The organism is Streptomyces tagetis, assembly GCF_018069565.1.
Taxonomy (GTDB): domain Bacteria; phylum Actinomycetota; class Actinomycetes; order Streptomycetales; family Streptomycetaceae; genus Streptomyces; species Streptomyces tagetis.
On the sequence record NZ_JAGPNL010000001.1, the window covers coordinates 455597 to 513267 of the forward strand.

The 57671-nt window shown below is 73.4% G+C and carries 38 protein-coding genes (1 of these 38 cut by a window edge); 23 read left to right on the forward strand and 15 right to left on the reverse strand.

All coding sequences use genetic code 11. The annotated features are described in order from the left end of the window. Positions 1–131 precede the first annotated feature (131 nt). Entirely contained in the window at positions 132–1112 is a 981-nt protein-coding gene (locus J5Y05_RS02000; protein WP_210867977.1) for an acetylxylan esterase, read from the reverse strand. Positions 1113–1506: 394 nt separating this feature from the next. On the opposite strand from J5Y05_RS02000, the gene J5Y05_RS02005 reads away from it, so the two are divergent. The 6 genes from J5Y05_RS02005 to J5Y05_RS02030 all read left to right on the forward strand — a co-directional run bounded on the left by J5Y05_RS02005 (position 1507) and on the right by J5Y05_RS02030 (position 9385). Beyond that, positions 1507–2499, forward strand: a complete 993-nt coding sequence (locus J5Y05_RS02005; RefSeq protein ID WP_210867978.1) for an ABC transporter permease — start codon at positions 1507–1509, stop codon at positions 2497–2499. Further along, positions 2496–3368, forward strand: coding sequence for a carbohydrate ABC transporter permease (locus J5Y05_RS02010; protein WP_210867979.1), 873 nt, complete (start codon positions 2496–2498; stop codon positions 3366–3368). The genes J5Y05_RS02005 and J5Y05_RS02010 overlap by 4 nt, the downstream gene beginning before the upstream one ends. Before the next feature lie 110 nt (positions 3369–3478). Further along, positions 3479–5125, forward strand: coding sequence for an ABC transporter substrate-binding protein (locus J5Y05_RS02015; RefSeq protein WP_210867980.1), 1647 nt, complete (start codon positions 3479–3481; stop codon positions 5123–5125). Continuing rightward, positions 5122–6639: a GH39 family glycosyl hydrolase gene (locus J5Y05_RS02020; RefSeq protein WP_210867981.1), complete on the forward strand. Its 1518-nt coding sequence runs from the start codon at positions 5122–5124 to the stop codon at positions 6637–6639. The genes J5Y05_RS02015 and J5Y05_RS02020 overlap by 4 nt, the downstream gene beginning before the upstream one ends. Positions 6640–6665: 26 nt before the next feature. Beyond that, positions 6666–7370, forward strand: coding sequence for a hypothetical protein (locus J5Y05_RS02025; protein WP_210867982.1), 705 nt, complete (start codon positions 6666–6668; stop codon positions 7368–7370). After that, positions 7367–9385, forward strand: coding sequence for a beta-galactosidase (locus J5Y05_RS02030; RefSeq protein WP_210867983.1), 2019 nt, complete (start codon positions 7367–7369; stop codon positions 9383–9385). The genes J5Y05_RS02025 and J5Y05_RS02030 overlap by 4 nt, the downstream gene beginning before the upstream one ends. Here the strand turns inward: J5Y05_RS02030 and J5Y05_RS02035 are convergent. Both J5Y05_RS02035 and J5Y05_RS02040 read right to left on the reverse strand, forming a co-directional pair. Further along, positions 9379–11319, reverse strand: coding sequence for an alpha-glucuronidase (locus J5Y05_RS02035; protein ID WP_210867984.1), 1941 nt, complete (start codon positions 11317–11319; stop codon positions 9379–9381). The genes J5Y05_RS02030 and J5Y05_RS02035 overlap by 7 nt on opposite strands. 250 nt (positions 11320–11569) lie before the next feature. After that, the gene (locus J5Y05_RS02040) at positions 11570–15370 is read right to left on the reverse strand and encodes a GH92 family glycosyl hydrolase (protein ID WP_210867985.1); all 3801 of its coding nucleotides are present in this window, start codon (positions 15368–15370) and stop codon (positions 11570–11572) included. Positions 15371–15784: 414 nt separating this feature from the next. Between J5Y05_RS02040 and ngcE the strand changes: the two genes are divergently transcribed. The 10 genes from ngcE to J5Y05_RS02090 all read left to right on the forward strand — a co-directional run bounded on the left by ngcE (position 15785) and on the right by J5Y05_RS02090 (position 29534). Next, positions 15785–17233: an N-acetylglucosamine/diacetylchitobiose ABC transporter substrate-binding protein gene (ngcE, locus tag J5Y05_RS02045; RefSeq protein ID WP_210867986.1), complete on the forward strand. Its 1449-nt coding sequence runs from the start codon at positions 15785–15787 to the stop codon at positions 17231–17233. An 88-nt stretch (positions 17234–17321) separates the two neighbouring features. Then, on the forward strand, positions 17322–18248 hold the full coding sequence (locus J5Y05_RS02050) for a carbohydrate ABC transporter permease (protein ID WP_210867987.1): 927 nt from the start codon (positions 17322–17324) through the stop codon (positions 18246–18248). A gap of 4 nt (positions 18249–18252) precedes the next feature. Further along, positions 18253–19173, forward strand: coding sequence for a carbohydrate ABC transporter permease (locus J5Y05_RS02055; RefSeq protein ID WP_210867988.1), 921 nt, complete (start codon positions 18253–18255; stop codon positions 19171–19173). Between the two features lie 201 nt (positions 19174–19374). After that, the gene (locus J5Y05_RS02060) at positions 19375–20586 is read left to right on the forward strand and encodes an ROK family transcriptional regulator (protein ID WP_210867989.1); all 1212 of its coding nucleotides are present in this window, start codon (positions 19375–19377) and stop codon (positions 20584–20586) included. Between the two features lie 133 nt (positions 20587–20719). Continuing rightward, positions 20720–21820 carry a substrate-binding domain-containing protein gene (locus J5Y05_RS02065; RefSeq protein WP_210869625.1) on the forward strand — a complete coding sequence of 367 codons (1101 nt, stop codon included), beginning with the start codon at positions 20720–20722 and terminating at the stop codon, positions 21818–21820. 191 nt (positions 21821–22011) lie between these two features. After that, on the forward strand, positions 22012–22803 hold the full coding sequence (locus J5Y05_RS02070; RefSeq protein WP_210867990.1) for an ATP-binding cassette domain-containing protein: 792 nt from the start codon (positions 22012–22014) through the stop codon (positions 22801–22803). After that, positions 22800–24092, forward strand: a complete 1293-nt coding sequence (locus tag J5Y05_RS02075) for a sugar ABC transporter permease (protein ID WP_210867991.1) — start codon at positions 22800–22802, stop codon at positions 24090–24092. Before J5Y05_RS02070 ends, J5Y05_RS02075 begins: the two co-directional genes overlap by 4 nt. Positions 24093–24364: 272 nt before the next feature. Further along, a complete protein-coding gene (gene dxs / locus J5Y05_RS02080) occupies positions 24365–26320 on the forward strand; it encodes a 1-deoxy-D-xylulose-5-phosphate synthase (RefSeq protein ID WP_210867992.1) in 1956 nt (651 codons plus the stop codon). Between the two features lie 152 nt (positions 26321–26472). After that, positions 26473–27978, forward strand: coding sequence for an amino acid permease (locus J5Y05_RS02085; protein ID WP_210867993.1), 1506 nt, complete (start codon positions 26473–26475; stop codon positions 27976–27978). A gap of 62 nt (positions 27979–28040) precedes the next feature. Next, positions 28041–29534, forward strand: coding sequence for an ArnT family glycosyltransferase (locus J5Y05_RS02090; protein ID WP_210867994.1), 1494 nt, complete (start codon positions 28041–28043; stop codon positions 29532–29534). 26 nt (positions 29535–29560) lie between these two features. Here J5Y05_RS02090 and J5Y05_RS02095 read toward each other — a convergent pair whose 3' ends face one another. The 4 genes from J5Y05_RS02095 to J5Y05_RS02110 form a co-directional block, all read right to left on the reverse strand. Next, positions 29561–29935 (reverse strand): PIN domain-containing protein, encoded by a 375-nt coding sequence (locus tag J5Y05_RS02095; protein ID WP_210867995.1) that lies wholly within the window; start codon positions 29933–29935, stop codon positions 29561–29563. Between the two features lie 91 nt (positions 29936–30026). Beyond that, positions 30027–32156, reverse strand: a complete 2130-nt coding sequence (locus tag J5Y05_RS02100) for a 3-hydroxyacyl-CoA dehydrogenase NAD-binding domain-containing protein (RefSeq protein ID WP_210867996.1) — start codon at positions 32154–32156, stop codon at positions 30027–30029. After that, positions 32153–33370 carry a thiolase family protein gene (locus J5Y05_RS02105; protein ID WP_210867997.1) on the reverse strand — a complete coding sequence of 406 codons (1218 nt, stop codon included), beginning with the start codon at positions 33368–33370 and terminating at the stop codon, positions 32153–32155. The genes J5Y05_RS02100 and J5Y05_RS02105 overlap by 4 nt, the downstream gene beginning before the upstream one ends. Positions 33371–34022: 652 nt before the next feature. Then, the gene (locus tag J5Y05_RS02110; RefSeq protein ID WP_210867998.1) at positions 34023–35312 is read right to left on the reverse strand and encodes an HRDC domain-containing protein; all 1290 of its coding nucleotides are present in this window, start codon (positions 35310–35312) and stop codon (positions 34023–34025) included. 177 nt (positions 35313–35489) lie between these two features. Here J5Y05_RS02110 and J5Y05_RS02115 point away from each other — a divergent pair, with 177 nt between their 5' ends. Next, complete coding sequence (locus tag J5Y05_RS02115) at positions 35490–35999, forward strand: GNAT family N-acetyltransferase (RefSeq protein ID WP_210867999.1); 510 nt, start codon at positions 35490–35492, stop codon at positions 35997–35999. 203 nt (positions 36000–36202) lie between these two features. On the opposite strand, the gene J5Y05_RS02120 is transcribed toward J5Y05_RS02115, so the two are convergent. Continuing rightward, the gene (locus tag J5Y05_RS02120) at positions 36203–36865 is read right to left on the reverse strand and encodes a helix-turn-helix transcriptional regulator (RefSeq protein ID WP_030420688.1); all 663 of its coding nucleotides are present in this window, start codon (positions 36863–36865) and stop codon (positions 36203–36205) included. A gap of 540 nt (positions 36866–37405) precedes the next feature. Then, entirely contained in the window at positions 37406–38083 is a 678-nt protein-coding gene (locus tag J5Y05_RS02125; protein ID WP_210868000.1) for a DUF3000 domain-containing protein, read from the reverse strand. Positions 38084–38265: 182 nt separating this feature from the next. On the opposite strand from J5Y05_RS02125, the gene hemE reads away from it, so the two are divergent. From hemE to J5Y05_RS02145, 4 genes are all read left to right on the forward strand, one after another. Continuing rightward, complete coding sequence (gene hemE, locus J5Y05_RS02130) at positions 38266–39333, forward strand: uroporphyrinogen decarboxylase (protein WP_210868001.1); 1068 nt, start codon at positions 38266–38268, stop codon at positions 39331–39333. A gap of 313 nt (positions 39334–39646) precedes the next feature. Beyond that, positions 39647–39928 carry a hypothetical protein gene (locus J5Y05_RS02135; RefSeq protein ID WP_210868002.1) on the forward strand — a complete coding sequence of 94 codons (282 nt, stop codon included), beginning with the start codon at positions 39647–39649 and terminating at the stop codon, positions 39926–39928. A gap of 201 nt (positions 39929–40129) precedes the next feature. Further along, positions 40130–42235, forward strand: coding sequence for a flotillin family protein (locus J5Y05_RS02140; protein WP_210868003.1), 2106 nt, complete (start codon positions 40130–40132; stop codon positions 42233–42235). Positions 42236–42778: 543 nt separating this feature from the next. Next, complete coding sequence (locus J5Y05_RS02145; RefSeq protein ID WP_210868004.1) at positions 42779–47662, forward strand: DNA repair ATPase; 4884 nt, start codon at positions 42779–42781, stop codon at positions 47660–47662. 86 nt (positions 47663–47748) lie between these two features. Here the strand turns inward: J5Y05_RS02145 and J5Y05_RS02150 are convergent, their stop codons facing one another. From J5Y05_RS02150 to J5Y05_RS02160, 3 genes are all read right to left on the reverse strand, one after another. Beyond that, positions 47749–48570, reverse strand: coding sequence for a rhomboid family intramembrane serine protease (locus J5Y05_RS02150; protein ID WP_210868005.1), 822 nt, complete (start codon positions 48568–48570; stop codon positions 47749–47751). Positions 48571–48673: 103 nt separating this feature from the next. Then, entirely contained in the window at positions 48674–50080 is a 1407-nt protein-coding gene (locus J5Y05_RS02155) for an FAD-dependent oxidoreductase (protein ID WP_210868006.1), read from the reverse strand. Between the two features lie 9 nt (positions 50081–50089). Continuing rightward, positions 50090–51244 carry a DUF4349 domain-containing protein gene (locus J5Y05_RS02160; RefSeq protein WP_210868007.1) on the reverse strand — a complete coding sequence of 385 codons (1155 nt, stop codon included), beginning with the start codon at positions 51242–51244 and terminating at the stop codon, positions 50090–50092. A 170-nt stretch (positions 51245–51414) separates the two neighbouring features. Between J5Y05_RS02160 and hemG the strand changes: the two genes are divergently transcribed. Both hemG and hemQ read left to right on the forward strand, forming a co-directional pair. Beyond that, positions 51415–52869 carry a protoporphyrinogen oxidase gene (hemG, locus tag J5Y05_RS02165; protein ID WP_210868008.1) on the forward strand — a complete coding sequence of 485 codons (1455 nt, stop codon included), beginning with the start codon at positions 51415–51417 and terminating at the stop codon, positions 52867–52869. A 4-nt stretch (positions 52870–52873) separates the two neighbouring features. After that, positions 52874–53605 carry a hydrogen peroxide-dependent heme synthase gene (gene hemQ, locus J5Y05_RS02170; RefSeq protein WP_210868009.1) on the forward strand — a complete coding sequence of 244 codons (732 nt, stop codon included), beginning with the start codon at positions 52874–52876 and terminating at the stop codon, positions 53603–53605. Here the strand turns inward: hemQ and J5Y05_RS02175 are convergent, their stop codons facing one another. The 3 genes from J5Y05_RS02175 to J5Y05_RS02185 form a co-directional block, all read right to left on the reverse strand. Continuing rightward, positions 53606–55249: an alpha/beta hydrolase gene (locus J5Y05_RS02175; protein ID WP_210868010.1), complete on the reverse strand. Its 1644-nt coding sequence runs from the start codon at positions 55247–55249 to the stop codon at positions 53606–53608. It abuts the gene before it with no gap. A 117-nt stretch (positions 55250–55366) separates the two neighbouring features. Beyond that, positions 55367–56260 carry a TIGR04222 domain-containing membrane protein gene (locus J5Y05_RS02180; RefSeq protein WP_210868011.1) on the reverse strand — a complete coding sequence of 298 codons (894 nt, stop codon included), beginning with the start codon at positions 56258–56260 and terminating at the stop codon, positions 55367–55369. Between the two features lie 97 nt (positions 56261–56357). After that, positions 56358–57671: the 3' portion of an MbnB/TglH/ChrH family RiPP precursor modification enzyme gene (locus tag J5Y05_RS02185; protein WP_210868012.1), read on the reverse strand. The gene runs 54 nt beyond the window's last position; the window shows 1314 of its 1368 coding nt (coding positions 55–1368); the start codon falls outside the window, past its right edge; its stop codon occupies positions 56358–56360.

The window sequence follows — 57671 nt, forward strand, 5'->3', positions numbered from 1 at the left end:
CGCCCGTAGACGGCCCGCCACGGCGGTCAGGGCCGCATCCCCGAGGGCGGGGGTGCGGCCCTCACGCGTTCCCGAGGGCGGGGGTGCGGCCCCCACGTGTTCCCGGGCGCCGGGCGCCGCCCGCCCCCGCCTCACAGCACCTGCCGGAGCCACTCCACCTGGCGCCGCACGTGCACCGCCTCGCCCCCCTCGTGCCCGTTGTACGGGTAGGCGTGGATCTCCGCGTACGGATCGGCGCCCGACAGCTCCCCGTACCGGTTGAAGGCGGCGTACGCGCCGCTCGGCGGGCACACCCGGTCGCGCAGCCCCACCCCGAAGTGCGCCGGGGCGTGCGCGCGGCGCGCGAAGGACACGCCCTCCACGTACGACAGGGTGCGGTACGCCTCCTCCTCGGCGCCCCGGCGCACCGCGAGGTACGCGGCGATCTCGCCGTAGGGGCCCTCGTCGGTGAGGTCCAGCGCGCGCCGCACCCCGCACAGCAGCGGGGCGCTCACCAGGGCCGCCGCCAGGTCCGGGACGAGCCCGGCGACGGCGAGCGCGAGCCCGCCGCCCTGGCTGTTGCCGACCGCGGCGACGCGGGCCGGGTCCACACCGGGCAGGGCGCGCACCGCGGCGACGGCGTGCACGGCGTCCGCGATCAGCCGGCGGTAGTGGTAGGCGTCCGGATCGAGCAGCCCGCGCACCGCGGGGCCCGGTCCGCCGGGCGCGGCGGCGTGCGGGTCGGGGGTGTCGCCGCCGCTGCCGTACCGGTCGCCCTGGCCCCGGTTGTCCATCAGCAGATGCGCGTACCCGGCGGCCGGCCAGGTCAGCCGCTCGTGGGGGAGGCCGCGTCCGCGCCCGTACCCCGCGTACTCGACGACCGCCGGCAGCGGGTCCGGCACCCCGGCGGGCCGCGTGAACCAGGCGCGCACCGGATCGCCCGCGAAGCCCCGGAAGGTGACGTCCCAGCTCTCGGTCAGCCGCAGTCCGGTCTCCACCGGCTCCGCCGACACCAGGACCGGGCGATTCTGCTCCGCGAGCGTGCGGTGCCAGAAGCGGTCGAAGTCGGACGGCTCGTCGGGCGTCGGGCGGTACCGCGCCAACTCGGCGGGCGGCAGGTCGAACGCGGGCACGGCGGCACCTCGCAGCGGACTCGGCGGAACCAGGGACAGCTCGGAGGGTTCATGGCGGACTCGGGGGGTTCAAGGTGCGGGTGGAAGCGGTGACGCGGGCGACGCGGTGACGCGGGCGGACTCACGGGCGTACGGCGTACGGCGTACGTCGTACAGCGGACGCAGGCGTCCGATTGTTGCGGGCGCGGAGCAGAAAGGTGCGAACGACCGTAACAGGTCCACGGTCCGTTCCCCAGGTGCAGGTCACAGAATTCCGGCCGGGCGGGGTGATCGCGCCTCCGGCCCGCGCGAGCCATTGACAGCGCTTTCCCGAACCCCCTAAGTTTCCGCGCAAGTTACCGGCCCAGGCTCGAAAGTTTCGGCACCGCGTCCCATGCCCCGGGAGGCCCGAGCAATGAGCACGTCCACCCCGCCGGCTCCGCCCCCCGGCACCGGGGAGCCGCCCTGCGCGCGGGCCGCGCCCCGCCCCGGCGGGCTTCCGGCGCCCACCGGATGGCGCCGCACACTGCGCCGCGACTGGCAGATGTACTCGCTGGCCGTCCTGCCGCTGCTGTTCTTCCTGGTCTTCCGCTATCTGCCGATGATCGGCAACGTGATCGCCTTCCGGCGTTTCGAGCCGGGCGGTTCGATCCTGGGGGAGCGGTGGGTCGGCCTGCGCTACGTGCGCATGTTCCTGACCGACCCCACCTTCTGGCAGGTCTTCCGCAACACCCTCTGGCTCGGCGGGCTCACCCTCCTCTTCTGCTTCCCGGTGCCGATCGTGCTCGCGCTGCTCCTCAACGAGGTGCGCCGGCGCGGACTCAAGCGGTTCGTGCAGTCGGTGTCGTACCTGCCGCACTTCCTGTCGATCGTCATCGTCGCCGGCATCACCCTCCAGATGCTCGCCACGGACGGACCGGTCAACCAGGTGCTGGGCTGGTTCGGTCACGAACCGGTCCGTTTCATCCAGGAACCGGGCTGGTTCCGGGCCATCTACGTCGGCTCCGAGGTCTGGCAGACGGCGGGCTGGGGCACGATCCTCTACCTCGCCGCGCTCACCACCATCGACGAGGACCTCTACGAGGCCGCCCGCATCGACGGCGCGGGCCGCTGGCGGCAGATCTGGCACGTCACCCTGCCCGGCATCCGCCCCACCATGATCACGCTGCTGATCCTCAACATCGGCACCTTCATGGCGGTCGGCTTCGAGAAGATCCTGCTGCTCTACAACCCGCTCACCTACCAGACCGGCGACGTGCTCTCGACGTACCTCTACCGCACCGGCGTGGAGTCCAACAGCTTCAGCTACGCCGCCGCCATCGGCCTCTTCGAGGCGGTCATCGGCCTGGTCCTCATCACCTCCGCCAACCAGCTCTCGCGCCGCACGGTCGGGACGAGCCTGTGGTGAACGCCGAGAGCCGCGGCCGGCGCGTCTTCCGGAGCGTCAACGGCCTGATCCTCACCGGGGTCGTGGTGGTGACGCTCTACCCCTTCGTCACCATCGTCGCCCGCTCCTTCAGCGGCGAACGGCAGATCCGCGCCGGTGAGGTGAACCTGTGGCCCAAGGGGTTCAACCTCACCACGTACCGCATCGTCTTCCAGGACGGCACCTTCTGGCGCAACTACGGCAACACCGTCTTCTACACGGTGGTCTCCACCGCCGTCGCCATGGTGCTCACCACCTGCTACGCCTACGTACTCTCCAAGCGCAACCTCAGGGGCCGCGGAGTGCTGGTCGGTGTCGCCGTGTTCACCATGTTCTTCTCCGGCGGCCTGATCCCCACCTACGTCCTGGTCACCAGCCTCGACCTGAAGAACACGGTGTGGGCGCTGGCCCTGCCGAACGCCATCAGCGTCTTCAACCTGCTGGTGATGAAGGCGTTCTTCGAGAACCTGCCGGACGAACTGGAGGAGGCCGCGCAGATCGACGGGCTCGGCACGTACGGCATCCTCCTGCGGATCGTGCTGCCGCTGTCCAAGGCGGTCGTCGCCACGATGGTGCTCTTCTACTCGGTGTCCTTCTGGAACTCCTGGTTCGGCGCCTTCCTCTACATGGACCGCATCGAGCTGATGCCCGTCACCGTCTACCTGCGCAACCTCATCGCGGGCGCCACCGGAGGCACCGGGGCGGGCGCCGGCACCGAGCAGCTCACCCAGGTCGCCGCGAACATCCAGGCGGTCACCATCGTGCTCACCGCCCTGCCCATCCTCAGCGTGTACCCGTTCGTCCAGCGCTACTTCGTGTCGGGCGTGATGCTCGGCGCGGTCAAGGGCTGACGCCCGCCCACCACCCATCCGCGCCACCCGCACGGCCCCGCGCCACCCGCACGGCCCGCACCGCACCCCCGTACCGGACTCGCACCGACCCAGGGACCAAGGGAGCAACCGTGAAGAACGCAGGACACCTCTCGCGCCGCCAGATCCTCGCCGCCGCGGCCTTCGCCGGCCTCGCCACCCTCGCCGGCTGCGGCGGCGACGGACCCGACGACGCCGACGACCTGGCGAAGAAGCGGGACGGCGCGATGAAGGAGTACCGGACCGGGCAGCAGTTCACCGCGTCCGAGCCGCTCACCTTCTCCCTGCTCAACCTCAGCAACCCGGTCTACCCGCCCCAGGCCGACTGGCTCTTCTGGAAGGAGCTGACCCGGCGCACGCGCGTCACCCTCAAGACCACCGACGTCCCCTACAGCGACTACGAGAAGAAGCGCAGCCTCCTCATCGGGGCCGGCGACGCCCCCCTGCTGCTCCCCAAGACCTACCCCGGACAGGAGACCCCCTTCGTCTCCTCCGGCGCCATCCTCCCGGTCAGCGAGTACGTCGAGCTGATGCCCAACTACCGCGACAAGGTGCGCAGATGGAAGCTGGAGCCCGAGGTGGACTCGCTGCGCCAGTCCGACGGCCGCTACTACCTCCTGCCCGGCCTGCACGAGAAGGTCAAGTCCGGCTACTCCCTCGCCCTGCGCACCGACGTCCTCGGCCGGCTCGGCCTGGCCCTGCCCACCACCTGGGACGAGGTCGCCGACGTCTTCCGCGCGATCAAGTCCGAGTACCCCGGCCGCCACCCCTTCTCCGACCGCTGGAACCAGCCCGAACCCGCCGGCGCCCTCCTCCAGAGCCTCGGCCAGGCCCACGGCGTGCGGGCCGGCTGGTCCTACCTCAACGCCGGCTGGGACGCCGAGGCCGGCCGGTTCGTCTTCACCGGCGCCACCGACGGCTACCGGCGGGTCGTCGAGTACCTGCGCACGCTCGTCGACGAGAAGCTGGTGGACCCCGAGGGCTTCACGCAGAGCGACGACGACGCGGTCAAGAAGCTGCTCTCCGAGAAGTCCTTCGCCATCAGCGCCAACCCGCAGGAGCTGGTGCAGAACTACCGCTACAACCTGGAACGCCAGGTCAAGGGCGCCACCATCGAGATGATCCCGGTGCCGATCGGCCCGGCCGGGCCCGTGGTGCTCGGCGGCTCGCGGCTGGAGAACGGCATGATGATCTCCAGCGCCGCGCGGAAGCGGGACGACTTCGTCGCCCTGATGCAGTTCGTGGACTGGCTCTGGTACTCCGACGAGGGCCAGACCTTCGCCCGCTGGGGCGTCGAGGGCGTCACCTACACCCGCGACGGCGGCACCTACCGGGTCGCCGACGGCATCAGCCTCATGGGCTCCAACCCCGACGCCCCCAAGGACCTCCAGAAGGACTTCGGCGTCTACAACGGCGTCTTCTCCTACGGCGGGAGCTGGGAACTGGTCTCCTCCGCCTTCGGACCGGACGAGAAGACCTTCCAGGACGCCATGGCCCAGCGCCGCGAACTCCCCGTCGACCCCGCCCACCCGCTCGGCGCCGACGAGCAGGAGCAGGCCACCCTCTGGGACACCCCGCTGCGCGACCACGTCCGGCAGAACACCCTCCGCTTCATCCTCGGCAAACGCCCGCTGACCGAATGGGACGCCTACGTACGCGAGTTGAAGGCCAAGAACATGGACCGGCTGATCGACCTGCACAACAAGGCCCACCAGCGCTTCCGCAAGGAACACGGATGATCCGCGTCCCCGCCGAGAGCCCCGGGCCCTTCCCCGACGCCTGGCGGTACTGCGTCGGCACCGGCCGCCTCGACCTCGCCCTGCGCCGCGACTACCAGGACTCCCTCGCCCTGGTCCGGCGCGAGATCGGCTTCGGCCATCTGCGCGGCCACGGACTGTTCAGCGACGGCATGGGCATCCACCGCCCCTACACCCACCGGGGCGCCCGGCACGTCCACCACTCCTTCACCCACCTCGACCAGGTCGTCGACGCCTGCCTCGCCGCCGGCATCCGCCCCTTCCTCGAACTCGGCTTCATGCCCAGCGCGTTGGCCGGCGGCGACGACACGGTCTTCTGGTGGCGCGGCAACATCACCCCGCCCCGCGACACCGCCGAGTGGACCGCGCTGGTCCGCGCCACCCTGACCCACCTCGTCGGCCGCTACGGAGCCGAGGAGGTGCGCACCTGGCCCGTCGAGGTCTGGAACGAACCCGACCTGCCCCAGTTCTGGCGGGACGCCGACGAGGACGCCTACCACCGGCTCTACGAGGCCACCGCGCACGCCGTCAAGGAGGTGGACGCCGCCATCCCGGTCGGCGGGCCCGCCCTCTCGCCGGGCGCGCGGGGCTGGCTGGAGCGGTTCGCCGAGTTCGCCGAACGCCGGGACGTGCCCGTGGACTTCGTCTCCCGGCACGCCTACACCTCCGGGCCCGCCCAGCACGTGCCGTTCGGCGTGCACCAGACCCTCGCCCCGGCCGGCCGGCTCCTCGACCAGTTCGCCCAGCCGCGCCGCGCGCTGGCCGGCACCCGGCTCGCCGGAGCACCGGTCCACATCACCGAGTTCAACTCCTCCTACCGGCCCGACAACCCCGTCCACGACACCGCCTTCCACGCCGCCTACCTCGCCCCGGTCGTCGTGGCAGGCGGCGACCACGCCGACTCCTTCGCGTACTGGACCTTCTGCGACGTCTTCGAGGAGACCGGCATCCCCACCGCCCCCTTCCACGGCGGCTTCGGGCTCCTCACCCACCGGCAGATCAGGAAACCCGTCTACCACCTGTACGCCTTCCTCGCCCGGATGGGCCCCGACCTGCTGACCCGCGGCGACGACCACCTCGTCACCCGCCACCGCGACGGCCGCGTCACCGTCCTCGCCTGGGCCCCCGTCGACCCGACCGGCACGTCCCCCGTCCCCGCCCGGCACCCCCTGCGCCTCTCCGTGCCGCTCGGCGCCCGGGGGCGCGGCGAGGCGTTCGTCCGGCGGCTCGGCGTGGACGAGGAACACGGCAACGCCTACGCCGCCTGGCGCCGCATGGGCAGCCCCCGCTCCCCGAGCCCCCACCAGCTCGACGTCCTGCACGAGGCCGCCGAACCCGCCCGCTCCCACCGCCGCCTGCCGGTGACCGGCGGCCGGGTCGACCTGCCGCTGACCCTCGCCCGGCACGAGGTCGCCTTCGTCGAACTGACCCGCGTCAGCGACGAGACGCCGCCCTGGTGGGACGAGCGGCGCCTGCTCGGCCGGGACCCGGGGTGAGCACCGCCCCGGCGGGAGCGCCGGCGGTGCCGGGACCCCGCGACCGTCACCTCGACCCGGCGGCCGGCACCTTCGGCACCGGTGCCCTCTCCCGCGCCGCCGCCCTCGTCCACACCCTGCTCACCGTCGAGGGGCTGCTGCTCCTGTCCGCCGCCCCCGGCCTCGCCGGACTCCTCCTGCTCGCCCCCGACCCCGCCAACCTCCCCCTCGCCGCCCTCTGCCTGCTGCCCCTGGGCCCCGCGGCCTCCGCCGCCCTCTACGCCCTCCACCACCGCGGCACCGACCTCACCGACCTCCACCCGGCCCGCGCCTACCTGCGCGGCTGGCGGCTCAACGCCCGCCCGGCGCTCGCCCTGTGGGCGCCGCTGCTGGCCTGGCTCACCGTCGTCGCCTTCACCCTCACCCACTTCGCCGCCACCGGACTGCCCCGCTGGTGGGCCGGGCTGCTCGCCGCCGCCGGCGCGGGCGGCCTGCTGTGGGGCGCGCACGCCCTTGTCCTCACCTCGCTCTTCGCCTTCCGCGCCCGCGACACCGCCCGCCTCGCCCTGCGCGCCCTGACCCGCCACGGCCGCGCCACCCTCGGCGCCGCCGCCCTGCTCCTGCTGACCGCGGCCCTGACCGCCCGGCTCACCGAGGCCCTGCCCGCCCTGCTCGCCGCCCCGCTCCTGCTCTGCCTGCTGCACACCGGACGCCGGATGACCGCCGAGACCGAGGAGGACTTCACCGCATGACCGCGCCCCGCACCCCCGGCATCGCCCACGGCGGCGACTACCACCCCGAGCAGTGGCCCGAGCACGTCTGGGACGAGGACCACCGCCTCTTCACCCTCGCCGGCATCGACACCCTCACGGTCGGCGTCTTCGCCTGGTCCCTCACCCAACCTGCCGAGGACACGTACGACTTCACCCTCCTGGACCGCGTCCTGGACCGCGCCGCCGCCGAGGGCCGCCGGGCCTGCCTCGGCACCGGCACCGCCGCCCTCCCGCCCTGGCTCGCCCGCCGGCACCCCGAGGTCAACCGCACCGACTTCGAGGGGCGCCGCCACCGCTACGGCCAGCGCCACAACTTCTGCCCCAGCTCACCCGCCTACCGCGACGCGTCGGCCGCCCTCGCCTCCCGGCTCGCCGAACGCTACGCCGACCACCCCGCCCTGCTCGCCTGGCACATCAACAACGAGTACGGCGGCGCCTGTTACTGCGACCTGTGCGCCGACGCCTTCCGCGGCTGGCTCACCGAGCGCTACCAGAGCCTCGACGCCCTCAACGACGCCTGGTGGACCACCTTCTGGTCGCACCGCTACACCGACTGGGACCAGATCGAGGTGCCCAGCGCCCTCACCGAGCACTGGCGCGGCCCCGACCACACCGCCTTCCAGGGCATCACCCTCGACTACCACCGCTTCACCACCGACGCGCTGCTCGGCTGCTTCCTCGGCGAGAAGGAGGCCATCCGCGCCCACGACCCCGACACCCCCGTCACCACCAACCTCATGGGCCTCTACCGCCCCGTCGACTACCACCGCTGGGCGCCCCACCTCGACTTCGCCTCCTGGGACAACTACCCGCCCCTCGACGCCCCGCCCACCCGCGCCGCCCTCGGCCACGACCTGGTGCGCGGCCTCAAGGACGGCGCCCCCTTCTGGCTGATGGAACAGACCCCCTCCACCACCGCCTGCCGGGACGTCAACCCGCTGCGCCGCCCCGGCGAACTGCGCCTCGCCACCTGGCAGGCGATCGCCCACGGCGCCGACGCCGCCCTCTGGTTCCAGCTCCGCGCCTCCCGCGGCGCCTGCGAGAAGTACCACGGCGCCGTCATCGGCCACGCCGGCCGCGCCGACACCCGCGTCTTCCGCGAGGTCGCCGCGCTCGGCGCCGAACTCGCCTCCCTCGGCGGCCTCACCCTCGGCGCCCGCACCCCCGCCCGCACCGCCCTGCTCTTCGACTGGGACAGTTGGTGGGCGCTGGAGACCTCCGACGGCCCCTCCCGCCTGGTCCGCTACCCGGACGTCGTGCACGCCTACTACCGGGCCGCCCGCGAGGCCGGCGCCGACGTCGACGTCGTCCCCGTCACCGCCGACCTGACCCGCTACGAGGTGGTCCTCGCCCCCGTCCTGCACCTGTTCCCGGACGGCCTCGCCGAACGCCTGGAGGAGGTCGCCCGGCGCGGCGGCACCGTCCTCGCCACCTTCCTCACCGCCCGCTGCGACCCGTACGACCGCGCCTTCCCGGCCGACGTGCCCGGACCGCTCGCCCCGCTCATGGGCATCCGCGTCGACGAGTGGGACGCCCGCCCCGCCGACGTCGCCCACCCCGTCGACCTCGGGGAGGTGCGCGCCGACGCCCGCCTCGTCTTCGAGATCGTCCTCCCGCGCGGCGCCGAGCCGGTCGGCACCTACGGCGCCGACTTCTACGCCGGCACCCCCGCCGTCACCCGCCACCGCCACGGCGCCGGAGAGGGCTGGTACGTCGCCACCGCCCTCGACCAGCCCGGCGTCGACCACGTCGTGCGCCGCGTCCTCGCCCGGCACCGCCTCCTCGGCCCGTACGCCGCGCACCCCGGCATCGAGACCGCGGCCCGCGTCACCCCCGACGGCACCCGGCTCCTCTTCGTCCTCAACCACCACACCGCGCCCGCCCGGCCGCCCGCCCACGCCGCCGTCACCGACCTGCTCACCGGACGGCGCCACGCGGCGGGCGAGCCGCTCGCCCTCGATCCGCTCGGCGTGGCCGTGCTACGCCCTCAGTAGACGGTCCGGCCCCGCTCGTCCGGCACCCCCGACTTGCGCAGGAAGTAGCTGTTGACCTGGTCGCGCCACTCCCGGGCGCACCGCACCTGCTCCTCGAAGAGGTCCGCCACGCGCGCGTGGCGCGCGGGGGCGACCAGACCGGCGAGGCCCGCCCACACCCGGCGGGCCTCCTCGGCCTCCGCCACGCCCTCGAAGTGCGTGTCGTAGATGTGCTGGATCACCGTCTTCCCGCTGCGCAACACGTGCCCGTACGGGACGTGGTGGAAGAAGAGCAGCAGCTCGTCGGGGCAGGTGTCCGGCGACTCGTACACCGTCGCCCACGGCTCGGCGTACTGGGCCGCGAAGCCGGTGCCGCGCGCCGCGCCGCGGTCGACGCCGACGCCGTCGCGGTCGGCGAAGTGGTAGGTGCCCCAGGGGCTGTACTCGTAGCCGTCCACGCCCGGCCCGTAGTGGTGCCCCGGCTGCACCATGAAGCCGACCCCGAGCGGCGCCGTGTACTTCTCGTACGTGTGCCAGGAGCTGTCCAGCACCGCGTGCAGCCCCTCGGCGAGCCGGGCCGGCGCCCCGGGGTGGGTCAGCGCGATCCACTCGTCCAGGACGGCGCCCGGCTCCGCGCCCGGGTCCCAGGCGAGCCGCCCGAAGGTGTACAGGTTGGCCTGGGCGAGGGGGTGCCCGGTCCAGAACGGGTCGTCGCCGGCGTTGGAGACCGCCACCAGGGCGTCGGCCAGCCGCCCCGCGGCCCGCTCGCCGTCGGGCCGGAAGCGCAGCACCTCGCTCCACATCGGCCCCAGCCAGCACACGTGCCGCTGCTGCCCGGTGTACTCCTGGGTGGCCTGCACCTCGATCGCCAGGCGGGTGCGGGGCATCGCGCCGATCAGCGGCGATACCGGCTCGCGCACCTGGAAGTCCATCGGGCCGTGCTTGACCTGGAGCACCGCGTTGGGCGCGAACGCGCCGTCCAGCGGCACGAAGTGGTCGTGGGCCGCGCGGGCCCGGTCGGTGCTCCGGTCCCGCCAGTCCTGCCGGTGGTCGTAGACGAACGCCCGCCAGTGCACGGTGCCGCCGTGCGGCGCGAGCGCCCCGGCCAGCGCGTTGGCGCCGTCGGCGTGCGTGCGCCCGTAGGCGAACGGGCCCGGCTGCCCCTCGGAGTCCGCCTTCACCACGTACCCGCCGAAGTCGGGGATGGCCGCGTACACCCGCGCGGTGGCCTCGGCCCACCAGGCGCGCACCCGCGCGTCCAGCGGGTCGGCCGTCTCCAGCCCGCCCAGGACCACCGGCGCGGCGAAGGTGACCGACAGGTGGGTGCGGATGCCGTACGGCCGCAGCGTGTCGGCGAGCCGGGCGACCTCGCCGATCCGGTCGGTGAGCAGGCGGGCCTCGGTGGCGTGCACGTTGACGTTGTTGACGGCGACCGCGTTGACGCCGCAGGCGGCGATCAGCCGGGCGTAGGCGCGCACCCGGTCCAGGCCGTCGCGGGCCCGGCCGTCGGCCCAGAACAGGGAGCCGCCCGCGTAGCCCCGCTCGACCTGGCCCATCACGGGGTGGACGGCCACGTTGTCCCAGTGGTCCAGCATGCGCAGCGCGAGCGCCGGGCGGTGCTCCTCGGGCGCGCGGTCGCCGCGGAAGGCGTCCTCGCCGAGCCGGACGACGTGGAAGAGGCCGTGGAGCAGCCCGCGGTCGCCCTCGGCGGTGACGGTGGTGGTGCCGTCCCGGCGGGCCAGGGTGTAGCCCTCACCGCTGCCGCCGTCGGCCTCCAGCACCAGGTCGGCGTCGTCCGGGGCGCCGGAGAGCACCGCGCCGCCGTGCCGGCGGCAGGCGTCGGCCACCTCGGCGGCCACGGTGTCCACGAGGGGTCCGGTGCCGCGGACCAGGACGCGGCGGGAGCCGAGCGGGCGGAAGACCTCGGGCGGCAGCCAGGCCGCGTCGGCCTCCACGGCGTCAGCCGTCCGTTCGCGGCGTCGGCGTCCGGGGCGGCTTCGGCCCCGGTGCCCGCGTCCGTGCCGGCCTCCCGTGGGGTGTGGGCCCGCCGTTCCGCGCGTGCGTCCGCATGTGTCCGCTCCCCTTCACGGACCCGCCGGCCGGCGTCCGCGCGCCCATTGTGGGGCATCGCCCGCCCCCGGGGAATGGGGCGTGAAAGGGCGGGCCCCGGTCGCAACCGGAGCCCGCCGCAGGGGAGTTGATGGATCAGGCGAGCAGTTCCACCTCCGCCAGGGTGTGCGTGCCGTCCAGGACCAGCCGGTATCGGCCGTACGTGCCCGGCGAGGCGATCGTGAACGCCCTGGTCTGCCGGTCCCAGGCGAAGGACTCGCCTGAGCGCCGGTCGAGCGTGCGCCAGGTGGTGCCGTCGTCGGAGCCCTGGAGCGTCCAGCCGGACGGTGCCTTGGCCCGGTCCGCGGGCGAGGTCAGCGTGTACTGGACCGCCTTCACCTTCCCGGTCACCGGCAGGTCCACGGAGCCGGCGGCGGCCTCGGTCGCGGAGGTGTCGTCGAAGAGGGCGCCGCCGCGGGTGAGGGCGTCGGTGCGCGGGGCGGGCACCCGGTCGTCCTGGGTGACGGAGACCGGGGCGGCGTTCTTCCCGGTGCCCCACGTGGACGGCCGCGGGCCCATGGCGAACTCCAGGACCCCGCCCCTGGCGATCAGGTCGTGGGGGAGCGCGGTGGAGTCCCAGCGCTTGCCGTTGACCTTCAGGCCCTGCACGTACACGTTCTCCGTGCTGTTCTTCGGCGCCTTGACGACCAGGGTGCGGCCGTTCTCCAGGTGGACGGTGGCCTTGGTGAACAGCGGGGAGCCGATGGCGTACTCGCCGCTGCCCATCACCAGCGGGTAGAAGCCGAGCGCGGAGAAGAGGTACCAGGCCGACTGCTCGCCGTTGTCCTCGTCGCCGTGGTAGCCCTGCCCGATGTCGCTGCCGGTGTAGAGGCGGGAGAGCACCTCACGGACGTTCTTCTGCGTCTTGTACGGCTGCCCGGCCGCGTCGTACATGTACAGCGCGTGGTGGGCGACCTGGTTGGAGTGGCCGTAGTTGCCCATCCGCACGTCCCGCGCCTCGGTCATCTCGTGGATGACGCCGCCGTAGGAGCCGGCGAACTCGGGGGTGGCCGTCTCCGGCGTGGCGAGGTAGGTGTCGAGCTTCTCGGCGAGCCCGGACCGGCCGCCGTAGAGGTTGGCCAGGCCCCGGCTGTCCTGCGGGGCGGTGAAGGCGTACCCCCAGCCGTTGGTCTCCGTGTAGTCGTACCCCCACACGCGCGGGTCGTAGCGGTCGGAGTCGACGCGCCAGTCGCCCGAGGCGTTCTTGCCCTGGAAGAAGCCGGCCTTCGGGTCGAAGAGGCTGACGTAGTCGCGGGCCCGGTCGAGGAAGTAGGCGGACTCCTCCTGGTAGCGCTTCTGCCCGGTCTCCCGGTACAGCTTCTCGCCCATCTTGGCGATGCCGTAGTCGTTGACGTAGCCCTCCAGCGCCCAGGACAGGCCCTCGTGGGTATCGGTGGAGGTGTAGCCGAGGAAGGGCGAGGTGGACATGCCCTTGCGGCCGACGCCGGAGGACGGGGGCACGACGGTGGCGTTCTTCACCGCCGCGTCGTACGCGGCCTTCGCGTCGAAACGGACGCCCTTGACGTACGCGTCGGCGAAGGCGACGTCCGAGGAGGTGCCGGTCATCAGGTCGGCGTAGCCGGGGGAGGACCAGCGCGACGTCCAGCCGCCGTCCTTGTAGTGCTGCACGAAGCCGTCGACCAGCTCGCCCGCCTTGGTCGGCGTCAGGAAGGAGTACGCGGGCCAGGTGGTGCGGTAGGTGTCCCAGAAGCCGTTGTTGACGTACACGCGCCCGTCGACGATCTTCGCTCCGGTGTGCGTCGGGGTGTCCGCCCCGGTGGCCTTGGAGAACGGCGAGGCGTACCGGTCCTTCCCGTCGACCCGCTCGAAACCGGAGTTGGGGTACAGGTACAGCCGGTACAGGCTGGAGTACAGGGTGGTGAGCTGGTCCTGCGTGGCGCCCTCGACCTCGACGGTGCCGAGCAGCTTGTCCCACTGCCGCTGGGCGTCGCCCCGGACCTTCTCGAACGAGGTGCCCCGCGGCGCCTCCTGGCGCAGGTTCTCCCTGGCCTGGTCGACGCCGATCAGCGAGGTCGCCAGGCGCAGGGTGACGGTGCGGTCCCGGCCCGCGTCGAAGCGCAGCCAGCCGGTGGCGCCGTCCGAGCCGCCCCCGGTGACCTTCTTGTCGAACTCGCCGTACACGAAGAGCCGCGTCGCGCCGGTGGAGAGCCCGGACTTGACGTCCGACCAGCCGCTGACGGTGCCGTTCTCCCGGTCCAGGGTCAGGCCCGCCCGGTCGTTGACGTTGTCGAAGACCACGCTCGCGTCGTCGCCCGGGTAGGTGAAGCGGAGCAGCGCCGCGTGGTCGGTCGGCGCCATCTCGGCCTTGAGGCCGTTCTCGAAACGCACCCCGTAGTAGTGCGGGCGGGCGGTCTCGTTCTCGTGCCGGAAGGGCAGCGCCCGCGCCTCGCGGCCGGTGGCGGGGGTGCCGGAGGCGGCCGAGGGCATCACCTGGAAGGTCTGCCGGTCACCCATCCACGGGCTCGGCTCGTGGCTCGCCGAGAACGCCTGGAGGGTGGGCAGGTTGTCGGCGTTGTTGCCGCGCGCGTAGTCGTAGAGCCAGCTCGTGGAGCCGGCGTTGGTGACCGGGGTCCAGAAGTTGAATCCGTGCGGGACGGCGGTGGCGGGGATGTTGTTGCCCCGCGAGAAACTGCCGCTGGAGTGGGTGCCGCGGGTGGTCAGCACGTGGTCCGAGAGGTGGGCCTTCGGGCGCTCGGGCTCGGCCCGCCGGATGGCCACGTCGTCCAGCCAGCCCCGGAACTTCGCCGGGCCCTTGGGCGAGTCGTAGGCGACCAGGACGCGGTCGACCGTCTTGCCGGCCGCGACCGTGCCGATCGCCGACGTGACGCTGTTCCACTGGTTGACGTAGAGCACCTTGGCGTCGCCCTGACCGCGCGGCGTCAGCGGGAAACCGTGCTGGTCGGCGGCGCCGAGCCGGCTCAGGTAGGTGCCGTCGGTGAAGGCGAGGTCGACGGAGACGTGGGTGGCGTCGTAGTCGAGGTCGCCGTCGGCCATCGACGGGAAGACCTTGTACGACAGCTCGGTGAGCCGGTCCACCCTGACGTCGACGTCGAAGACCTTGTTGTACGAGTACGCCCGCCCGCCGGCGGTGTGCTGCCCGGCGTAGCGCAGCGCGCGGACCCCGGTGAAGCCGGCGCCCGCCTTCGCGGTGGGCGAGCCGGACGGGCCCCGGTCGACGCGGGTCAGCATGTCCGGCGGGACGGTGGTGTCGTCGGAGCCGGTGGAGAACTGCACGTCGGCGAGTTGGAGGATGTCCCCGCCGTTGTTGCGGGTGAACTCCAGCCGGAAGTGCCGGTACTCGCCGGGCTCGGCGAGGTCGTACGTCCGGGTCTGGAAGCGCTGCCCGAAGGACTGGCCGGAGCGGGTGTCGAGGGTCCGCCACTCCTTGCCGTCCGCCGAGCCCTTGAGCGTCCAGTCGGCCGGGTCGCGTTCGGCGTGGTCGTTGGCCGAGGTCAGCGCGTACCGGGCCACGGTGACCGGCCGGTCCAGGTCGAACTCGGCCCAGCCGGTCTTCTCGAACGCCAGCCATTTGGTGCCGGGTTCGCCGTCGACGAGGTTCTCCTTGACCTCGCCGCCGGCGGTGTTCTCGGCGCTGGCCCGGATTCCGGTGACCCGGTCGGTGACGTTGCCGGGTATGCCCGTGGTGTAGCCGCCGTCGACGCCGGAGGCGCGCTTGGCGCCGCCCCGGGTGGTGTCGACGGTGTCGGTCCAGTCCGGTGCCGGGTCGTCAGCCTCGAACGAGGAAGCGAACTCCCGGCCGGGGGCGGCGGGCGCGGTGGGCAGCGCGACCGCCGCCCCCTGTGCCGTCGCCGCCAACGCGAAGGCGGTCGCCGTGACGACCGCCGGACCCCATCTGTGCCGAGCTCTGTAGCGCATGTTCCCGCACCCTCCGTGCGCCTGCCCCGGATATGCGACACCGGGAGATGGACAACGTTGTCAGATTGGAGCGCAAGGACCAGTACGGCGTGAAGGGGCCATTGATGTCAAGGGTGTTGACCGTGGCATCCGGGTCGGACGCAAGCCGGATTTCCTTCCGGGAAGCCTTCGGAGGCCCGTTTTTCCGCCAGGTCTCAACTCGGAAAAGACGTGGGGGGAACCTTGCGTTCGATCTTGCTCCGTCGGCCGGAAGTGGACTATACCTGTCGGCCACCGGTGGAACCGTGGGCCGTCGCCCAAGGCGCCCTCGCAGCACGACATCCGCACTTCCTGCACGACCCAGCGTGACCCGAACGCGGTGCCGGGAGGAATCCGGCGCACCGCCTGAGTCCTGGAGAAGGCGAGGACTTGAGCATGGGAACGATGTCCGCCGAGAACGGTACCGACGGTGTCGGCCGCCGCGATCTGATCAAGCGGTCCGCCGCGCTCGGACTGATCTCCGTACCGGCCATGGGCTTCCTTTCCGCCTGTGCGAGCGGTGGCGGGGACGACCGGAAGAAGGCCGGGGCGGGCAAGAAGACCGCGAAGAACCCCCTCGCCGTCAACGAGACCGCCCCGATGGAATTCGTGCTCTTCGACGGCGGATTCGGCAAGGAGTACGCCGAGGACGCGGTCAAGATCTACGAGACGAACTTCCCCGGCGCCAAGACCAAGTTCTCCGCCACCCAGAAGATCCAGTCCACCCTCCAGCCGCGTTTCAACCAGGGCACCCCGCCCGACCTCATCGACAACTCCGGTGCGGAACAGATGGACATGGGCGTGCTCGTCGGCAAGAACCAGCTCGCCGACCTCACCCCGCTGCTGGACGCCCCCTCCTACGACGACCCGTCGAAGAAGGTCCGCGACACGCTGCGCCCCGGCATCGTGCAGATGGGCCAGTTCGACGGTGAGAAGGTGTGGATTCTCTACTACGCCTACACCGTCTACGGCGTCTGGTACTCGCGCAAGGCGCTCGCCTCGCTCGACGCGGAGTACCCGAAGACCTGGGACGAGATGCTCGCGGTCTGCGAGAAGGCGAAGAAGAAGGGCATCGCCGGCTGGACCTACGCGGGCAAGTACCCGTACTACATCCCGTTCTCGCTCTACCCGATGATCGGCAAGGTCGGCGGCGCCGAGGTGCTCGACGCCATCGACAACCTGGAGCCGAACGCCTGGAAGCACCCCGCGGTCAAGGCGTGCTTCGAGGCGTACTACGAGCTGTACCGCAAGGGGTACGTGCTCAAGGGCACGCCGGGGCTGGACCACATCCAGTCGCAGACCGCCTGGGCCAAGGGCAAGGCGCTCTTCCTCCCCAACGGCTCCTGGGTGGAGAACGAGTCGGCCAACGTCATCCCCGCCGACTTCGACCTGGCCGTCTCGGCCCCCTCGGGCCTGGACGACGGCGACAAGATGCCCTTCGGCACCCTCTGGGCCTCCGGCGGCGAGCCCTTCGTCGTGCCCGCCAAGGCGGCCAACGCCCCCGGCGGCATGGAGCAGTTGCGCATCATGCTGAGCGAGGAGTCCTCGAAGAACTTCACCGGCAAGGTCAAGTCGCTGACCGCGTACAACGGCGGCACCGACGGCGTCGAGCTGACCCCGGGCCTCACGTCCGGTGTGGCGGCGCTGGAGCTGGCCGGCGACAACGTGGTGAACCCGCGGTTGCAGGACTGGTACGTGCAGCTCCAGAAGGAGAAGATCGGCGTCTCCGGCCTCGGCGAGATGATGGCCGGCCGGCTCACCCCGGCCGAGGCGATCAAGAAGATCCAGGGCTTCGCCGACGAGGCGGCCAAGGACTCGTCGGTCAAGCACTACAAGCACCAGTGAGGAAGCGTCACCGGAGCCGGCCCGGCGCCCGCCCGCGCCGGGCCGGACCCGGTGACACCTTCCGCGCTCGGCCGGGGAGGCCCTGGGTATGCAGCACGGCAAGTACCGGTTCATCGTGGGGTTCCTCGCGGTCCCCCTGGGGCTGTACACGCTCTTCGTCGTCTGGCCGTTCGTCCAGTCCATCTACTACTCGTTCACGGACTGGACGGGGCTGAGCCCCGACTTCGAGATGGTCGGCTTCGACAACTACGCCCGCATGCTCGACGACGACATCTTCTGGAAGTCGCTGCTGCACAGTGTGATGTTCGCCCTGCTGGTGCCGCTGGTCACCCTCGGCCTGGCACTGTTCCTCTCCTTCATGATCAACGTCGGCGGGCGGCGCCGCCGCGGCGGACCGGCCGTCACCGGCGTCCGGGGCTCCGGCTTCTACAAGATCGTCTACTTCTTCCCGCAGGTGCTCTCCATCGCGATCGTCGCCCTGCTCTTCGCGTTCGCGTACAACCCCGACAGCGGCGCCATCAACTCGCTGCTGCGCGGCATCGGCCTCGACGGCGTCCAGCCGCTGTGGCTCGGCGACCCCGGCCTCGCGCTGTGGTGCGTGATGGCGGTGCTCGTCTGGTCCACGGTCGGCTTCTTCGTGGTGCTCTTCTCCGCGGGCATGGCCTCGATCCCGGTCGAGCTGTACGAGGCCGCGCTGCTGGACGGGGCGAGCCGCTTCGCCACCTTCTTCAAGGTCACCCTGCCGCTGCTGTGGGACACCGTGCAGTCCGGCTGGGTCTACATGGGCATCCTCGCGCTCGGCGCCGAGTCGTTCGCGGTCGTGCAGATCATGACGACCGGGCCCGGCGGACCGGACTACTCGACCACCGTCATGGTCCTGTACGTGTACCAGAAGGCGTTCCGTGACGGTCAGGCCGCCTACGCCACCACGATCGGCGTCGCCCTGCTCCTCGTCACGCTGGCCTTCGCGGCCGTCGTGATGCGGCTGGGCCGGCGCGAGCGGCTGGAGTACTGAGCAGATGACGACGACCGAGACCCCCGCGCCCCCGCCCGCCGGCTCCGGCGCGGCGACCCCGAAGGACGCCCCCGCCGGCGGCCCCCGGCCGGCGAGGAAGGAGGGCACGACCCTCAACGTCTTCTCCCACGGAGTGCTCGTCCTCTGGGCGGTCATGGTCGCCCTGCCGCTGGTGTGGGCGGTGATGGCGTCCTTCAAGGACGACGCGGCCATCTTCGGCTCGCCCTGGTCGCTGCCCGACAGGCTGCGCTTCGACAACTGGTCCCGGGCCTGGTCCCAGGCCCACATGAGCGACTACTTCCTCAACACCGCGCTGGTGGTGGGCGGTTCGCTCATCGGCACCCTGGTGCTGGGCTCCATGGCCGCCTATGTGCTGGCCCGCTTCGACTTCCCGGGCAACCGGTTCGTCTACTACTTGTTCGTGGGCGGCATGAGCTTCCCGATCATGCTCGCGCTGGTGCCCCTGTTCTACGTGGTGGACAACATGGGGCTGTTGAACACGATCCACGGGCTGATCCTCGTCTACATCGCCTACTCGCTGCCCTTCACGGTCTTCTTCCTGACCGCGTTCTTCCGCACCCTGCCGACCTCGGTGGCGGAGGCCGCGTTCGTCGACGGCGCCTCGCACAGCCGTACCTTCTTCCAGGTCATGCTGCCCATGGCCAAGCCCGGTCTGATCAGCGTGGGGATCTTCAACTTCCTGGGCCAGTGGAACCAGTACATGCTGCCCACGGTGCTCAACACCGACCCCGACAAGCACGTCCTCACCCAGGGCCTCGTGCAGCTCGCCGTCAGCCAGGGGTACAAGGGCGACTGGTCGGGGCTCTTCGCCGGACTGGTCATGGCCATGCTCCCCGTGCTGGCCGCGTACATCGTCTTCCAGCGCCAGGTCGTCACCGGCCTCACGGCGGGCGCCCTGAAGTAGACCGGCCGGAAACGGCCCGCCCGTACCGTCTCACCATGCCGCTCCCGGCCCCCGGGAGCGGCATGTACACGTCCGGGGGTGGGTACCCGGATGAGGTTCAACCTCTTGACGGGAGGCGACCCGAACGGCTCAGCTTAGAGTTCACTAGTTGGACATGGACGGGGCCTCATCGAAGCGGTCCCGGCGCGCAGGAGGTTCGTCGTGGAGACTCCCGGTTCGCAGTCGTCGCTGCACCGAGCCAACCTGGAACGGGTCGTACGAGCGGTACGGCTCGCCGGTTCGCTCACGCAGGCGGAGATCGCGCGGACGACGGGCCTGTCCGCGGCGACCGTCTCCAACATCGTCCGGGAGCTGCGCGAGGGCGGGACGGTCGAGGTCACACCCACCTCGGCGGGCGGCCGGCGGGCCCGCAGCGTCTCCCTGAGCGGTGACGCCGGGATCGTCATCGGCGTGGACTTCGGGCACACGCACCTGCGCGTCGCGGTCGGGAACCTCGCCCACCAGGTGCTCGCCGAGGAATCCGAGCCACTGGACGTCGACGCCTCCTCCACCCAGGGCTTCGACCGGGCGGAAGCCCTGGTCAACCGGCTGATCACGGCGACCGGTGTCGACCCGGACAAGATCACCGGAGTGGGGCTGGGCGTCCCCGGCCCCATCGACGTGGAGTCCGGCACCCTCGGCTCCACCGCCATCCTGCCCGGCTGGGGCGGCACCCGGCCCGCCGAGGAGCTGCGGGGGCGGCTCGGCGTGCCGGTGCACGTGGACAACGACGCCAACCTCGGCGCCCTCGGCGAGCTGGTCTGGGGCAGCGGCCGGGGCGTGCGGGACCTGGCGTACATCAAGGTCGCCAGCGGTGTCGGCGCCGGTCTGGTGATCAATGGCTCGATCTACCGGGGCCCCGGCGGCACGGCCGGCGAGATCGGCCACATCACCCTGGACGAGTCCGGCCCCGTCTGCCGCTGCGGCAACCGCGGCTGCCTGGAGACCTTCGCCTCCGCGCGGTACGTGCTGCCGCTGCTCCAGCCGAGCCACGGCAGCGACCTGACCATGGAGGGCGTGGTCCGGCTGGCCCGCGAGGGCGACCCCGGCTGCCGCCGGGTCATCGCCGATGTCGGCCGCCACATCGGCAGCGGTGTCGCCAACCTGTGCAACCTGCTCAACCCGAGCCGGGTGGTCCTCGGCGGGGACCTCGCCGAGGCCGGGGAGCTGGTCCTCGCGCCGATAAGGGAGTCCGTGGGCCGCTACGCCATCCCCAGCGCCGCCCGCCAGCTCTCGGTGCTCCCCGGGGCGCTGGGCGGCCGGGCCGAGGTGCTGGGCGCGCTCGCCCTCGCCCTCGGCGAGATGGGTGATTCGACGCTTTTGGACGGGACGGCCGCGGGGTCCCTGTCCACAGCCGCTCCTGCCTTCACTTAGAGAACGGATGGCACCGTTGCCATCTCGTTAAGGATTTACTTCTTGACGTCGCACGTGCGGCCGAGTTGACTTCCAGCCACCTCGGCCGCAAGGACGCGGCCTCGTCAGGGAGGTTTCTGAAGTGAACACGCGTATGCGCCGTGCCGCCTTTGCCGTTGCCGCCGGTGCGATGGCCGTCTCGCTCGCCGCTTGTGGCAGCGCCAAGGAGTCCGGCGACAAGAAGGACTCGTCCGACGCCGCCGCCAAGAAGGGCGACGCCATCACCGTCGGCCTGCTGCTGCCGGAGAACCAGACCGCGCGGTACGAGAAGTTCGACAAGCCCCTGATCGAGAAGAAGGTCAAGGAGCTGACGAACAACAAGGGCAAGGTCGTCTACGCCAACGCCAAGCAGGACACCAGCCTGCAGAACCAGCAGGTCGACACCATGGTGACCAACAAGGTCGACGTGCTGATCGTGGACCCGGTGGACGCCAAGGCGATCGCGGGCTCGGTGAAGAAGGCCAAGGAGGCGGGCATCCCCGTCGTCGCCTACGACCGCCTGGCCGAGGGCCCGATCGACGCCTACACCTCGTTCGACAACGTGACCGTCGGCAAGGCGCAGGGCGAGGCGCTGCTGGAGGCGCTGGGCGACAAGGCCAAGGACGGCCAGATCGTCATGATGAACGGCTCCTCGACCGACCCCAACGCCGCCCAGTTCAAGGAAGGCGCCCACTCCGTCCTCGACGGCAAGGTCAAGATCGGCCGCGAGTACGACACCAAGGAGTGGAAGCCGGAGAACGCCAACGCCAACATGGAGGGCGCCATCTCCGCCCTCGGCAAGGACAAGATCGTCGGCGTCTACTCCGCCAACGACGGCATGGCGGGCGGCATCATCACCGCCCTGAAGGCCGCCGGCATCACCGTCCCGGTCACCGGCCAGGACGCCGAACTCGCGGGCGTGCAGCGCATCCTCACCGGCGAGCAGTTCATGAGCGTCTACAAGTCCTACCCGCAGGAGGCGGAGGTCGCCGCCGAGATGGCCGTCGCCCTCGCCCAGGGCAAGTCGCTCGACCCCATCGCCACCAGCAAGTCCGACAGCGCCACCAACAAGGGCATCCCGACGGTGCTCGTCCCGGTCATCTCGCTGACCAAGGACAACGTCAACGACACCGTCATCAAGGAGGGTTACTACACCCTCGACGAGATCTGCACGGACAAGTACAAGGCCGCCTGCGAGAAGGCCGGCGTCAAGTAAGCGGTCCCCGGGCCCCACGGGCCCACCGGACCGTACGGGAATCCGCACCGGAGGCCCGTACGGCCCGGCGACCGTCATGAACTCCGTCGGCGCCCCGCAGACCGACAGCCCCGCAAGCTCCGCAGCGGGACGCCGGCGGAACACCCCCCAATCTGCTGCACAACCTCCCGCCGGGTCAGGCGGCGAAGGAGATGGTTCACGTGTCCGCTACGCCCGTGCTGGCGTTGCGCGGGGTCTCCAAGCGATTCGGTGCCGTCCAGGCGCTCACCGACGTCGAGCTTGAGGTCCACGCCGGTGAGGTGGTCGCCCTGGTCGGCGACAACGGTGCCGGAAAGTCCACGCTGGTCAAGACGATCGCCGGCGTGCACCCCATCGATGAGGGAGTCATCGAGTGGGACGGCAGAGCCGTCACCATCAACAAGCCGAACGACGCCCAGAGCCTGGGCATCGCGACGGTCTACCAGGACCTCGCGCTCTGCGACAACATCGACGTCGTCGGCAACCTCTACCTCGGCCGGGAGGTCCGCAAGCGCGGTGTCCTCGACGAGGTCGAGATGGAGCGCCGCTCCCGGGAACTGCTGGACACGCTCTCCATCCGGATACCCAGCGTCCGCATCCCGATCGCCTCCCTCTCCGGAGGCCAGCGCCAGGTCGTGGCCATCGCCCGCTCGATGCTCGGCGAGCCCAAGCTGGTCATCCTGGACGAACCCACCGCCGCCCTCGGCGTCGAGCAGACCGCCCAGGTCCTCGACCTCGTCGAACGGCTGCGCGAGCGCGGTCACGCCGTCATTCTCATCAGCCACAACATGGCCGACGTGAAGGCGGTCGCCGACAAGGTCGCCGTGCTGCGCCTCGGCCGCAACAACGGCGTCTTCGAGGTCAAGTCGACCTCGCAGGAAGAGATCATCTCCGCCATCACGGGTGCCACGGACAACGCCGTGACCCGTCGTGCGGCGCGCACCAATGGGGAGATCCAGAAGTGAGCATCGACAAGACCTCCACGTCCGCCGAGGAAACCGCGGTGGAGAACCCCGAGGCGGCAGCCGCCGCCGTCACCGCGGTCGACCCGCGGCTGCTCGTGCGCGAGCAGGGCTTCGCCGGCTACGTCGGCGAGTTCAAGCGGAAGATGAAGGCCGGCGACCTCGGATCGATCCCGGTCGTCATCGGCCTGCTGGTCATCTGGGCCATCTTCACCAGCCTGAACCGCAACTTCCTCACCGCCGGCAACTTCTCCGACATGTCGGTCGCCATGGTCGGCACCGGCATGATCGCCGTCGGTATCGTCTTCGTCCTGCTGCTCGGCGAGATCGACCTGTCGGTCGGCTCGGTCAGCGGTGTCGCGGGCGCCACCTTCGCGGTGCTCAGCGTCACCCACGGGATGAACGAGGTCCTGGCCCTCGTCCTGGCCATCCTCACCGGCACCGCCGCGGGCGCCATCCACGGCTTCTTCTTCGCCCGCATCGGCGTCCCCGCCTTCGCCGTCACCCTCGCCGGACTGCTGTTCTGGCAGGGCTTCATGCTCCAGATCCTCGGCAGCAACGGCACCATCAACCTCGACTCCGAGGGCCTCGTCGCCCAGCTCACCAGCCACTACTTCAGCGACGTGGCCGCCGCCTACGGGCTCGCGGTCGTCGTGACGGCGGGCTACTTCCTCACCGCCTTCTTCGGCAACCGCCGCCGCGAGGCCGCCGGGGTGCCGTCCCGGCCGCTGAGCGAGACGATCGTGCGCACGGTGCTGCTGGCCGTCCTGGCCTTCGTCGTGGCGATCGTCTTCAACCAGCACAAGGGCCTGCCGCTGGCCGTCGTGATCTTCCTCGCGGTCCTGCTGCTCACGGACTTCGTGCTGCGCCGCACCGCCTACGGCCGCAAGGTCTTCGCGCTCGGCGGCAGCGTCGAGGCGTCCCGCCGCGCCGGCATCAACGTCGAACTGGTCCGGATCTCGGTCTTCGCCATCGCCGGCACCTTCGCCGCGATCGGCGGCCTCTTCGTCGCCTCGAAGATCGCCTCCGCCAACCAGGGCGCGGGCACCGGCGAATTCCTGATGAACGTCATCGCCGCGGCCGTCATCGGCGGCACGTCCCTCTTCGGCGGACGCGGACGCACCTGGAACGCCCTGCTGGGTGTCATGGTCATCGTCTCGATCCAGTACGGCCTCGCCCTGGAGGGCATCGCCTCGCCGGTCCAGTACATGATCACCGGTGGCGTGCTGCTGGCGACCGTCGTCATCGACGCCGTCACCCGCAAGACCCAGAAGACGGCGGGCCGCGCCTAGCAACCGCCGCCCCCCCCGCGCCGTCCGCTCCGCCCGCCCGTCCCCGCCCCGGGGGCCGGCGGGCGGAGTGCTGTGCCCACCGGCCCGACCCGCCCGCAGGGGGGCGCCCGGAACCCCGCGCGCGCCACCTGCGTGTCGTAGAAGGGGGCGTTGTTGGGTACAGCCGAACGGGTGACGTACGACGCACTGCCCGGACATCTTCCGCCGGAGCGGAAGATTAGACTCGACCCGCCCGGTAACAGCTCGATCAGCTCTATTGCAAGGAGGCACGGGTGCCGCTGCTGACCCGCATCAGGGGACCGCGCGATCTGGACCGGCTCAGCCTGGAGGAGCTGGACCGGCTGGCAGAGGAGATCCGCACCTTCCTCGTCGACGCCGTCGCCAAGACCGGCGGCCACCTCGGCCCCAACCTCGGCGTGGTGGAGCTCACCCTCGCTCTGCACCGCGTCTTCGACTCGCCCGCCGACAAGGTGCTGTGGGACACCGGCCACCAGTCCTACGTGCACAAGCTGCTCACCGGACGTCAGGACTTCTCCCGGCTGAAGATGAAGGGCGGCCTGTCCGGCTACCCCTCGCAGGCCGAATCCGAGCACGACGTCATCGAGAACAGCCACGCCTCCGCCGTCCTCGGCTGGGCCGACGGCATCGCCAAGGCCAACCAGGTGCTGGGCCGGGACCGGCACGTCGTCGCGGTCATCGGTGACGGCGCCCTCACCGGCGGCATGGCCTGGGAGGCGCTCAACAACATCGCCGACGCCAAGGACCGCCCCCTGGTCATCGTCGTCAACGACAACGAGCGCTCCTACGCCCCCACCATCGGCGGCCTCGCCAACCACCTGGCCACCCTGCGCACCACCGACGGCTACGAGCGCTTCCTCGCCCGGACCAAGGACCTCCTGGAGCGCACCCCGGTCGTCGGCAAACCGCTCTACGACACCCTGCACGGCGCCAAGAAGGGCCTCAAGGACTTCATCGCCCCGCAGGGCCTCTTCGAGGACCTCGGCCTGAAGTACGTCGGCCCCATCGACGGCCACGACCTGGAGGCCCTGGAGTCCGCCCTCACCCGGGCCAAGCGCTTCGGCGGCCCCGTGATCGTGCACTGCCTCACCGAGAAGGGCCGCGGCTACCAGCCCGCCCTCCAGGACGAGGCCGACCGCTTCCACGCCGTCGGCAAGATCCACCCCGACACCGGCCTGCCCATCGCCAGCTCCGGCGCCGACTGGACCTCCGTCTTCGGCGACGAGATGGTCAAGCTCGGCGAGGAGCGCGAGGACGTCGTCGCCATCACCGCGGCCATGCTCCAGCCGGTCGGCCTCGACAAGTTCGCCCGCGCCTTCCCCGAGCGGGTCTACGACGTCGGCATCGCCGAGCAGCACGCCGCCGTCTCCGCGGCGGGCCTCGCCCACGGCGGCGTCCACCCGGTCTTCGCCGTGTACGCCACCTTCCTCAACCGCGCCTTCGACCAGGTGCTGATGGACGTGGCCCTGCACAAGTGCGGGGTGACCTTCGTCCTGGACCGGGCCGGCGTCACCGGCACCGACGGCGCCTCCCACAACGGCATGTGGGACATGTCGATCCTCCAGGTCGTCCCCGGGCTGCGGCTCGCCGCCCCGCGCGACGCCGACCAGGTCCGCGCCCAGCTCCGCGAGGCCGTCGCGGTGGACGACGCCCCGACCGTGGTCCGCTTCTCCAAGGGCGCCGTCGGCCCCGCCGTGCCCGCCGTCGGCCGCGTCGGCGGCATGGACGTGCTGCGCGCCCCCGGCACCGAGACCCCGGACGTGCTGCTGGTCTCCGTCGGCGCCCTCGCCCCGATGTGCCTGGAGGTCGCCGGCCTCCTGGACAAGCAGGGCATCTCCACCACCGTCGTCGACCCGCGCTGGGTCAAGCCCGTCGACGAGGCCATGGCCCCGCTCGCCGACCGCCACCGCGTGGTCGTCACCGTCGAGGACAACATCCGCGTCGGCGGTGTCGGCGCCGCCGTCGCCCAGGCGCTGCGCGACGCGGGCGTGGACGTGCCGCTGCGCGACTTCGGCATCCCGCCGCGCTTCCTCGACCACGCCTCGCGCGCCGAGGTCCTGGCCGAGATCGGGCTCACCGCGCCCGACATCGCCCGCCAGGTCACCGGCCTCGTCGCCAAGCTCGACGGCATCCCCCACTCCCGCCTGCGGGCCAACGGCACGAGCCGGGCCGGTGCCGCCGTCGACTCGGTGGAGGCCGGCCGCGACTGACCGGGACCGGGCACGCGGTACCGCCGATGGGCCGGTGCCACCACGCGTTGCGGTGGTGGCACCGGCCCATCCGCGTGAATCCGGCCACGCCGGGGCATACGGACTACGCCCGCTCTCGATCATGTCGAGGACGACCAGCGTGGGAGGTCTCCGTGAGCAACTCTCTCTTCAGGACCAAGAGGATCGAACAGTCCATCCAGGACACGGAGGAGCCCGAGCACGCGCTCAAGAAATCCCTGTCCGCGCTGGACCTGACCGTGTTCGGCGTCGGCGTCATCATCGGCACCGGCATCTTCGTCCTGACCGGCACGGTGGCCAAGAACAACGCCGGCCCCGCGGTGGCCCTCGCCTTCGTCGTGGCCGGCGTCGTCTGCGCGCTGGCCGCGCTCTGCTACGCCGAGTTCGCCTCCACGGTCCCGGTGGCCGGCTCCGCCTACACCTTCTCGTACGCCTCCCTCGGCGAACTGCCCGCCTGGATCATCGGCTGGGACCTCGTCCTGGAGTTCGCGCTCGGCACGGCGGTGGTGGCCGTCGGCTGGTCCGGTTACATCCGCTCGCTGCTGGAGAACGCGGGCTGGCACATGCCGGCCGAGCTGGCCGGCCGGGACGGGGCCCACGGCTTCGGCTTCGACATCCTCGCCGCCGCGCTGGTGCTGGTGCTCACCGGCATCCTCGTCCTCGGCATGAAGCTGTCCGCGCGGGTCACCTCGCTCGTCGTCGCCATCAAGGTGACCGTCGTCCTCATCGTGATCATCGCCGGGGCCTTCTTCATCAACGGCGCCAACTACGACCCCTTCATCCCGAAGGCGCAGCCGGTGGCCGCGGGCGGCGACCTGAAGTCCCCGCTGATCCAGCTCATCTTCGGCTGGGCCCCGTCCAACTTCGGCGTGATGGGCATCTTCACCGCCGCCTCCGTGGTCTTCTTCGCCTTCATCGGCTTCGACATCGTCGCCACCGCCGCCGAGGAGACCCGCAACCCGCAGCGCGACATGCCGCGCGGCATCCTGGGCTCGCTGATCATCTGCACCACCCTGTACGTCGCCGTCTCCATCGTCGTCACCGGCATGCAGCACTACAGCAAGCTGTCGGTGGACGCCCCGCTCGCCGACGCCTTCAAGGCCACCGGGCACCCCTTCTTCGCCGGTGTGATCAGCTTCGGCGCCGCCGTCGGCCTCACCACGGTCTGTCTGATCCTGCTGCTCGGCCAGACCCGGGTGTTCTTCGCCATGAGCCGGGACGGACTGCTGCCCCGCTTCTTCTCCCGCGTCCACCCGAGGTTCCGCACCCCGTACCGCCCGACCATCCTGCTCGGCGTGGTCATCGCGATCGTCGCGGGCTTCACCAGCCTGAGCGAACTGGCCGAGCTGGTGAACATCGGCACCCTGTTCGCCTTCGTCGTCGTCGCCGTCAGCGTCATCATCCTGCGCCGCACCCGGCCCGACCTGCCGCGCGCCTTCCGCACCCCGCTGGTGCCGGCGCTGCCGATCGTGTCGGTGTGCGCCTCGCTGTGGCTGATGCTCAACCTGCCCGCCGAGACCTGGCTCCGCTTCGGCATCTGGATGGCGATCGGCTTCTTCGTGTACTTCCTCTACGGCCGCAAGCACAGCCGCCTCGCCACCGGCGAGATCACCCCCGCCCCGCCCACCGGCGGGTCCTAGGCCGCGAACCGGCCCCGTATGTCCGTTTCCTGGCGGCGGGCGGGGCCGGATAGCGTACGGCCATGCACGCTCCGCCGATCATCCGGTCACGCACCGTGTCCACCGGGCGGGCGGGGGCCGGCTACTGGACCCGGTTGCTGCCCCCGCTGACCGTGCTCGCCTGCGCCACCCGCCTCCCCTCCTTCACCCGCCCGCTGTGGAACCCGGACGAGGGCTTCCTCGCCGTCCAGGCCGGACTGCTCGCCCACGGCGGGCGGCTCTACGAGACGGTCGTCGACCGCAAGCCGCCCCTGGTGCCCTGGCTCTACCAGGGGGCGTTCGCGGTGACCGGGGCACAGTCGCTGACCACGGTGCGCGTCCTCGCCCTGCTCGCCCAGCTCGCCACCGCCGTGCTCCTCGCCTCCCTCGCCCGGCGCCGCTGGGGCGACACGGCCGGGCGCACCGCCGGCGTGCTGTACCTGCTGCTCTCCGTCGGGCTCAACCCCGAGGACGCGCAGGCCGCCACCTTCGAGGTGTTCATACTGCCGTGCACGGCGGCGGCGATGTGGTGCGCCGACCGCCGCCGCTGGGGCGCGGCCGGCCTCGCCGTCGGCTGCGCCTTCCTCGCCAAGCAGACCGGCGGAGCGGTACTGCTGCCGGTGCTCTGGCTCTGCGGAGCGCACCGCCCGGCGCTGCTGCGGCTGGGCGCCGGCGCCGTGGCCCCGGTCCTGGGCGCGGCGCTGCTCACCGACCCGGCGGGCTTCCTCTTCTGGACCGTCACCGGCTCCGGCACCTACGCCTCCTTCGACGGCTCCGCGACCCACGCCCTGGGCCGGGCGCTCGCCAACGCCGCGCTGCTCGCCGTGGCCTGCGCGGCGCTCCTGGGCCCCCTGGCCCGCCTGCGGCGCACGCCCCGCTCCGGCATGGCCGGTCTGGGGCTCTGGCTCGCCGCCTCGGCCGGGGCGGTCGCCACGGGCCTGCACTTCTTCGGCCACTACTACCTCCAACTCCTGCCGCCGCTCGCCCTGCTGGGCACGGCCGCCCTGCTGCGGCACCCGCCCCGCGAGCGGCCCGCCGGCCGGCTGCTCGCCACCGCCTGCTGCACGGTCCTCTTCGTCACCTGGGGCCTGCTGGCGCCGCGCGGCGAACTCGACCACGCCCGCCGCCTCGCGGAGACCGCCGCCCGCCACACCGCGCCGGGGGAGCGGGTGCTGTTCTGGGGCATGCACCCCGAGGCGTACTGGTTCGCCGGCCGCGCCCCGGCCACCCGCTACCTCACCGCGGGGCTGCTCACCAACTACAGCGGCGGACGCGACGGCGCCCGGGTCGGCGAACGGTACGGCGTCGAGGGCTCCTGGCAGGTGCTCCGCGCCGAGCTGGCCGCCCGCCCGCCGGCCCTGATCGTCGACGACTCCCGGGGCAAGCCGTACGCGCCGGAGCGGCTGCCGACCCTGCGGCGGCTGCTGGCGGCCGCCTACACGCGGGCGGGCACGGTGGACGGGGCGGTGCTGTACGTCCGTACGGCGGGACAGGCACCCGAGACGGGCGGCGGGGGCCGTCCGGGGCCAGGGGGGTGAGGGCGCGTCCGGCGGTGTACGGCGGGTCAGTCCGGGCGGACCGTACGAGGGCCCGTCACCTCGGCGCCCGACTCCGTGACCCGGCGGCGCAGTTCACGATCGGCGGTCACCACCAGGACCCGGCGGCCCCGGGCGGAGGCGGCCAGTGAGGCGATGAGGTCGTCGCCGCTGCCCGGCGCGGACTCCACCCGCACCCCGGGCACGGACTCCACGCCCCGGGCCGCGCCCTCCACGACGAGGACGATCTCCACCGGCCCGCCGTGCCCCGGCAGCCCGTCCGTCGCCAGCCGGTCCCGCAGCCGCTCGGCGGCCCCGCGCCGGTCGCGCCACCAGCCGTCGGGCACGGACCCGACCACATTGGCGCCGTCGACGATCAGGAGCAGGGCAGCGGCGTCGGTCATGGGCCCAGAATCGCACGCCCCGCCCCGCCGGACACGCGAGAGGGCCCCCGCGGCTGCGGAGGCCCTCGTCACGTGCGGCCGTGGTGCGGCGTCACGCCGGGACCGAGGCCACCCCCCGCTCCAGGAACGGCTTGCCGTTGACCCGCTCGGAGACACCCTCGCGGTCCAGGTACGGCGTGATGCCGCCCAGGTGGAAGGGCCAGCCGGCACCGGTGATCAGGCACAGGTCGATGTCCTGGGCCTCGGCGACGACGCCCTCGTCGAGCATGAGCCCGATCTCCCGCGCCACCGCGTCCAGCACCCGCGCCCGCACCTGCTCCCCGGTCAGGACGGTGTCGCCCTGCTTCAGCAGCGCGGCGACCTCCGGGTCCAGCTCGGGCCGGCCGCTGTCGTGGACGTAGAAGCCGCGCTTGCCGGCCTCGACGACCGCCTTGAGGTTGGGGGAGACGGTGAAGCGGTCCGGGAACGCCGCGTTCAGCGTCTCCGAGACGTGCAGGCCGATCGCCGGTCCGACCAGCTCCAGCAGGACCAGCGGGGACATCGGCAGGCCGAGCGGCTCGACCGCCTTCTCCGCGACCTCGACGGGGGTGCCCTCGTCGATGACGTTCTGGATCTCGCCCATGAAGCGGGTCAGGATGCGGTTGACGACGAACGCCGGGGCGTCCTTGACCAGCACCGCGGTCTTCTTCAGCTTCTTGGCCACGGCGAACGCGGTGGCGAGCGAGGCGTCGTCCGTCCGCTCGCCGCGCACGATCTCCAGCAGCGGCAGGATCGCGACCGGGTTGAAGAAGTGGAAGCCGACGACCCGCTCGGGGTGCTTCAGCTTCGAGGCCATCTCGGAGACCGAGAGGGACGAGGTGTTCGTCGCCAGGATCGCGTGTGCCGGGGCGACCGCCTCGACCTCCGCGAACACCTGCTGCTTGACGCCGATCTCCTCGAAGACGGCCTCGATGACGAAGTCCGCGTCCGCGAAGCCCTCGGCCTTGTCCAGCACACCGCTGACCAGCGCCTTGAGCCGGTTGGCCTTGTCCTGGCCGATCCGGCCCTTGCCGAGCAGCTTGTCGATCTCGGCGTGGACGTAGCCCACGCCCTTGTCGACGCGCTCCTGGTCGATGTCGGTCAGCACGACCGGCACCTCCAGGCGGCGCAGGAAGAGCAGCGCGAGCTGGCTCGCCATCAGACCGGCGCCGACCACGCCCACCTTGGTGACCGGGCGGGCCAGGCTCTTGTCCGGGGCGCCGGCCGGGCGCTTGCCGCGCTTCTGCACCAGGTTGAAGGCGTAGATGCCGGACCGGAGTTCGCCGCCCATGATGAGGTCGGCGAGGGCCTGGTCCTCGGCGTCGAAGCCCGCCTGGAGGTCGCCGTCCTTGGCGGCGGCGATGATGTCCAGGGCGCGGTAGGCGGCCGGGGCGGCGCCGTGCACCTTGGAGTCCGCGAGGAAGCGGCCCTTGGCCACGGCCTGGTCCCAGCCCTCGCCGCGGTCGATCGCCGGACGCTCGACGGCGATCTCGCCCTTGAGCACGGCCGCCGTCCAGATCAGGGACTGCTCCAGGAAGTCCGCGCCCTCGAAGAGCGCGTCCGCGATGCCGAGCGCGTGGACCTGCTCGCCCTTGAGCTGCCGGTTCTGGTTGAGGCTGTTCTCGATGATCACCGAGATGGCCTTCTCGGCACCGATCAGGTTCGGCAGCAGGGTGCAGCCGCCCCAGCCCGGGACCAGGCCGAGGAAGACCTCGGGCAGCGAGAAGGCGGGCAGGGCCGCGGAGACCGTGCGGTAGGTGCAGTGCAGGCCGATCTCGACCCCGCCGCCCATGGCCGCGCCGTTGTAGTACGCGAAGGTCGGCACGGCCAGCGTCGCCAGCCGCTTGAAGACGTCGTGGCCGCCCTTGCCGATGGCCAGCGCGTCCTCGTGCCGCTTCAGCAGCTCGACGCCCTTGAGGTCGGCGCCGACCGCGAAGATGAACGGCTTGCCGGTGACGCCGGCACCGGCGATCTCACCGGCCGCGGCCTCCTTCTCGACCTGGTCGATCGCGGCGTCGATGTTCGCCAGCGACTGCGGGCCGAGCGTGGTCGGCTTGGTGTGGTCGTGGCCGTTGTCCAGGGTGATCAGCGCGAAGCGCCCGGCACCCAGCGGCAGGTCGAAGTGGCGTACGTGCGCCTGCGTGACGACCTCGCCCGGGAACAGCTCGGCCGCGCCCTTCAACAGTTCAGCGGTGGTGCTCACTTGTCCCCCTCGAAGTGCGGGTTCTCCCAGATGACCGTGGCGCCCATGCCGAAGCCGACGCACATGGTGGTGAGGCCGTAACGGACCTGCGGCTGGTCCTCGAACTGGCGGGCGAGCTGGGTCATCAGCCGGACGCCGGAGGAGGCCAGCGGGTGGCCGAAGGCGATGGCGCCGCCGTACTGGTTGACGCGCGGGTCGTCGTCGGCGATGCCGTAGTGCTCCAGGAAGGCGAGGACCTGGACGGCGAACGCCTCGTTGATCTCGAACAGGCCGATGTCGGAGATGGAGAGCCCCGCCTGGGCGAGGGCCTTCTCCGTGGCCGGGATCGGGCCGTACCCCATGACCTCGGGCTCCACTCCGGCGAAGGAGTAGGAGACCAGGCGCATCTTGACCGGCAGCCCGTTCTCGCGGGCGAAGTCCTCGGAGGCGATGAGCGAGGCGGTGGCGCCGTCGTTGAGACCGGCCGCGTTGCCCGCGGTGACCCGGCCGTGGACGCGGAACGGCGTCTTGAGCCCGGCCAGGTTCTCCAGGGTGGTCCCCGGGCGCATCGGCTCGTCGGCGGTGACCAGGCCCCAGCCGGTCTCGCCGCCCTCGGGGGTGGTGCGGCGCACCGAGACCGGCACCAGGTCGGCCTGGATCTTGCCGTCGGCGTACGCCTTGGCGGCCTTCTCCTGGGAGCGCACGGCGTACTCGTCGGCGCGCTGCTTGGTGATGTCCGGGTAGCGGTCGTGCAGGTTCTCGGCGGTCATGCCCATGAAGAGGGCGGACTCGTCGACCAGCTTCTCGGAGACGAACCGCGGGTTCGGGTCCACGCCCTCGCCCATCGGGTGGCGGCCCATGTGCTCGACACCGCCCGCGATGGCGACGTCGTAGGCGCCGAAGGCGACGGAGCCGGCCACCGAGGTCACGGCCGTCAGCGCGCCCGCGCACATCCGGTCGATGGAGTAGCCGGGGACCGAGGTGGGCAGGCCCGCGAGGATGCCCGCGGTGCGGCCGATGGTCAGGCCCTGGTCGCCGATCTGCGTGGTCGCGGCGACGGCGACCTCGTCGATCTTCTTCGGGTCGAGTCCGGGGTTGCGGCGCAGCAGCTCCCGGATCGCCTTCACGACGAGGTCGTCGGCGCGGGTCTCGTGGTAGATGCCCTTCGGGCCCGCCTTGCCGAACGGGGTGCGGACGCCGTCGACGAAGACGACGTCCCTGACGGTACGAGGCACGATGGCTCTCCTCCAGGGTGCGGGGTGGCACTACTGCGGCACGCATGCGCTGAGCGCGCGCTCAGGGTCATGCTACTTGTGGGTAACGTAGCTGCCCAGTCCCCCCGCCCGGAGCGGTGAACGTCACACCCCGCCGGGGGCACCTCGGGCGCCCGGCCGAGTCCCCGCGGGCACCGGTTCGCGGACGGGAGTCCGGTACGGGAGAGCCCCCCGGGCACGTTGGCGAGAAATCGACCCTGCCGACATACCGAGAATCCGCCCCAAGACCGACACGCCGGGCGGGCCGGGCCGGGGTGTGGTGCGGGTGTGGGTGCGACACGCCGGGGGTGCGGTGCGGGGGTCGACGCGCCGGGTGCGACACGCCGAGGGTGCGGCACGAGGGTCGACGCGCCGGGTGCGAGACATGCCGGGGGTGCGGCACGGGGGCCGACACACGCGGGTGCGACACGCCGGGGTCGGGCATCGGAGACGACCCGCCGGAGCCGACACGCCGAGGCCGGTGCGCGAGAGCCGACACGCCGGGCGACGACACACCGGGGACCCGGCACCGGTGGCGACGACGCGCCGGGCCCGGGACGGGCGCCCGGGTACGCCGACGCCCCCGGGGCCGGGACCCCGGGGGCGTGCGATCGCGTATGGCGCGGACCCCGGGCTATGCCTCCGGCTCCGCCGCCAGCGCCGTCACCAGCACCGGCGTCACCTGCTCCACCTGCCAGGGCCGCGCCCCGTACCCGGCGAGGGACGCCGCCACGGTGTCCGCGTCGGCCGGCTTCGGCGGCTCCCAGCAGACCCGGCGCACGGTGTCCGGGGAGATCAGGTTCTCCTGCGGCATCGACAGCCGCTCGGCCAGCGCCGAGACCGCCGTACGGGCCGCGGAGAGCCGGGCCGCGGCGGCCGGGTCCTTGTCGGCCCAGGCCCGCGGCGGCGGGGGGCCGGTCACCGGCTGGCCGGGCTGCGGCAACTGGGACTCCGTCATGGCCTTCACCCGGTCCACCGCCGCCTGCCACTGCTCCAGTTGCCGGCGGTTCATCCGCCCGAAGCCGTTCAGCGCGGCCAGCGCGGACGCGTGCGCCGGCACCGCGAGCGCCGCCTCGACGATCGCCGCGTCACCGAGCACCTTGCCGGGGGAGACGTCCCGCCGCTGGGCGATCCGGTCCCGGGTCTGCCACAGCTCCCGCACCACCGCCAACTGCCGCCGCCGGCGCACCTTGTGCATGCCGGACGTACGCCGCCACGGGTCCTTGCGTGGCTCCGCCGGCGGGGCCGAGGCGATCGCGTCGAACTCCTGCCGCGCCCACTCCAGCTTGCCCTGCCGGTCCAGCTCCTTCTCCAGCGCGTCCCGCAGGTCGACGAGGAGCTCCACGTCGAGGGCCGCGTAGCGCAGCCAGGGGTCGGGCAGCGGGCGGGTGGACCAGTCGACGGCCGAGTGGCCCTTCTCCAGGCTGTAGCCCAGGACGTTCTCCACCATCGCGCCGAGCCCGACCCGGGGGAACCCGGCGAGCCGTCCGGCCAGCTCGGTGTCGAAGAGGCTCGCGGGCAGCATCCCTATCTCGCGGAGGCAGGGCAGATCCTGAGTGGCGGCGTGCAGCACCCACTCGGTACCGGAGAGCGCGGCGCCCAGTCCCGACAGGTCGGGGCAGGCCACCGGGTCGATCAGCGCCGTACCGGCACCGGCGCGGCGCAGTTGCACCAGATAGGCGCGCTGCCCGTAGCGGTAGCCGGAGGCGCGCTCGGCGTCGACGGCGACGGGGCCGGTCCCGGCGGCGAAGGCGGCGGTCACGCGGTCCAGCGCGGAGGCGTCCGCGACCACGGGCGGCACGCCCTCACGCGGGTCGAGCAAGGGGATCGGCGCCTCGGTCACAGAAGATCCGGCGTCGTCCGGAGGGGCGCCTCCGGTGGTTCGCAGTGAACGGTCTGCTGCGGTTTCGTGGGCGTCGGTCACCTGTCAAGGGTATCCGTACCGACCGGTGCCCGACGGGCGCCTACGCTCGGAAACGAGGGTGGCCAGCCAAAACTGGCCTCGGCACCGGCGCACGCCCCCGCACGGGCCCGGCGCCGACGCCGCCGCACGCCCGGACGACACCCCGTCCACGCCCGCACCAGCGAGAACGGAACCACCATGACCCCCTGGGCCACCCGCCCCGAGACCGCCGCCGACGCCGAGGCCGTCCGCGCCGTCAACCTCGCCGCCTTCTCCACCCCGGGGGAGGCCGATCTCGTCGAGGCCCTGCGCGCCGACCCGGAGGCGTGGATCGAGGGCCTGTCCCTGCTCGCCGTCGACCCCGACGGCACCCCGGTCGGCCACGCCCTGCTCACCCGCTGCCACGTCGGCGGCCGGCCGGCGCTCGCGCTGGCCCCCTGCGCGGTGCTGCCCCGGGCGCAGCGCAGCGGCGCCGGGTCCGCGGCCGTCCGCGCCGCCCTGGCCGCCGCCCGCGAGCGGGGCGAGAACCTCGTCGTCGTCCTCGGCCACGCCACCTACTACCCGCGCTTCGGCTTCACCCCGGCCTCCCGCTTCGGCATCCGCGCGCCCTTCGACGCCCCCGACGAGTCCCTGATGGCACTCGCGCTGGACGAGGGACGCCCGGTCCCGTCCGGCACCATTCGGTACGCCCCCGCCTTCGGCGTCTGACGGTCCGTCAGGCCGTCCGGGCCCGCCCCCACCCCGTACGACGGCGAACGGCGCTCGCCCCGTACGACGGCGAACGGCGCCCGCCGACGGAACGTTCCGTCGGCGGGCGCCGGGAGGGCGGGCGAGCGGGCCGGGCGGGGGCTCGGGCTCGATCGCGCCGGGGGAGGGGGCGGGGGAGGGAGGGGACGGCAAGGGGAGCGGGGTCAGTGGATGATGCCGGTGCGCAGCGCCACCGCGACCATCCCGGCACGGTCGCCGGTGCCGAGCTTGCGGGCGATGCGGGCGAGGTGGCTCTTGACGGTCAGGGCGGAGAGGCCCATCGAGACGCCGATCGCCTTGTTGGACTGGCCCTCCGCCACCAGCCGCAGCACCTCGACCTCACGGCCGGAGAGCTCGCGGTAGCCGCCCGGGTGGCTCGGGGCGCCCGGCGGGCGGCGGTGCAGGCGGGCGGCGGCGGCACCGATCGGGGCGGCGCCCGGACGGCTGGGGAGCCCGATGTTGGTGCGGGTGCCGGTGACGACGTAGCCCTTCACACCGCCGGCGAGGGCGTTGCGTACGGCGCCGATGTCGTCGGCGGCGGAGAGGGCCAGTCCGTTGGGCCAGCCCGCGGCGCGGGTCTCCGACAGCAGGGTCAGACCCGAGCCGTCGGGGAGGTGGACGTCGGCGACGCAGATGTCGCGCGGGTTGCCGATGCGCGGACGGGCCTCCGCGACGGACGAGGCTTCGATGACGTCGCGCACACCGAGCGCCCACAGATGGCGGGTGACGGTGGAACGGACGCGCGGGTCGGCCACGACGACCATGGCGGTCGGCTTGTTCGGGCGGTAGGCGACCAGGCTTGCGGGCTGCTCGAGGAGAACGGACACCAGGCCTCCTGGGGTGCGGGACGGGACCGGCTCGTGGGGGTGGAGCCGGGGGGCGAACCGTGCTTTCAAGGTCACAGTCGTCTTCGGCATCGATCGCGCCCGCCTTTAGAAAATGATCACGATCTGGTGAGTAACAATCCGAGCAATTCGGACACGCTGTCGATCATTCGAAGACCGAACGGTTTCACTCGGTGTCTAAACACGGTCGAAAGTGGCCGTATCGACAAAGTGACCTACGGCGAACGGGTGAACGGAGGGTTGGGCGCGGTGAGGGTGGTGAGGGAGGGGTCCGCGGGCCGCGCGGGAGGAGAGGGCCGGCCCCCGTACACACGCGTCGCCCGGTCCGGCCGCGACGGGGATGTCGGGGACCGGACCGGGCGACGGGAGGGTGCCGAGGCGCCGAGGTCCGAGGTTCTGGGGTGCCGCGGTGCCGAGGCGCCGGGCGGAGCCGGTGAGGCAGTCGGTGGGGCGGTCGGTGGGGGAGTCGGTGGGGGAGTCGGTAGGAGGGAGGGGGAGGGGGAAGGGCAGGAAGGGCGCGGGTCAGCGTGACTGCGGGCCGCGCCGCTGCGGCAGCGTCACGACCGACGCGTCGCCCGGACCGGCCGGCGGCAGCCCCGCGACCTGCGCCAGCAGATCGCACCAGGACGCCAGGTGCGCGGCGGTGTCCGGGACCCCGCCCAGCCCCTCCCGGGGCGTCCAGGACGCCCGGATCTCGATCTGCGAGGCCGACGGGCGGGCCGACAGGCCGCCGAAGTAGTGGGAGCCGGCCCGTGTCACCGTGCCGCTGGGCTCGCCGTACGTCAGGCCGCGGGCCTGGAGCGCGCCCGTCAGCCAGGACCAGCACACCTCGGGCAGCAGCGGGTCGGCGGCCATCTCCGCCTCCAGCTCCGCCCGCACCAGCGTCACCAGCCGGAAGGTGCCGTGCCAGCCGTCGTGCCCGGCCGGATCGTGCAGCAGCACCAGCCGCCCGTCGGCCAGGTCCTCGTCGCCGTCGACGACCGCGGCCTCCAGCGCGTACGCGTACGGCGCCAGCCTCTTCGGCGCCGGTGTCGTCTCCACCTCGATCTGCGGGCGCAGCCGTGCCGCCCGCAACGCCTCGACGGCCGCCGCGAACGGTGGCGGCGCCGTGCCGTCCGTAGGCCGGAGGCCCCCCTCGGTGTCCTTCTGATCGTCCATGTCGCCAGCGCCGTCCGACAGTCGTCCCTGAGCCGCAGCCATGCGGGGAAGATTAGGCGGAATGCCGCCCCCGTGCAGGGAGGGACACCCCCGTTCGAGTGCGATGGCCGGATCGCACGCCGCCGGCCGGTCCGGCCGGGCCCCTTCGCGGATGTGCGCCCGCGAATCGGGGGCGGACCCACCCATGGGCCGGAGCACCGGCGGACCATGGGACACTGGCCGGTGTGAGTGAGAACCAGAGCCCTGCGGGCAACCAGCAGACCGCCGCGTACGACTCCGCGTTCCTCAAGGCGTGCAGGCGTGAGCCGGTGCCGCACACGCCCGTGTGGTTCATGCGGCAGGCCGGACGCTCACTGCCGGAGTACCTCAAGGTGCGCGAGGGCATCCCGATGCTCGAATCGTGCATGCGTCCCGACCTGGTGGCCGAGATCACCCTCCAGCCGGTGCGCCGGCACGGCGTGGACGCGGCGATCTACTTCAGCGACATCGTCGTGCCGCTCAAGGCCATCGGCATCGACCTCGACATCAAGCCGGGCGTCGGCCCGGTCGTCGAGCAGCCGATCCGCTCCCGGGCGGACCTGGCGCGGCTGCGCGACCTGACCCCCGACGACGTCTCCTACGTCACCGAGGCGATGGGCATCCTCACCGGCGAGCTGGGCGCCACCCCGCTCATCGGCTTCGCGGGAGCGCCGTTCACCCTCGCCAGCTACCTGGTGGAGGGCGGCCCGTCCCGCAACCACGAGCACACCAAGGCGCTGATGTACGGCGACCCGCAGCTCTGGGCCGACCTGCTGGACCGCCTCGCCGAGATCACCACCGCCTTCCTCAAGGTGCAGATCGAGGCCGGCGCGAGCGCCGTCCAGCTCTTCGACTCCTGGGTCGGCGCGCTCGCCCCCGTCGACTACCGCCGCTCGGTGCTGCCCGCCTCCCGCAAGGTCTTCGACGCCGTCGAGGGCCTCGGCGTGCCCCGCATCCACTTCGGCGTCGGCACCGGTGAGCTGCTGGGCCCGCTCGGCGAGGCCGGCGCGGACGTCGTCGGCGTCGACTGGCGCGTCCCGCTGGACGAGGCCGCCCGCCGGGTCGGCCCCGGCAAGGCGCTCCAGGGCAACCTCGACCCCGCCGTCCTCTTCGCGCCGACCGCGGCCGTCGAGGCCAAGACCGACGAGATCCTGGACGCGGCGGCCGGCCTGGAGGGCCACGTCTTCAACCTCGGTCACGGCGTCCTGCCGACCACCGACGCGGACGCGCTGACCCGCCTCGTGGAGTACGTCCACACGCGGACGGCCCGCTGACGCACCCGGCGCGCGGCGCGCACTCCGGCGGCAGGCCGCCGGGTGCGCGCCGCGCCCGTTCCACCGCCCCTGTGTCCAGGGGTTGTTGACACTCACCGGCATGATGTCCCCCACGAACACTGCCGGAACCTTGCAATGCGCACGGATCTTCCCTCGGGCAGCATGGTCCGCGGGGAGCACACCGGATGGTTCCGGTGCCGGAGCCCGGCAGGTGACCGGCACCGGAGCCCCGGGGGCCGCGCCGACCCGGACGAGCGGGACGCGCGGACACGGACGAGCGGGACGCGCGGACACGGACGACGGGGGTGGGGGAATGCGCACGTTGGCGACGGTCACGAGGACCGGCCTGGCCACCCTCCTGCCGGCCACCGCCCGCACCGCGACCGGCGTCGCCGGCCGCGACACGGACACCGACCCGCGCGCCCGGCTCCTGGGCGGCGAGCCCGTGCCGTCCGTCATCTCCCCGCTGACCTGCCTCTTCGTACGGCCGCTGCATCGACTGCGCCCCGACGAACCCGAGTCCGGGCCCGCCGGTGACGCGGGCCCGGACGGCCGTCGGCCGGCGGCGCGCGCCCCGCGCGTGCGCGCCGCCTGAGCCGCATCACCCAGGGGGCTTCGCCAGACGTGCCGCCGGGGTGGCGCCGAGCCGCTGTGCACGGGCCACGGGGCCCGAGCCGTACCGCGGGCCGGCACCTCCCGAGGCGGACCGTCCGAGCCGTGCTCCCGCGCCGCACCGCCGCTTCGGCGCCCGTGCGGACCGCACGCTCCCACTCTTCACGCCGCAAGGACGTATGCCATGAACACCATGACCATGGGCATCGCCGCGCTCGCCGCCGCCTGCCTGCTCATCCTCTTCGCGCTCTCCGCGCTCTTCCGCAAGGTGGAGCAGGGCAAGGCGCTGATCGTCTCCAAGCTGCGGAAGGTCGACGTCTCCTTCACCGGGCAGGTCGTGCTGCCGGTGCTGCACAAGGCCGAGGTGATGGACATCTCGGTGAAGACCATCGAGATCACCCGGGCCGGCCGCGAGGGCCTGATCTGCCAGGACAACATCCGTGCCGACATCCGGATCTCCTTCTTCGTCCGGGTCAACAAGACCGCCGAGGACGTCATCCGGGTCGCCCAGGCTGTCGGCACCGCGCGGGCCAGTGACCGGGACACGCTCCAGGAGCTGTTCCACGCCAAGTTCTCCGAGGCCCTCAAGACGGTCGGCAAGCAGCTCGACTTCACCGACCTCTACACCAAGCGCGAGGAACTGCGCTTCCGCATCATCGAGGTCATCGGCGTCGACCTGAACGGCTACCACCTGGAGGACGCGGCGATCGACTACCTGGAGCAGACGCCGCTGGCCCAGCTCGACCCGGCCAACGTCCTCGACGCCCAGGGCATCCGCAAGATCACCGAAATGACCGCCGTGGAGCACGTGCGCACCAACGAGGCGCAGCGCACCGAGGAGAAGGAGATCACCCGGCAGGACGTCGACGCCCGGGAAGCCATCCTGGAGCTGGAGCGGCGCCGCACGGACGCCGAGATCAAGCAGAAGCGGGAGATCGAGACCGTGCGGGCCCGCGAGGAGGCCGAGACGGCGCGGGTGGTCGAGGAGGAGCGGCTGCGGGCGCAGAGCGCCTTCCTGAAGACGGAGGAGGAGCTGGGGGTCCAGCGGGAGAACCAGGCCCGCGAGGTCGCCGTCGCCGCGAAGAACCGCGAGCGGGTCATCGCCATCGAGAGCGAGCGCATCGAGAAGGACCGCCTCCTGGAGGTCATCGCCCGGGAGCGGGAGACCCAGCTCACCCGGATCGCCGCCGAGAAGGAGCTGGAGGCGGAGCGGCGCGAGATCGCCGAGGTCATCCGCGAGCGGGTCGCCGTGGACCGTACGGTCGCCGAGCAGGAGGAGTCCATCAAGAAGCTGCGCGCCGTCGAGGAGGCGGAGCGCGACCGGCAGGCGGTGGTCATCGCGGCCGAGGCGGAGGCGCAGGAGCGGCTCGTCAAGGACATCAAGGCCGCGGAGGCCGCCGAACAGGCCGCCGTCCACCGCGCCGCCGAGGAACTCTCCCTGGCCGAGGCCCGGTTGAAGAGCGCCGACCTCGACGCGCGGGCCAAGCTGCGGCTCGCCGAGGGCATCCAGGCCGAGCGGGCCGCCGAGGGGCTGGCCGCCGTCCAGGTCCGGGAGAAGGAGGCCGAGGTCATCGAGAAGGCCGGCCGCGCGGAGGCCGAGGCCACCGAGGCACGGCTGCGGGCCGAGGCGGAGGGCGCGCGGGCCCGCGCGCTGGCCGAGGCGGAGAGCATCGGCGGCAAGCTGAAGGCGGAGGCGGAGGGCCTGACCGCGAAGGCCGCGGCGATGGCCGCCCTCGACGAGGCGTCCCGTACCCACGAGGAGTACCGGCTGCGGCTGGAGGCGGAGAAGGAGATCCGCCTCGCCGGGCTGGACGCCCAGCGGCAGATCGCCGAGGCCCAGGCCACCGTGCTCGCCACCGGTCTGGAGAACGCCGACATCGACATCGTCGGCGGGGAGACCGTTTTCTTCGACCGGCTCATGTCCTCGATCGCGCTCGGCAAGGGGCTCGACGGCTTCGTCGGCAGCTCCGAGACCGCGCAGGCGCTGGCGCGGCCCTGGCTGGACGGCTCGTCGAGCTTCACCGACGATCTCACCCGCGTCCTCGGCTCGGTCTCCACGGCCGACGTGCAGAACCTGACCGTCTCCGCGCTGCTGCTCCGGCTCATGGGCGACGGGGGCCCGCACGCCGGGGGCCTGCGGCAACTGCTGGACAAGGCCGCCGAGCTGGGCCTCGGCGACCTGCCCCTCTCGGCGGTCGCCGGACCGGTCCTCGCCGGCCGGGGCACGGAACTCGCCCCGGCGTCCCACGTCAACGGCCACGGGGCGCCTGCCGGCGGGGGAGCGGGCTGACGGTGCCGGGCGCCTGCCGGCGGGGAGCGGGCCGGCGGTGCCCTTCCGGGCCGGCCGGGCGGGGTCAGCGTGCCCTTCCGGGCCGGCCGGGCGGGGCCACCGTGCCCTTCCGGGCCGGGGTGGCGGTACGCCGGTGACAGTGGTGGCTCACCGGGGCGGTGGGGCTGGTGGGGCGGTCGCGTGGGTAGGGGGCGGTGCCTCCGAGGCCCGATCCCGGTGCGCCGGACCGGCCGCTTCGCCCCGTGACGGGGCGGGCTAGGGGGTTGGGCATACGGGGGCCGGGCTCGCCCGGCGGGGGCCTCGTACGGCATGACGCTGCGACGGCATGGCCCCGGCCGTGCCGCCCCCGGCCCGCCCGGCCGCACCCCGCCCCTGCGGCGGGCCGCCCTCCGGCGACCGACCGCCCCCCGGCGACCGGCGCCCTCCGATGGCCAACCGCCTCCCCGGCGACCGACGCACCCGGCGACCGACCGTCCTCCCCGGCGACCAGCCGCCCCCCGGCGGCCAGCCGCCCGCCCCCCACGACTGACTGAGAGGTGTGCCATGACCACCGGTCTCGATGCCGGTACGTACGAGGTGTTGCGTGACCGGCTGGCCGCGCAGGCCGCCGAGCTGGCCCGGCGGGCCGAGGCGCTCGACGCCCGGCGGGTCGAGGAGTTCGGGTCGCTGCGGCTCGGGCTCGCCGGCACCGGGCGGCTGCGCACCGGGCAGCCCAGCGTGCCCCGCGACACCGTGGCCGTCGCCGACGCGCTCCTGCTCGGCCACAACACCACGCCGAGCCGCGGCGCCGACACCGCCGTCGGGGACGTGTTCGCGCTGTACGACCGTGAACTGAACCCCCTTCCCGAGGATTCCGTCCCCGGGCTGCTCGACGACCCCGGATTCGTACACGAGTTCGCCGCGCTGCACCGCTACTATCGGCAGGCCCGCCTGCTGCGGCTGCGCCGCGTCGAGGGCCGGCTGCTCGCCGTCTTCCAGACCGGCGAGAAGACCGACGACATCCGCGTACTGCGCTGGGAGCTGACGGACGACGGCCGGGCCGCCTTCCTCGACGCCCGCGGCGAACGCGACCACGTCCTGCCGCCCGCCCACGACTTCACCTGGACCGAGACCACCCGCGAGGACCACGTCCTCGGCCGGCACCCGCACGTCTCCGTGGGCGGCGAGGTCTTCGTCACCACCGTCGGCGGCGCCCTCACCGTCAAGCGGGAGAACGACACCGAGACCCCCGACGGCATCCACCGCGAGTCGGTCGCCGAACCGCTTCAGTCCCTCGCCGACGCGGACATCGCCCACGCCCGGGTCGGCGCGCTGATCCTGCTGCGCGTCCGCCCGTACAAGGAGGACGCCGACCGCTATCTGGTCCACAACACCCTCACCGGGACCGTGCTCCGCCTCGACGGCATCGGGCAGGCGTGCCGGCGGCTCCCCGAGGACCAGGGCATCGTCTTCCCCGGCGGCTACTGCCTGGCCGCCGGTCCGCACAAGCTCTTCGACACCGTCGACACCGACGGGCTGGAGTTCGAGCGGGCGGTGCGCTCGCCCAACGGCGAGGACATCCTCTTCGCCTTCCACGCGCCGGTGACCGGCCGGAGCCTGCTGCTGCCGTACAACATGATCCGCAAGGAGATCGCCACCCCGCTCCCCTGCACGGGCTGGGCCCTCTTCGACGACGGCACCCTGGCGCTGCTGCGCTCCGGCGAGGAACCGGCCCGCGTGCACACCCTCCAGTCGTGGCACTCGCCCTACCTCTCCGACACCCACGCCGCCACCCTGCCCACCGGCACCGGAGCGCTCGCCCGCGTCGGCAACGCCGACCTCGTCCGTGGCATCTCCGACTGCCTCTCCATCACCCGCGCCGTCACCGAGACCACCCCCACCAGCGAGGTGTACGAGGAACTGGCCGCCGCCTGCGTCCGGCTCGCGGACTCCTGCCACTGGCTGGACGAGCCGGAACTCGGCTCCCTGCACGAGCCGTTGGCCGAGGTGCGGGCCACCGCCGAGCAGGTGACGGCCGAGTTCCGCACCGTCCAGGAGCTGACCCGGCACGCCGCCGAACGGCTGGACGAGGCCGCCGGACGGCTCGACGCGGTGGTGCGCCGGCTGCGCGGCGAGAGCCCCCGCGACGCCGCCGCCTGGGTCACCGGACTGACAGAACTGCGCCGCGCCCAGGGACAGTTGCTCTCCCTGAAGGAGCTGCGCCACCTCGACTCCGAGCGGCTGGAGGAACTGGCCGAGGGCGCCGAGGCCGACCTCGCCTCCTTCGGCCGGCGGGCCGTCACCCACCTGGCCCGCGACGAGGCGTTCGCCGGTCACCACGCCGACGTCGAGGAACTGCTCGACGCCGCCGGGGCCGTCACGACCGTCGCCGAGACCGCGCCCGTCGCCGCCCGCCTGGACGAGCTGGGCGACCGGCTGCGCACCGTCACCGAGGTCGTCGCCGGCCTCGAATTCGGCGACGCCACCGTCCGTACCGCCGTACTGGAGCGGATCGCGGCCGTCCTCGGCGGGGTCAACCGGGTCCGCGCCACCCTCGGCAACCGGCGCCGCGAACTCCTCGACCGCGAGGAACGGGCCGCGTTCGCCGCCGAGTTCGCGCTGCTCGGACAGTCCGTGACCGGCGCCCTCGCGGCGGCCGGCAGCCCCGAGGCGTGCGACGAGCAACTGGCCCGCGTCCTCGTCCAGGTGGAGAACCTGGAGTCGCGGTTCGGCGAGTTCGACGACTTCCTCGGTGAACTCGCCGACAAACGCGACGAGGTGCACGAGGCGTTCGCCGCCCGCAAGCAGACCCTCGCGGACGCGCGGGCCCGCCGCGCCGAACGCCTCGCCGACTCGGCCGCCCGCGTCCTCGCCACCGTGACCCGCCGGGCCGCCGCCCTGCCCGACGCGGACGCCGTCACCGCCTACTTCACCTCCGACCCGATGCCCGGCAAGGTCCGCCGCATCGCCGACGACCTGCGCGCCGAGGGCGACACGGTCCGCGCCGAGGAGATCGGCGGCCGCCTGGAGGCCGCCCGCCAGGAGGCGTTGCGCGCCCTGCGCGACCGCACCGACCTGTACGCCGACGACGGCCGCGCCCTGCGGCTCGGGGACCACCACTTCGCCGTCAACACCCAGCCGCTCGACCTCGGCCTGGTCCCGGACGGCGACGGCCTCTGCTTCGCGCTCGGCGGCACCGACTACCGCCGCCCGGTCACCGACCCCGGCTTCGCCGCCACCCGCCCCTACTGGGACCGCCCCCTGCGCTCGGAGTCGCCCGAGGTCTACCGCGCCGAACACCTCGCCGCCCGGCTCCTGGACGAACACGGCCCGCGGGCCCTGGCCGGGGCCGACCTGCCCGCCCTGGTGGCGCGGGCGGCGCAGGCCGCGTACGACGAGGGGTACGAGCGCGGCGTCCACGACCACGACGCCGTACTGATCCTGCGCGCGCTGCTCGCCCTCTACGACGCCGCCGGGCCGCTGCGCCACGAGCCCGCCGCGCGCGCCGCCGCCCAGCTCTTCTGGGCCCACGACGCCACCGCCGCCGAGCGCGAGGAGTGGACCCGGCGCGCACGGTCGCTGGAGCGGGCCCGCGCCGCCTTCGGCCGGGCACCCGGCGCCGACGGCCTGCGCGCCGAACTCGCCGGGGCCATCGGCGGCCCCACCGCGAGCGCCGCCGCCTCCTACCTCTTCGAGGAACTCACCACCGGGCCCGAGGGCTTCGTCCTCGGCGCCGCGACCGGCGCCCTGCTCGACGCCTTCCGCGGCGCCGTCGACGGACCCGCCTACGACGAGGACCTGGCCGCGCTCACCGACCCGGCCGCCCGCCGCCAGCTCGTCGAGGCGTGGCTCACCGCGTACACCGCCGCCGCCGGCACCGAACTCGCCCCCGGCGACCTGGCCGAGGCCGTCGCCGCCGAACTCTGCCCGGACCTGCCCCGCTACCCCTGCGAGGCGCCGCTGACCACGACCGTCGAGGGGCTCCTCGGCAGCCACCCGCGGCTGACCGGTCGCAGTCTCACCGTCCGGATCGACGAACTCCTCGCCCGCACCCGCCGGTTCCGCGCCCACGACGTGCCCCAGCACCGCGCCTACCAGCGCCGCCGCACCGAACTGGTGGCCGCCGAGCGCGCCCGGCTGCGCCTGGACGAGCACCGGCCGCGGGTCATGTCCGCGTTCGTGCGCAGCCGGCTCATCGACGAGGTCTACCTGCCGCTGATCGGCGACAGCCTCGCCAAACAGCTCGGCACCACCGGCCCCTCCCGCCGCACCGGCACCGGCGGCCTGCTGCTCCTCGTCTCCCCGCCCGGGTACGGCAAGACGACGCTGATGGAGTACGTCGCCGACCGCCTCGGCCTGCTGCTGGTGAAGGCCGACGGCCCCGCCCTCGGCCGCACCGTGACCTCGCTCGACCCGGCCGAGGCCCCGAACGCGACGGCCCGCCGCGAGGTGGAGAAGATCAACTTCGCGCTGGAGGCGGGCAACAACACCCTCCTGTACCTCGACGACATCCAGCACGTCTCGCCCGAACTGCTCCAGAAGTTCATCCCGTTGTGCGACGCCACCCGCCGGATCGAGGGCGTCCGCGACGGCGAGCCGCACAGCTACGACCTGCGCGGCAAGCGTTTCGCGGTGTGCATGGCCGGAAACCCCTACACCGAGTCCGGCACCCGCTTCAGGGTCCCCGACATGCTCGCCAACCGGGCCGACGTGTGGAACCTCGGCGACGTCCTCACCGGCAAGGAGGAGGCGTTCGCGCTGAGCTTCGTGGAGAACGCGCTCACCGCCAACCCGGTGCTCGCCCCGCTCGCCGGCCGCGACCGCGCCGACCTGGAACTGCTGATCCGGCTGGCCGGCGGCGACCTGGCGGCCCGCGCCGACCGGCTCGCCCACCCGTACCCCCCGGCCGAGCTGGCGGAGATCCTCGCGGTCCTGCGCCACCTGCTCACCGCCCGGGAGACGGTCCTCGCGGTCAACGCGGCCTACATCGCCTCCGCCGCCCGGACCGACGGCAGCCGCACCGAGCCGCCCTTCGGCCTCCAGGGCTCCTACCGCAACATGAACAAGATCGCCCAGCGCGTCCGGCCGGTGATGAACGAGGCCGAGCTGTCCGCCGTCGTCGACGACCACTACGCCGCCGAGGCCCAGACCCTCACCAGCGGCGCCGAGGCCGGCCTCCTCAAACTCGCCGAGCTGCGGCACGCCCTCACCCCCGAGCGGGCCGCGCGCTGGGCCGAGGTCAAGGCCGCCTACGTCCGCGGCCAGGCCCTCGGCGGCGCCGACGAGGACCGGCTGACCCGGGCGGTCGCCGCGCTGACCCTGCTCGCCGACCGCATCGCCGCCGTCGAACAGGCCATCGACCGCGCCGCCGACCCACGCCGCCTGATGACCCGTCCGGCCTTCCAGGTCCCCCCGGTCCCGGTACGCCCGGGTCCGGGGGATTCATGAGGCCCGGCACCTTCACGCCGCGCACAGCCGTCCGGCCCACCGGACGGCTTGGTCTCCCCCGGAACAGCCGCCCTGCCCCCCGTCCGTCACCACCGGGGCCGGGCGCGGCGGCCGAAGAGGATGCCGGCCGGTTCCGGAGGGGGCGGGGTGCCGCGGCGCAGTGGCCAGGCGAGGAGCATGCCGACGAGGAAGCCGACGATGTGGGCCACGTAGGCGACGGTGCCCGCGTCGGAGACGGCGCCGCCGGAGGAGTAGAGGGCCTGGAGGACGAACCAGGAGCCCAGCACGATCCAGGCGGGCAGGCGCAGCGGCAGGAAGATCAGGAAGGGGACGAGGACCCAGACGCGGGCCCTCGGATAGAGCACGAGGTAGGCGCCGAGGACCCCGGCGATCGCGCCCGAGGCGCCGATCAGGGGCTCGGTGGAGCCGGCGTTCAGCAGGGCGAAGCCGTAGGTCGCGACGTAGCCGCAGAATCCGTAGAAGAGCAGGAAGCGGAAGTGGCCCATGCGGTCCTCGACGTTGTTGCCGAAGATCAGCAGGAAGAGCATGTTGCCCAGCAGGTGCAGCCAGCTCCCGTGCAGGAACATCGCGGTCAGCACGCTCAGCTCGGGCGACTTGTCGTACCCCGGCGGGCCGATCACGCACCCCTGCCCGCGCGGGCCGACGCCCACCGCGCCGGTCGGCACGAGGTGCGGCAGCCGGTGGTGCACCAGCTCCTGCGGCACCGCCGCCCACTGGTCCAGGAACGCCTGGAGGTGGCAGAGCTGCGCCAGGTTGCCCTGACCCGTCGCCGAGTCGGCCACGCCGGGGGTGAACACGACGAAGACCAGGACGTTCGCGGCGATGAGCGCGTACGTCACCCAGGGCGTGCGGCGCAGCGGGTTGACGTCATGGACGGGGATGACCACGTGTGACTACTGCCCCGTGGGCGGCGGGTGAATCGGGCGGCGGCCCCGAACGCGTCCGTCCGGGTGCCGGTCCGCGTCCCCGTAGCAGGGCCGTGACGCGCCCTCAGCAGGTCTGCCGGACGGCGGTCGCCGCCTTGCGGGCCGCTACCAGGACCGGGTCCCAGACCGGGGAGAACGGCGGCGCGTACCCGAGGTCGAGGGCGGTCATCCGCTCCACCGTCATCCCGGCCGTGAGCGCCACCGCGGCGACGTCGACCCGTTTGGCCGCCCCCTCGCGGCCGACGATCTGGACGCCGAGCAGCCGGCCGGTGCGCTGCTCGGCGATCATCTTCACCGTCATCGGCGAGGCCCCCGGGTAGTAGCCGGCGCGGCTGGTGGACTCGATGGTGACCGTCACGAAGCGCAGCCCCACCCGGCGGGCGTCCTTCTCCCGCAGTCCGGTCCGCGCGATCTCCAGGTCGCACACCTTGCTGACCGCGGTGCCCACCACGCCCGGGAAGGTGGCGTAACCGCCGCCCACGTTGGTGCCGATGACCTGCCCGTGCTTGTTGGCGTGGGTGCCGAGGGCGATGTGCCGCTCCTGTCCGGAGACCAGGTCGAGGACCTCCACGCAGTCCCCGCCGGCCCAGATGTCCTCGTGGCCGCGTACCCGCATGGCCCGGTCGGTGAGCAGCCCGCCGTGCGCGCCCAGCGGCAGCCCGGCCGCCGCGGCGAGCGACGTCTCCGGGCGCACGCCGATGCCGAGCACCACCACGTCCGCCGGGTACTCGGCGTCCCGGGTCGCCACCGCGCGGACCCGGCCGTCCTCGCCGGTGCGGACCTCGGTGACCTCGGCGTCGTCGACCATGGTGATGCCGAGCCCCTCCATCGCCTCGTGCACCAGGCGGCCCATGTCCGGGTCGAGGGTGGACATCGGCTCGCTGCCCCGGTTGACGACCGTCACCTCGTAGCCGCGGTGGATGAGGGCCTCGGCCATCTCCACGCCGATGTACCCGGCGCCGACGACCACCGCGCGCCGGCCGCGGGTGCGGGACAGCGTGTCGATCAGGGCCTGACCGTCGTCGAGGGTCTGCACGCCGTGCACCCCCGGCGCGTCCACGCCCGGCAGGTCGGGCCGCACGGGCCGGGCCCCGGTGGCGATGACGAGCTTGTCGTACGGCGTCCAGTACGCGGTGCCCGTACCGGCCTCCCGCGCGCGGACCCGCTTGCCCGCGGGGTCGATCGCGGTGACCTCGGTACGCATCCGCAGGTCGATGGCGCGCTCCCGGTGCTCCTCGGGGGTGCGGGCGATCAGCTCGTCCCGGTCGGAGACGTCGCCGCCGACCCAGTAGGGGATGCCGCACGCCGAGAAGGAGGTGAAGTTGCCCCGTTCGAAGGCCACGATCTCCAGCTCGTCGGGCCCCCTCAGCCGGCGGGCCTGCGACGCCGCGGACATCCCCGCGGCGTCGCCGCCGACGACCACCAGCCGTTCCCGCGTACCCCTGGCATCCCTCGCACCGTTGACGTCCATACGGACACGCTACGCGGGCGGCGCCGCCCGGCCCTCGCCCGGCTCCTCCGGGGCGCCCGGCTTCTCCGGGGCCGCCGGCTCCTCCGGGTTCGCGCCCGGCTCCTCGCGGCCCGGGTCCCCGGCGACCGGCGGGGCGACCGGCAGCCCGCCCGTCCCCGGGGTCGCCCCGGGTGCGGCGGGTGCCTCCGGGACGGCGGTCGCCCCCGGTGCGGCGGGCCGCGGTGCGCCGCGCCGCCGCAGCCACGGGCGCACCACCCGGTGCCACAGCAGCATCAGCACCACCACCGGCACCGCGAACGGCAGCAGCGCCCCGCACACCACCGCCAGCCAGCGCAGCGCCGTCACGAAGGCGTCCCAGCCGCCCGCCAGCGCGTCGGTGAAACCGGGGCCGTCGTCCCCGTCGTCGCCGTTGTCACCGGCTCGCTGCGTCTCGGTCAGCGACAGGGTGACGGTGGCCAGCTCGGTGCGGTCCTTCAGGGCCGCCTGCCGGGCCAGCAACGCTTCCAACTCGGCCTCGCGCGAGCTGAGTTCACCCTCCAGCAGGACCACGTCGTCCAGCGCGGTGGCCCGCTCCATCAGCTCGCGGACCCGGATCACGCTGGCCCGCTGCGAGGCGATGCGGCTCTCCACGTCGACCACCTGGTCGGTGACGTCCTCCGCCTGGGCCGAGCGCTCCAGCAGCGTCCCCGCGTCCTCCAGCTCGTCCAGGACCGCCTGGTACCGGTCGGCCGGCACCCGCAGCACCATCCGGGTCCGCTCCCGGCCCTCCCGGTCGCGGGTCGTCGTCTCGTCGCCGACGTACCCGCCGGCCCGCTCGACACCGCTCCGGGCCGCGTCACGGGCGCCGGGCACGTCCTCGACCCGCACGGTCAGCGAGGCGGTGCGCGCGACATGGGTCCGCGCGGTCGCCGCCGCGGACCCGGCCCGGCCGCGCTCCGCGTCGGTGCCCGACCCGCCGGCGTCCTCCTTGCCTGCGCTCTTCTCGTCGGCCGCCGCCCCCGCCCCGGCGTCGGCCGGGGCGTACGCCGGCTCGTCGCGGGCCGCGGCGGAGCCGGGTTTCGCCGAGTCGTCCGAGGCGCCGCAGCCCGCCAGGGCGAGCGAGGCGGCGAGCAGCAGCGCGGACAGGGCGCGCACCGGCCGCGCGGAACGTCGTCGTACGGGCATGGTCCGTCCCCCCAGGGATCGTGATGCTTGTCGTACGTTCGACGTCCGGCGGGCGCGGACGGTGGCCTCCGGCGGGTCCCGAAGCGGTCACGATCCGGACGCGGCGGGAGGCGGTGGGGAGGCGGCGGGGAGGCGGCGGAGCGCTCCGCCGGGTCTGACAAGCTGGTGCCATGAGCGCTAGCGAGAGCCCCGCGGACCCGGGGCACGTCGTCGTCATCGGGGCCGGGATCGCCGGACTGGCCGCCGCCCACCGCCTGCTGGGACACGGCGCCCGGGTGACCGTCCTGGAGGCGTCCGGCCGCGTCGGCGGCAAGCTGCTCGCCGGGGAGATCGCCGGGGCGCGCGTCGACCTGGGCGCCGAATCGATGCTCGCCCGCCGCCCCGAGGCCGTCGGCCTCGCCCGCGAGGCGGGCCTCGGCGACCGGCTCCGGCCACCGGCCACCGCCACCGCCTCCCTGTGGACCCGCGGCGCCCTGCGCCCCATGCCCAAGGGCCATGTGATGGGCGTCCCCGGCACCGCCGCCGCCCTCGCCGGGGTGCTCTCCGAGGAGGGCCTCGCCCGCATCGAGCGCGACGCCGACCTGCCCCGCACCGAGATCGGCGACGACGTGGCCGTCGGCGAGTACGTCGCGGCCCGCCTCGGCCGCGAGGTCGTCGACCGCCTCGTCGAACCGCTGCTCGGCGGCGTCTACGCGGGCGACGCGTACCGGATCTCCCTGCGCTCGGCCGTCCCCCAGCTCTTCGAGGCCGCCCGCACCCACACCTCCCTCACCGAGGCCGTACGGGAGATCCAGGGGCGCACCGCCACCGCCCCGACCGGCCAGGGCCCCGTCTTCATGGGCATCGAGGGCGGCGTCGGCACGCTCCCCCTCGCCGTCGCCGCCTCGGTGCGCGCCCGGGGCGGCGAGATCGTCACCGGCGCCCCCGTCACCGAGCTGCGCCGCACCGCCTCGGGCGGCTGGCGGATCGCCGCCGGGGACCGGGTGCTGCACGCCGGCGCGGTCGTCGTCGCCGCCCCCGCGCCCGCCGCCGCCGGCCTGCTGCGCGCCGAGTGCCCGGCCGCCGCCGCCGAGCTGTCCGCCGTCGAGTACGCCTCCATGGCCCTGATCAGCCTCGCCTACCGGCGCGCGGACGCCGCCGTCCTCCCCGAGGGCAGCGGCTTCCTCGTGCCACCGGTCGACGGCCGCACCATCAAGGCGTCCACCTTCGCCTCCCGCAAGTGGGGGTGGATCGCCGAGGAGGACCCGGAGCTGGTCGTCGTGCGCACCTCCGTCGGACGGTACGGGGAGACGGAGATCCTCGGCCGCGACGACCAGGGCCTCGTCGACGTCTCCCGGCACGACCTCAAGGAGGCCACCGGACTGGCCGCCGAACCCGTCGCCACCCGCGTCACCCGCTGGGACGACGGCCTGCCCCAGTACCCGGTCGGCCACCACGCGCGCGTGGCCCGCGTCCACGGCCACGTGGCGAAGCTCCCCGGGCTCGCCCTGTGCGGCGCGGCCTACGACGGGGTCGGCATCCCGGCCGTCATCGCCAGTGCCTACGCCGCCGCCGACCGGGTCCACGAGGAGCGCGGGCACACCACCGACCCGGTGGGGCGTCCCGGAGGGGGAGCGGGAGAATAGGGCCATGAGTGACAACGCCTCCACCCCCGCCGCCGGCCGCATCCCCAACAAGGGAAAGCTGGCCAAGGACCTCAACGATGTCATCCGCTACACCCTCTGGTCCGTCTTCCGGCTCAAGGACGTGCTCCCCGAGGACCGCGCCGGCCACGCCGAAGAGGTCCAGGAGCTGTTCGACCAGCTCACCGCGAAGGGGGTGACGATCCGCGGCACGTACGACGTCTCCGGGCTCCGCGCCGACGCCGACCTCATGATCTGGTGGCACGCCGAGACCGCCGACGAACTCCAGGAGGCGTACAACCTCTTCCGCCGCACCCGGCTGGGCCGCGCCATGACCCCGGTCTGGTCGAACATGGCGCTGCACCGCCCCGCCGAGTTCAACCGCTCGCACATCCCGGCCTTCCTGGCCGACGAGACGCCGCGCAACTACATCAGCGTCTACCCGTTCGTGCGCTCCTACGACTGGTACCTGCTGCCCGACGAGGACCGCCGCCGCATGCTCGCCGACCACGGCAAGATGGCCCGCGGCTACCCGGACGTGCGCGCCAACACGGTCGCCTCCTTCTCGCTGGGCGACTACGAGTGGCTCCTCGCCTTCGAGGCCGACGAGCTGGACCGCATCGTCGACCTCATGCGCCACCTGCGCGCCTCCGAGGCGCGGATGCACGTCCGCGAGGAGGTCCCGTTCTTCACGGGCCGCCGCAAGGACATCGCCGAGCTGGTCGCCGGTCTCGCCTGATCAGGCCGCGGGCGCCGGCTCCGGCACCGGCACCGGCTCGGACGCCGGTTCCGGGGCCGGCGCCGTGACCGGACGTGGTTCCGGGCGCGGGGCGCAGGACGCGTCCCGCGCCGGGAGCCGCCCCCGGAGCAGGTACGCCTCCAGGTAAGCGTTTGCGCAAGCGTTCGGCCCGCCCGAGATCCCGTGCGTGCCCGCGCCGCGCTCGGTGACCAGCACCGACCCGGACAGGCGCCGGCGCAGCTCCCGCGCGCCCGCGTACGGGGTGGCGGCGTCGTGCTCGGCGGCCAGCAGCAGCACCGGCGGCAGCTCGCCGGGCAGGGTGCGCACGTCCAGGGGCCGTTGCCGGGGCGCGGGCCAGTAGGCGCACGGCAGGTTGGTCCACACGTTGTCCCAGGTCTCGAAGGGCGCGGTGCGGGCCAGGAGGGTGTTGTCCCGGTCCCAGACGCGGAAGTCGGTGGGCCAGGGCGCGTCGTTGCACTCGACGGCGGTGTAGACCGCGGCGCCGTTCTCCGCTGCCCCGGCCGCCGCCGGCCCGCCGGGCGGCGCCGCCTGCCCGGTCAGCGGCCCGGGGTCCCCCTTCAGGTAGGCCGACAGGGCCGCCGCGCGGTACGGCCAGTAGCCGTCGTGGTAGCCGGTGTCCAGGAACGCGCCGTGCAACTGCGCCGGGCCCACCGTCCCGCCCGCGGGACGCGCCGAGAGCCGTTCGCTCGCGCGCTCGTACGCCGCCTGCACCTTCCCGGGCGTGTCGCCGAGGCCGTAGACGTCGTCGTGGGCCGCCGTCCACGTCTTGAACGCCGTCCAGCGGTCCTCGAACGCCGCCGACTGGCCGAGGTTGTTGCGGTACCAGAGCCGTCCGGGCGCCGGGTTCACCACCGAGTCGAACACCATCCGCCGCACATGCGAGGGGAACAGCTCCGCGTACAGCGCCCCGAGGTAGGTGCCGTACGACGCGCCGAGGAAGGTCAGCCGCTCCTCGCCCAGCGCGGCCCGCAGGACGTCCAGGTCCCGGGCGTTGTTCGGCGAGTGGTAGTGGCGCAGCGCCTCGCCGGTCCGTTCGGCGCAGCCGCGCGCGTACGAGGCCGCCTCGGCGGCGCGTTCCCGCTTCACCGCGGGGGAGGGGTGCGTGGGCGCGGGCCGGGGGCCCTTGAAGAAGTGCCGCGGGTCCTGGCAGGAGACGGCGGTCGAGGGGGCGACACCGCGCGGGGCGTAGCCGACCAAGTCGTAGGCGGCCGCGATCCGCCGCCAGGCGGGCGCCTCGGCCGCGCGCGGGAAGGACAGGCCGCTGCCGCCCGGACCGCCCGGGTTGAAGACCAGGGCGCCCTGCCGGGGCACCGGGCGGCCGTCCCCGTCCGGGTCCTCGCCGGTGGCGGGCAGGCGGCTGACCACGATCCGGATCTGCTCGCCGTCCGGGTCCGCGTAGTCGAGCGGGACGGTGAGCGTGCCGCAGCGCGCGGCGGCCGGCAGGCCCTCGCCCTCGGGGCAGTCGCCGTCGGCGAGGCCGGTGGCGGCGGCGCGGGCGGCGGCCACGGCGGTGCCGCGCGCCTCCGCCGCGCCGGTCCCCTCGGGCGCGGCCCCGGCCGGGGGGACGGCGAGGGCGGTCAGGAGCAGGGCCCCGACGGCCGGGCGGATGACGGCTGTTCGCATCGGGGTGTCCCTTCGGTGCGCGGCGACGACACCGGGGATGCTGCGTGGCGGGGCGCGGCCGGGCAAGCACCGTCCGGCGTGTCGGCACCGGGGCGCTTCCGTGCGCCCCCGGGTGTGTCAGCCCGCCTGGCCGGCAGACCCGGCGTCCCCCTCGCGGCGGCCGTGGGGCGGCCGGTGGCCCCCGGGCGGCCGGTGACCGTACGGGGGCGGGGCGCTGCGGGCGCTCTGCGGGCGTCCCCCGACGTGCTCCTCGCGGTCGGCGAAGGCCGCCCGCAGGTCCGGCTCGCCGACGGCGTGGACACCGCGCACGGCGACCGACACGAGGAACGCGCGCTCGTCGCCCCGGCCACCCCCGCCGGCCTGCCGGGCGAGCGCGCCGAGCAGCCGCTGCCCGGCGGGGGACGCCCAGTGCGGGTAGGGGTGCACCTCCATGCGGGCGATGGCCAGGCAGCTCAGGGTGAGGGTGAGCGGCAGCGCGAACCACAGGGCGATCAGGTGGCGCGGCAGCTCCACCGGGACGGGCAGCGCCAGGGCGACGCCGGCCAGCACGCACACCGCCGCCGCGGCGAGCCGCACCCGCCGCACCCCGGCGGCGACACTGCGGCTGCCGTCCGGCACGGCGAGCCCGGCACCGACCAGCCGGCCGGCGAGGGAGCGCACCGGGTCGGCGCCGGCCGCCACGGCCCGTACCGGCGCTATCCGGGACTGGCCGCCGGGCCCTATGGCACCGAGGACGGACCATTCCATCTCGTCCCGCGCGCACGGGTCGACGACGGTCGCCCAGCCGGTGTGCGCGAGCAGCAGCCGCCGCTGACGGGCCATCGCCACGAGCGTCAGGTCGGCGACCCGCCGCGGGCCCCCGGAGAGGAACGCTGCCTCGTACAGCGTCAGCGGGCGCTCGCGCCCGGCGCCGCGGTCGAGCGCGGCGGAGCGGACGGCCGCCAGGCACAGCCGTGCGCACGCCGTACCCGCCACGGCCCACGCGGTCAGCAGCAGAGGGACCCAGAACATGCCGTACTTCTATGCCACCGCCGCCCGCCCGCGCCATGCCCTGTTCACATTCCGGACGCGGTGTGACGGTCCCTCGGCCGGGGGTCGGAGGCCGGGTTCAGCGGCGCGACAGCACCCGCCGGGCCGTCCGGGCCAGGCGCGCGGCCGGTGTCCGCGGGCGCGGTGCCGGTCCCGACCGGTCGAGCCACCACTCCCGCAGCCGGTGCCGGGCCCGCGCGTCGCCCGGCCGGCCGTCGCGCAGCAGCGCTTCGGCGAAGTCCAGCGCGTCACGCCGGTACCCGCCGGTCAGCGGCCGGCCCTGGGCGTACGCGAGGAAGGCGGGCCGGTACTCCTCGCCGAGGAGGGCGGGGAGTTCGGGCGCCACCTTGGCGACCACGTCGGCCCGCTTGGCGGCGAGCGCCCGCGCCTGCACCCCGATCCGCATCCGGTCGAAGCCCTCCGGTACGGGCGTCCCGGCGACCAGCGCGGACAGCAACGAGGTCTGCGCGAGGCCGAGCCGCCGCCGGGCCGGGTCGGTGGCTTCCTCCGCCGCCTCGCGCGGGACCGGTCGCGGTGCGGGCGGCGAGGAGGGGCCCGGAGCGGTGCCGGGGCCGTCGTCGGAGCGGGAGCCCCGGGAAGCACCGGGGCCCGTACCGGCATCGCGGCCCCGGGTCACGGCGGCCCGGATGGCGTCCATCTCCGCCGCCAGTTCGCCCGGCGGGGGGAAGTTCTCGTCGCGCTCCAGCAGCACGCCCGGCGGCGCCACCCGCGAGGCGAGGTCGGTGAGGATGTCCAGCACCACGGGCGGCACGGGGTGGGCGTGGCTGTCGTGCCAGACGCCGTCGCGCACGAAGCCGCCCGCGACGTGGACGTAGGCCAGGGCCTCCAGCGGGAGGTCGCGCAGCGCCTCGGCCGGGTCCTCGCCCCGGTTGACGTGGTTGGTGTGGAGGTTGGCCACGTCGATCAGCAGCCGCACCCCGGTGCGGTCGGCCAGCTCGTACAGGAACTGTCCCTCCGTCATCTCCTCGCCCGGCCAGGACAGCAGCGCGGCGATGTTCTCCACGGCGAGCGGCACGGGCAGCGCGTCCTGCGCGACGCGCACGTTCTCGCACAGCACGTCGAGGGCGTCGCGGGTGCGCGGCACGGGCAGCAGGTGCCCCGCCTCCAGGCGCGGCGAGGCGGTCAGCGGCCCGCCCGCCCGCACGAACGCGATGTGCTCGGTGACCAGCGGCGCTTCCAGCACCCGTACCCGCTCGGCCAGCGCCGCGAGCCGCCCGGCGTCCGGCCGCTCGGCGCCGCCGAGGCCGAGCGAGACGCCGTGCGGGACGACGGTGACGCCGCGTTCGCGCAGCCGCAGCAGCGAGCCGGGCACGTGTCCCGGGCAGACGTTCTCCGCGACCGCCTCGACCCAGTCGACGCCGGGCATCGCCTC

What these genes read in the sequence shown, in the direction of transcription:
- J5Y05_RS02140 (WP_210868003.1), top strand. Translation starts at nt 40,130, where the DNA reads ATGAACACCATGACCATGGGCATCGCCGCGCTCGCCGCCGCCTGCCTG.
- ngcE (WP_210867986.1), top strand. Translation starts at nt 15,785, where the DNA reads ATGGGAACGATGTCCGCCGAGAACGGTACCGACGGTGTCGGCCGCCGC.
- J5Y05_RS02125 (WP_210868000.1), bottom strand. Translation starts at nt 38,083, where the DNA reads ATGGCTGCGGCTCAGGGACGACTGTCGGACGGCGCTGGCGACATGGAC.
- J5Y05_RS02145 (WP_210868004.1), top strand. Translation starts at nt 42,779, where the DNA reads ATGACCACCGGTCTCGATGCCGGTACGTACGAGGTGTTGCGTGACCGG.
- hemQ (WP_210868009.1), top strand. Translation starts at nt 52,874, where the DNA reads ATGAGTGACAACGCCTCCACCCCCGCCGCCGGCCGCATCCCCAACAAG.
- J5Y05_RS02030 (WP_210867983.1), top strand. Translation starts at nt 7,367, where the DNA reads ATGACCGCGCCCCGCACCCCCGGCATCGCCCACGGCGGCGACTACCAC.
- J5Y05_RS02040 (WP_210867985.1), bottom strand. Translation starts at nt 15,370, where the DNA reads ATGCGCTACAGAGCTCGGCACAGATGGGGTCCGGCGGTCGTCACGGCG.
- J5Y05_RS02135 (WP_210868002.1), top strand. Translation starts at nt 39,647, where the DNA reads ATGCGCACGTTGGCGACGGTCACGAGGACCGGCCTGGCCACCCTCCTG.
- J5Y05_RS02020 (WP_210867981.1), top strand. Translation starts at nt 5,122, where the DNA reads ATGATCCGCGTCCCCGCCGAGAGCCCCGGGCCCTTCCCCGACGCCTGG.
- hemG (WP_210868008.1), top strand. Translation starts at nt 51,415, where the DNA reads ATGAGCGCTAGCGAGAGCCCCGCGGACCCGGGGCACGTCGTCGTCATC.
- J5Y05_RS02160 (WP_210868007.1), bottom strand. Translation starts at nt 51,244, where the DNA reads ATGCCCGTACGACGACGTTCCGCGCGGCCGGTGCGCGCCCTGTCCGCG.
- J5Y05_RS02175 (WP_210868010.1), bottom strand. Translation starts at nt 55,249, where the DNA reads ATGCGAACAGCCGTCATCCGCCCGGCCGTCGGGGCCCTGCTCCTGACC.
- J5Y05_RS02095 (WP_210867995.1), bottom strand. Translation starts at nt 29,935, where the DNA reads ATGACCGACGCCGCTGCCCTGCTCCTGATCGTCGACGGCGCCAATGTG.
- J5Y05_RS02050 (WP_210867987.1), top strand. Translation starts at nt 17,322, where the DNA reads ATGCAGCACGGCAAGTACCGGTTCATCGTGGGGTTCCTCGCGGTCCCC.
- J5Y05_RS02115 (WP_210867999.1), top strand. Translation starts at nt 35,490, where the DNA reads ATGACCCCCTGGGCCACCCGCCCCGAGACCGCCGCCGACGCCGAGGCC.
- J5Y05_RS02090 (WP_210867994.1), top strand. Translation starts at nt 28,041, where the DNA reads ATGCACGCTCCGCCGATCATCCGGTCACGCACCGTGTCCACCGGGCGG.
- J5Y05_RS02055 (WP_210867988.1), top strand. Translation starts at nt 18,253, where the DNA reads ATGACGACGACCGAGACCCCCGCGCCCCCGCCCGCCGGCTCCGGCGCG.
- J5Y05_RS02065 (WP_210869625.1), top strand. Translation starts at nt 20,720, where the DNA reads ATGCGCCGTGCCGCCTTTGCCGTTGCCGCCGGTGCGATGGCCGTCTCG.
- J5Y05_RS02005 (WP_210867978.1), top strand. Translation starts at nt 1,507, where the DNA reads ATGAGCACGTCCACCCCGCCGGCTCCGCCCCCCGGCACCGGGGAGCCG.
- J5Y05_RS02155 (WP_210868006.1), bottom strand. Translation starts at nt 50,080, where the DNA reads ATGGACGTCAACGGTGCGAGGGATGCCAGGGGTACGCGGGAACGGCTG.
- J5Y05_RS02070 (WP_210867990.1), top strand. Translation starts at nt 22,012, where the DNA reads ATGGTTCACGTGTCCGCTACGCCCGTGCTGGCGTTGCGCGGGGTCTCC.
- J5Y05_RS02180 (WP_210868011.1), bottom strand. Translation starts at nt 56,260, where the DNA reads ATGTTCTGGGTCCCTCTGCTGCTGACCGCGTGGGCCGTGGCGGGTACG.